Source organism: Paenibacillus sp. 32352 (assembly GCF_002042965.1).
Classification (GTDB): Bacteria; Bacillota; Bacilli; order Paenibacillales; family NBRC-103111; genus Paenibacillus_S; species Paenibacillus_S vulneris.
Genome location: NZ_MZNT01000012.1, coordinates 230,686 through 288,356 on the forward strand (window position 1 = coordinate 230,686; position 57,671 = coordinate 288,356).

37 protein-coding genes and 3 pseudogenes (2 of these 40 only partly in view) are annotated in these 57,671 nt (G+C 47.5%); 37 read left to right on the forward strand and 3 right to left on the reverse strand.

What is annotated here, in order from left to right; all coding sequences use genetic code 11:
* The 10 genes and pseudogenes from B1728_RS25870 to B1728_RS25915 all read left to right on the forward strand — a co-directional run.
* Nucleotides 1-405: the 3' portion of a bifunctional transcriptional activator/DNA repair enzyme AdaA gene (locus B1728_RS25870; protein ID WP_079913306.1), read on the forward strand. 651 nt of this gene lie to the left of the window's left edge; the window shows 405 of its 1,056 coding nt (coding positions 652-1,056); the start codon falls outside the window, past its left edge; its stop codon occupies nt 403-405.
* A gap of 5 nt (nt 406-410) precedes the next feature.
* Nucleotides 411-1,871: an MFS transporter gene (locus B1728_RS25875; RefSeq protein ID WP_079913307.1), complete on the forward strand. Its 1,461-nt coding sequence runs from the start codon at nt 411-413 to the stop codon at nt 1,869-1,871.
* 172 nt (nt 1,872-2,043) lie between these two features.
* Nucleotides 2,044-2,235 (forward strand): hypothetical protein, encoded by a 192-nt coding sequence (locus B1728_RS25880; protein WP_079913308.1) that lies wholly within the window; start codon nt 2,044-2,046, stop codon nt 2,233-2,235.
* Nucleotides 2,232-3,455 (forward strand): winged helix-turn-helix domain-containing protein, encoded by a 1,224-nt coding sequence (locus B1728_RS25885; protein ID WP_079913309.1) that lies wholly within the window; start codon nt 2,232-2,234, stop codon nt 3,453-3,455. The genes B1728_RS25880 and B1728_RS25885 overlap by 4 nt, the downstream gene beginning before the upstream one ends.
* Before the next feature lie 283 nt (nt 3,456-3,738).
* Nucleotides 3,739-4,017: pseudogene (locus B1728_RS36965) on the forward strand (hypothetical protein); the annotation flags it as partial.
* A gap of 223 nt (nt 4,018-4,240) precedes the next feature.
* On the forward strand, nt 4,241-5,173 hold the full coding sequence (locus B1728_RS25895) for an ABC transporter permease subunit (protein ID WP_079913310.1): 933 nt from the start codon (nt 4,241-4,243) through the stop codon (nt 5,171-5,173).
* Nucleotides 5,174-5,197: 24 nt separating this feature from the next.
* Entirely contained in the window at nt 5,198-6,121 is a 924-nt protein-coding gene (locus B1728_RS25900; protein WP_079913311.1) for a carbohydrate ABC transporter permease, read from the forward strand.
* Nucleotides 6,122-6,249: 128 nt separating this feature from the next.
* Nucleotides 6,250-8,595, forward strand: a complete 2,346-nt coding sequence (locus tag B1728_RS25905) for an AraC family transcriptional regulator (protein ID WP_179136205.1) — start codon at nt 6,250-6,252, stop codon at nt 8,593-8,595.
* Between the two features lie 127 nt (nt 8,596-8,722).
* A complete protein-coding gene (locus B1728_RS25910; RefSeq protein ID WP_079913313.1) occupies nt 8,723-10,303 on the forward strand; it encodes an ABC transporter substrate-binding protein in 1,581 nt (526 codons plus the stop codon).
* A 179-nt stretch (nt 10,304-10,482) separates the two neighbouring features.
* Nucleotides 10,483-15,765 carry a discoidin domain-containing protein gene (locus tag B1728_RS25915; RefSeq protein ID WP_179136206.1) on the forward strand — a complete coding sequence of 1,761 codons (5,283 nt, stop codon included), beginning with the start codon at nt 10,483-10,485 and terminating at the stop codon, nt 15,763-15,765.
* 346 nt (nt 15,766-16,111) lie between these two features.
* Here the strand turns inward: B1728_RS25915 and B1728_RS37265 are convergent.
* Nucleotides 16,112-16,512 (reverse strand): annotated as a pseudogene (locus tag B1728_RS37265) (aldo/keto reductase).
* 649 nt (nt 16,513-17,161) lie between these two features.
* Here B1728_RS37265 and B1728_RS25925 point away from each other — a divergent pair.
* The 15 genes from B1728_RS25925 (at nt 17,162) to B1728_RS25995 (ending at nt 42,523) form a co-directional block, all read left to right on the forward strand.
* Nucleotides 17,162-18,898, forward strand: coding sequence for a sensor histidine kinase (locus B1728_RS25925; protein ID WP_079913315.1), 1,737 nt, complete (start codon nt 17,162-17,164; stop codon nt 18,896-18,898).
* A gap of 4 nt (nt 18,899-18,902) precedes the next feature.
* Nucleotides 18,903-20,408, forward strand: coding sequence for a response regulator transcription factor (locus B1728_RS36430; RefSeq protein ID WP_179136207.1), 1,506 nt, complete (start codon nt 18,903-18,905; stop codon nt 20,406-20,408).
* A 214-nt stretch (nt 20,409-20,622) separates the two neighbouring features.
* Nucleotides 20,623-22,149 (forward strand): extracellular solute-binding protein, encoded by a 1,527-nt coding sequence (locus B1728_RS25935; protein WP_079913316.1) that lies wholly within the window; start codon nt 20,623-20,625, stop codon nt 22,147-22,149.
* Nucleotides 22,150-22,542: 393 nt separating this feature from the next.
* Entirely contained in the window at nt 22,543-23,451 is a 909-nt protein-coding gene (locus tag B1728_RS25940; protein ID WP_256865516.1) for an ABC transporter permease, read from the forward strand.
* A complete protein-coding gene (locus B1728_RS25945) occupies nt 23,445-24,305 on the forward strand; it encodes a carbohydrate ABC transporter permease (RefSeq protein ID WP_079913318.1) in 861 nt (286 codons plus the stop codon). Before B1728_RS25940 ends, B1728_RS25945 begins: the two co-directional genes overlap by 7 nt.
* Before the next feature lie 17 nt (nt 24,306-24,322).
* Nucleotides 24,323-26,131, forward strand: coding sequence for an FAD-dependent oxidoreductase (locus tag B1728_RS25950; RefSeq protein WP_079913369.1), 1,809 nt, complete (start codon nt 24,323-24,325; stop codon nt 26,129-26,131).
* A gap of 14 nt (nt 26,132-26,145) precedes the next feature.
* Nucleotides 26,146-28,221 (forward strand): beta-galactosidase, encoded by a 2,076-nt coding sequence (locus tag B1728_RS25955; protein WP_079913319.1) that lies wholly within the window; start codon nt 26,146-26,148, stop codon nt 28,219-28,221.
* Between the two features lie 174 nt (nt 28,222-28,395).
* Nucleotides 28,396-28,617 (forward strand): hypothetical protein, encoded by a 222-nt coding sequence (locus B1728_RS35900; RefSeq protein WP_144028015.1) that lies wholly within the window; start codon nt 28,396-28,398, stop codon nt 28,615-28,617.
* Between the two features lie 361 nt (nt 28,618-28,978).
* Nucleotides 28,979-34,222 (forward strand): S-layer homology domain-containing protein, encoded by a 5,244-nt coding sequence (locus tag B1728_RS25965; RefSeq protein ID WP_079913321.1) that lies wholly within the window; start codon nt 28,979-28,981, stop codon nt 34,220-34,222.
* Between the two features lie 486 nt (nt 34,223-34,708).
* Entirely contained in the window at nt 34,709-35,677 is a 969-nt protein-coding gene (locus B1728_RS25970) for an ABC transporter permease (protein ID WP_079913322.1), read from the forward strand.
* Nucleotides 35,678-35,690: 13 nt separating this feature from the next.
* Nucleotides 35,691-36,572: a carbohydrate ABC transporter permease gene (locus B1728_RS25975; RefSeq protein WP_079913323.1), complete on the forward strand. Its 882-nt coding sequence runs from the start codon at nt 35,691-35,693 to the stop codon at nt 36,570-36,572.
* Between the two features lie 29 nt (nt 36,573-36,601).
* Nucleotides 36,602-38,113, forward strand: coding sequence for an extracellular solute-binding protein (locus B1728_RS25980; protein WP_079913324.1), 1,512 nt, complete (start codon nt 36,602-36,604; stop codon nt 38,111-38,113).
* Between the two features lie 24 nt (nt 38,114-38,137).
* Nucleotides 38,138-38,944 carry a sugar phosphate isomerase/epimerase family protein gene (locus tag B1728_RS25985; protein WP_079913325.1) on the forward strand — a complete coding sequence of 269 codons (807 nt, stop codon included), beginning with the start codon at nt 38,138-38,140 and terminating at the stop codon, nt 38,942-38,944.
* 18 nt (nt 38,945-38,962) lie between these two features.
* Nucleotides 38,963-40,063: a Gfo/Idh/MocA family protein gene (locus tag B1728_RS25990; protein WP_079913326.1), complete on the forward strand. Its 1,101-nt coding sequence runs from the start codon at nt 38,963-38,965 to the stop codon at nt 40,061-40,063.
* Nucleotides 40,064-40,282: 219 nt separating this feature from the next.
* The gene (locus tag B1728_RS25995; RefSeq protein ID WP_179136208.1) at nt 40,283-42,523 is read left to right on the forward strand and encodes an AraC family transcriptional regulator; all 2,241 of its coding nucleotides are present in this window, start codon (nt 40,283-40,285) and stop codon (nt 42,521-42,523) included.
* Nucleotides 42,524-42,723: 200 nt separating this feature from the next.
* On the opposite strand, the gene B1728_RS26000 is transcribed toward B1728_RS25995, so the two are convergent.
* Complete coding sequence (locus B1728_RS26000; RefSeq protein ID WP_079913328.1) at nt 42,724-43,608, reverse strand: helix-turn-helix domain-containing protein; 885 nt, start codon at nt 43,606-43,608, stop codon at nt 42,724-42,726.
* An 88-nt stretch (nt 43,609-43,696) separates the two neighbouring features.
* Between B1728_RS26000 and B1728_RS26005 the strand changes: the two genes are divergently transcribed.
* The gene (locus B1728_RS26005) at nt 43,697-44,734 is read left to right on the forward strand and encodes a glycoside hydrolase family 130 protein (protein WP_079913329.1); all 1,038 of its coding nucleotides are present in this window, start codon (nt 43,697-43,699) and stop codon (nt 44,732-44,734) included.
* Between the two features lie 297 nt (nt 44,735-45,031).
* Nucleotides 45,032-46,348, forward strand: coding sequence for an ABC transporter substrate-binding protein (locus tag B1728_RS26010; protein WP_079913330.1), 1,317 nt, complete (start codon nt 45,032-45,034; stop codon nt 46,346-46,348).
* Between the two features lie 85 nt (nt 46,349-46,433).
* Here the strand turns inward: B1728_RS26010 and B1728_RS36970 are convergent.
* Nucleotides 46,434-46,970, reverse strand: a pseudogene (locus B1728_RS36970) (transposase); the annotation flags it as partial.
* A gap of 535 nt (nt 46,971-47,505) precedes the next feature.
* Here B1728_RS36970 and B1728_RS26015 point away from each other — a divergent pair.
* From B1728_RS26015 to B1728_RS26060, 10 genes are all read left to right on the forward strand, one after another.
* On the forward strand, nt 47,506-48,285 hold the full coding sequence (locus B1728_RS26015) for an ABC transporter permease subunit (RefSeq protein WP_079913331.1): 780 nt from the start codon (nt 47,506-47,508) through the stop codon (nt 48,283-48,285).
* A gap of 28 nt (nt 48,286-48,313) precedes the next feature.
* The gene (locus tag B1728_RS26020) at nt 48,314-49,009 is read left to right on the forward strand and encodes an ABC transporter ATP-binding protein (protein ID WP_079913332.1); all 696 of its coding nucleotides are present in this window, start codon (nt 48,314-48,316) and stop codon (nt 49,007-49,009) included.
* 3 nt (nt 49,010-49,012) lie between these two features.
* On the forward strand, nt 49,013-50,041 hold the full coding sequence (locus B1728_RS26025; RefSeq protein ID WP_079913333.1) for an aliphatic sulfonate ABC transporter substrate-binding protein: 1,029 nt from the start codon (nt 49,013-49,015) through the stop codon (nt 50,039-50,041).
* Between the two features lie 13 nt (nt 50,042-50,054).
* Entirely contained in the window at nt 50,055-50,573 is a 519-nt protein-coding gene (locus B1728_RS26030) for a thioredoxin domain-containing protein (protein ID WP_079913334.1), read from the forward strand.
* A gap of 1,081 nt (nt 50,574-51,654) precedes the next feature.
* Nucleotides 51,655-53,283: a thiourocanate hydratase gene (locus tag B1728_RS26035; protein ID WP_079913335.1), complete on the forward strand. Its 1,629-nt coding sequence runs from the start codon at nt 51,655-51,657 to the stop codon at nt 53,281-53,283.
* A gap of 26 nt (nt 53,284-53,309) precedes the next feature.
* The gene (locus B1728_RS26040; RefSeq protein WP_079913336.1) at nt 53,310-54,401 is read left to right on the forward strand and encodes a thiohydantoin desulfurase; all 1,092 of its coding nucleotides are present in this window, start codon (nt 53,310-53,312) and stop codon (nt 54,399-54,401) included.
* Between the two features lie 42 nt (nt 54,402-54,443).
* On the forward strand, nt 54,444-55,340 hold the full coding sequence (locus B1728_RS26045) for a substrate-binding periplasmic protein (protein WP_079913337.1): 897 nt from the start codon (nt 54,444-54,446) through the stop codon (nt 55,338-55,340).
* Nucleotides 55,341-55,441: 101 nt separating this feature from the next.
* Nucleotides 55,442-56,098 carry an amino acid ABC transporter permease gene (locus B1728_RS26050; protein ID WP_079913338.1) on the forward strand — a complete coding sequence of 219 codons (657 nt, stop codon included), beginning with the start codon at nt 55,442-55,444 and terminating at the stop codon, nt 56,096-56,098.
* A 52-nt stretch (nt 56,099-56,150) separates the two neighbouring features.
* Nucleotides 56,151-56,918: an amino acid ABC transporter ATP-binding protein gene (locus B1728_RS26055; RefSeq protein WP_079913339.1), complete on the forward strand. Its 768-nt coding sequence runs from the start codon at nt 56,151-56,153 to the stop codon at nt 56,916-56,918.
* 15 nt (nt 56,919-56,933) lie between these two features.
* Nucleotides 56,934-57,671, forward strand: the 5' portion of a protein-coding gene (locus B1728_RS26060) for an IclR family transcriptional regulator (protein WP_079913340.1). It continues 24 nt past the right edge of the window; 738 of the gene's 762 nt are visible here — the first part of the coding sequence; the start codon lies at nt 56,934-56,936; the stop codon falls past the right edge of the window.

Below are 57,671 nucleotides of genomic sequence, written 5' to 3' on the forward strand. Positions count from 1 at the left end.
GAGATCGAGCGTCTAAGAAGGAAGACAAAATCCGCGGTCATTCCGGGCAGCACACCGCCGATCGATTCGATTGAAAGGGAGCTTAGGGATTATTTCGAAGGCAAGTTAACCGAATTTAAAACGCCTGTGAAACTAATTGGAACGCCTTTTCAGAAAAAGGTATGGGAACAATTACAGAAAATTCCGCCCGGTCAGACGACTTCGTATGGCAACCTTGCCTCGACGATTGAAAAGCCAAGCGCTATTCGTGCCGTAGCCCAAGCAAATGGAGCCAATCAGCTGGCTATTGTGATTCCATGTCATCGAGTGATCAACTCGAACGGCGAGTTGGGCGGTTACGGAGGAGGGATATCTCGAAAACAATGGCTGCTTGACCATGAGAAGAATGAGAGAGTGGTGGATTAAATAAGATGATGAAAATCAAGCAGTCGGGCAAATGGTCCATTTTATTCGTGGTTACACTTGTATCATTTATTACTAATCTAGACGCTACGATTGTGGTTAACGGTCTCCCTTCGCTCATGGAGGACTTGCATCTTTCGATTGGAACGGGGATGTGGACGATTACTTCGTTCTATATCACAAGTACAGTATTCCTCCTTCCTTCTGGCCGATGGTCCGATATGTTCGGTACCAAGCGCATTTTTCTATGGGGGTTCTCTCTGTTCACGATTGCTACTGCTTTTTGCGGTATGTCAGACTCCGGCACAGTTCTGATCACGGCTCGCCTTCTGCAAGGTACTGGTGCTGCCATGGCGATGGCGGCATCTACTCCGATCTTGATACGGACATTTCCACCTAACGAACTTGGGGTCGCACTCGGCATTAACAATATCGCATGGGTGACAGGCTCTCTCGTTGGTCCTGTTGCTGGAGGTTTACTAATCGGTGAATTTGGATGGCGTTCCATGTTCTACGTGGTCGTTCCGATCGGTATCGTTGGTTTGGTTGCCGGTATTCTACTTCTAAAGGATGATAAATCAAGCGAAAAATCGAAAACTGACTGGCCCGGCGTGTTGACGTACGGAACAGGTTTAACCGCGCTGCTTATCGCCTTGTCCGAGGCCCAGACTTGGGGATGGGTATCGGGAAGAACATTCGGACTGTTCGCAGCAGTGCTGTTCTTATGGATTGCGTTCGTTTTCATTGAGAAGAAGGCTAAGCATCCATTGTTTCATTTGGGTCTTCTTGCTTATCGGGATTACACCATAGGGCTCGGAATTACAATGAGCTACTGTATCGGTTATTTCGCCGTAACCATACTGCTTACGCTGTATTTGCAAGGTGCACTACACCTCAGTCCATTGGAGTCGGGGTTGTTGCTGATTCCGCTATCAGTGCCCCAACTGTTCACAGCTCCCTTCGGAGGTAGGCTTGCCGATCGTATAGGCCCCGCAAGAATGATTGTGCTGGGATCATTTCTAATCGGTCTCGCGCTACTGATGCTTGGACAGCTCGGCCCCAAGCTGTCGAATATAGCAGTCATCGCTCCGCTTTTGATCATTTCTGCTGCAACCGGACTTTCCTGGCCATCACTTGCAAAAGCAGTGCTATCAGCCGCTCCGCAAGAGCAAGCGGGTTCTGCTTCAGGTATGTTCTGGACCGTATACAACATGTGCCGGGCTATTAGCCAAGCGCTTGCGTTGGCGGTTGTTCAGCTGGTGGCCAAGTCCGATGTTGCTTCACAATTATTATCTAGTGCAGGGGGCCAGGAATTGGGTCAATCGAAAGATGCTTTGATCCAAGCTTCTAACATCGGTTTCCGATTCTTCGCAGTCTTTCTCGCACTCGCAGTCTTACTTGGACTATTTTTACTACGACCGCAGCACAAGACCGGAAGGGAATCAGCAAACATTTTCACTAATGAATAAACATACCTCCTGAAAATGAAAATGCCCCCTCGAAAAAGGGCGGCGATCGGCAGCTTCATTGCGTTTACGGGCAGCATTTAATAGCTCTTGTTTTTATGCTCGAGGTAATGGTAACATAGGAACATGCGTTTGTTTTTTTTGCATTTTCCAGCGGATCGGGGGAGGAATTAGCGTGGTTGAAATCATTGAAAAAGAGCAATTTTCGGTTAGTGGAAAATTAGGAAGGGGGGTTGCTAATGAAGCACCCCAATGGATACCATCATTAGAAGCAAATAGTAACTTTATTGAGATAAGCAATCCCGCCATCCATCATCATGTGCAAACGGCTCTCGTTTGTTTAGTTAAGGAGCCGATGTGTACATGATCCAATTGACGAACCGCCAGGCACGGCAATTTCTGCTATTGAAGCACGGGTTGTTGGGCGAATATCATTTTACCGGAAAGCAGGGAGTATTGGATTTTGTACGGCAGGTCGGCTGTATTCAATACGATCCCATCGATGTTTGCGGAAAAAACGCCGAACTGGTGCTGCAGTCGCGAATCAAAGGATTTACCAAGAACATGCTCGCCGAGTTGCTTTATCATGATAGAATCCTTGTCGATTATCCCGACAAGAATTTGGCCATTATCCCCGTCGAGGACTGGCCGTATTTTGAGCGGTATAGGCAGGCAGCCAGACAACATGCCAAGCGTTATCCCGAAATGGAAGCGTTGATAGAGCAAGTACGAGCTCACATCCAAAATCACGGTGCGCTAAGTTCGGATGATCTAAAATTGGATGGAAATTTCGCTTGGCGATCGGCCATCCACTGGAGCAGCGGAAACAATTCATCACGGTCGGTGCTGGAGCAGATGTATTCGACAGGCGAGTTGATTATACATCACAAAAAAGGAACGCGTAAATATTACGATATCGCGGGGAAGTACATACAGCCAAATCTGCTGAATGCGCCGGAGCCGCTGGAGGGCGAGCTGGAGCATCACAAGTGGCGGGTACTGCGTCGAATCGGTGCAGTTGGCCTTTTATGGAACCGCGCATCCGATGCTTGGCTGAACATATGGGGATTGAAAGCGGAGCAGCGCAACGAGGTTTTCCGCCAGCTGTTGCACGAAGCTCGCATCGTTGCTGTTGCCGTGGAACAAGTGAAGGATATACTTTATTGCCGCGTGGAGGACTTGCCGCTTATTGAAGCCGTTCTGCAAAATCCTGCGCCGAAATGGCGCTGCGAGCTGATTGCTCCACTAGATAATTTCATATGGGACAGAAAACTGATCAACGAATTGTTTGGATTCGATTACACCTGGGAGATTTACACACCTACAATCAAACGAAAATTCGGCTATTATGTGCTGCCTCTATTATATGGAATGAGCTTCATTGGACGAGCCGAGATAATCGTGGAGCGAAAAACTGGAACGCTCGTTGTTAAAAACATCTGGTACGAGAACGGTGTGAAGCAAACAACGCAATTGCGAACAGCTTTAAAAAGTTGTTTCCAAAAATTTGCGTTATTCAACGGGTGTGAGACGATTTCGGTAGAGTCTATGACAGGAGTGGAAGGACGGATTGATAACTGCAACTGAGGATACGGGGGATCGATATGAAGAGGATGACTTTTTACCGACGAGCCAGAGAAATCGAAGTGCTGGAGAGTCTGGAAGCACAAGATGCAGAAACTGAAGTTTAATATATTCGGCATCAATGCCTTTTTTAGGTTAACAGCCAGCAATAAAGCGCTTTATTTAGAGGATAGAACCCGTTGAAAAGGAGCTTCGTCTATACTATAACGAAGCTGCTCCTTGATAGATGAGTGTGACAATGCAGCAGCTGGTCCCACGATCAGCTGCCTTTTTCATTGAAGTGACGGTAGCTCAGATGACTCAGAAAGGTGCAAATACGACCTAAGTAAAGAAACGGCTCAAAGCTGTCTATAACGGGTTAGCCGTGTTAGAAAATGTTTGGGATCAAAGACCACATCATTACATCCAAGAAGATTTAGCAGAGGCTCCTAATGTTCTCACTTGCTTATTCCCGTCAATTGAGAACAGCTGTGCTAAGTTAAAGGCAGTAATTCCTCAAAGAACGCTTCTAGAAAGAAGAATTAGAGCGTTGGAGTTAACCGTTCAAGTGATTGACAATCTTTGATCCTCGATTAATTAGGCAGGGGCATAGCTTTCGAGCATTACAGGCAACGTTCTACATCGGAACGTTGCCTGTTCGTATTTTTATCCCTTTTCCGTTAATTTGTCCTTGCGTTATCCCGCCAAGAAGGAAGACTCCGATTATTTGGCGTTTCTTCCGCCGGATGAATTCGTTACGGTGTTGGTGTAACCGGGAACAAGGCTTACTATAACATGCAAAAGGTGTGATGCAACTCGTGAACGCAGCGTACAGGAAGTTAGTGAAAACAGGCAGAACCAACGGGCCGCTGATGCTTATGGCGCTCCCCGGGGTCATCTATCTGCTTCTGTTCAAGTATTTGCCTATGGGCGGAATTGTGATTGCCTTTAAGGACTACAATTTCTCCGAAGGCATCTTGGGAAGCGACTGGGTAGGCCTGAAAAACTTCGAATTTTTATTTTCCAGTCAGGATGCTTGGAGAATTACGTTGAATACGCTCTATCTGAATTTCTTGTTTATTGTAACCGGGACGATCATTTCGCTTATTCTGGCCCTATCGCTGAATGAGCTGCGGAGCAAATGGTTTCACAGCACCGTCCAGTCGGCATTCTTCCTGCCGTATTTATTATCCTGGGTGCTCGTCGGTTATTTCGTGTATGCCCTGCTGACGACCAACGGGCTAGTTAATAAGACGCTGGAAGCGTTTGGAATGGATACGGTGAACTGGTATGCCGCCCCCGAATACTGGCCTTTCATATTAGTGATGCTCTCGGTATGGAAAGGCGCCGGGTACACCAGCATTATTTACCTGGCCAGCATTCTGGGCATTAATCCGGAATATTACGAAGCGGCGAAGATGGACGGGGCAAGCCGCATGCAGCAGGTCCGCTATATAACGATTCCGCTGATCCGGCCGGTCATCATCATGATGACGCTGATCGCACTTGGCAACATTTTCCACTCGGACTTCGGAATGTTCTATAATGTCACCCGCAATGCCGGATCGCTGTATGCAACGACGGATGTCATCGACACCTATGTGTTCAGGATGTTCCGGACGCTGGGCGATGTAGGCATATCTTCGGCGGCTGGTTTTTATCAAGCAATAGTTGGCTTTATGCTGGTCTTGTTCACCAATATGATCGTAAAGAGAATCGACCGCGAGAATGCGATGTTTTAATTTATGAATGGAGGTTTTTTTTCAATGGAAACGGAAGCAGGCTCCGCTATCCGCACGGACCGGTCGGTGAGCGAAAAAACAGCAGCGGAACGGTCGTTCCAAATCGTTTTGTACGGAGGCTTGGCGCTGTTCGCACTGTTATGTGTTATTCCCTTGATACTGGTCATCTCCTCTTCTTTAACGGAAGAGAAAAATTTGGCCCAATACGGTTACCGTTTATGGCCCAAGGAATTTAGCTTGTCAGCTTATGCCTATGTTTTCAAAAACGGCGAGCAGCTACTGACCTCCTACGGAGTCACGGCTCTGGTTACGGCCGTGGGTACGCTGCTTGGACTTCTGGTCTGTTCACTGCTCGCTTACCCGATGTCCCGAAAAGATTTTCGCTTCAGGAACGGATTGTCCTTTTATGTGTTTTTTACGATGCTGTTTAACGGGGGACTCGTTCCGACCTACATCGTGGTCACTCAGTTCCTTCATCTAAAAGATACGATCTGGGCGCTGATCCTTGCCCACACCGTCAGCGCGTTTTATGTATTGCTGCTCAAAACGTTTTTTGCCACCATTCCCGATTCTTTGGTGGAGTCCGCCAAGCTGGAAGGGGCGGGGGAGTTCCGCATCTTTTTCGGGATTGCCGCACCGCTGGCCAAGCCGGCGCTGGCGACGGTAGGACTGTTCTTCACATTGATTTACTGGAACGACTGGTTTCAGGCTCTGCTCTATATCGATGACAGAGACTTGCTGCCGCTGCAATATTTGTTGGTGATGCTGATGACCTCCATAGAGTTTATGGATTTGAATCCGAATGCGACCTCGGGCATGGAAATGGTGCCTACGGAAACGGTTCGGATGGCGATGGCCGTGTTGGCTGTCGGCCCGATGTCACTTGTATATTTATATTTTCAAAAGTTTTTCGTGCGGGGACTCACCGTCGGGGCCGTCAAATCTTAAGCTGTGTGCCAGTGAAGAAGGCATGAAACCTGGAATGTGCATCCGCATTTACGGGTTTCTTGTTTTTTGTTATGGTTTTAATAAAAGACATGGCTGACGGCTTCGTCATCAAGGGGGAGTACAGAAGTATGCGTACGCTTATTCACAGATCTTTATTCATGAGAATGCTCATGTATTTTGTCATCGTTGTATCTTTGGTTACGATCCTGCTCTCCTACATCTTGTATGCGAATTTCGAGAAATCGGCCATGGCCAGCCTGAACAAAGCCTATCAGCGGAATTTATCCCAGGTTAGCTTCAGTGTCAGTTATATGAACGAAAGCGTCAGAAATCTCTTGTGGTCGGTGTTTAACAGCACAGATACAACGGTGCTTATGTATCAGGACGATACGATGATGGAAGAGCTGGTTCCGGAGTTCCGCAAGCTGAACCATACGGTGGAGACGTACCCCTTCGTACAGTCCATCTACATTTATAATCAGAAGCTGGACAGGTATATTGCAACAGGGGCCAGCCCGATCAGCTCCGGAGAGCAATTCTACGACCGGGAAGTGGTCGGTTGGATTCAAGAAAAGCGGCTGCCGCAGCCTTCTGTCCCGGTTGCCCGAATGATACCGTCTCCGGGCGATCCGATGGAGATGTCCAAGGTGTTTACTTATATCCTCTACGAGATGAAGTCGGACGCGGGGGGAGTGTCGGGTGCGGTTATCGTCAACATTAAAGCGGAATATTTGCAAAATCTGATCGATTCCTTCAGCCGTGGCCCGGATCAGGACGAGGGGGGCGAGACGCTGGTAGTGAACCGGAACGGTCTGGTGGTTAGTCATTCGGAGGGGAGGTCCTTCCTATCCGATGTGTCCGGGGAAAGTTTCTTCGCCCGTATTCTCAAGCAAGGCGGCGACACGGGATCGTTCGAGCACCGGGAACGGGATGATGCATCGCTGGTCACCTATGTAACCTCGGATCAATCCGGATGGATTTTCGTACAGATTCAATCCTATGGAAGCGCCCTCACCAAAGTACGGCATATTCGATTCGTTACCGTTGTAGTTAGCACTGCCGTTTTACTTACTTCCATTGCGGCTTCCATTCTTCTCTCCCACCGGTTATACCGTCCGATCGGTCAGCTTGTCTCCAGCGCCAGACGGGTTTCCGAGGCCGAAACAACAACTCAGGGGAACAGCGGAAAGCTTGCCGACTTGCATATTGTCCAAGAAGTACTTACGAAGGCTTATGTTGCCAATCAGGGAACGTTTCAGACAGAGAAGCGGGTTATGCTCAAGAGACTCATCACCGATCCGCAAATGCCGGACGAAATGGGCAGTTATATTATTAAAAAATATGGATATTCTCTTGGCGCCAAAAAGAGCTACGTTCTGCTGCTGGCAAAAATCGACCGTTATGCCGAGTTTCAGGCCAATTACAGCGAGAAGGACCGAACTCTGCTCTGCTACGCTATCGTTAACGCGGCCAGCGAATTGTTCGGCGTCCACTACGCGACGGAGACCGCCGAATTGGACGATCAAAGCATATGTATCCTGCTCGGTCTGCACCCGGAGGACGAACGGGATGAACAAGAGAGCATCGTTGCTGTCGTCAAGGAACTGCAAAACTGGTGCAGCCAATCGCTCCGGCTTTCCTTGACGGTTTCCGTCAGCTCCGGGTACGCGCGCTTGTCACATATTCGGCAAGCTTACCATGAGACGCAGCAGCTTTCTTACTACAGATTGGTATATGGTCAGGGCAGTATCCTTCATGCCGACAAGGTGGGCAGCGCGCGGAAACCGGAGGCGTACCGACTACTCGCACGAGAGGAACAGGCGCTTCGGGAAGCGCTTATTGACGGCAAAACGGATGAAGCTATGTGGATCTACGACGAATTCATGGAAGAGACGGCTTCTCGTACGCATGATGTGATCATGTCTAATGTGCTTTATATCACCTATGTCGTTCATAACATTCTCTATGTTATTGAAGAAAACAGCCTGGATGAATATAATCTGGACCTTGGCAATTGGATACGGCAAATCCATCAAGCGGAAACGTTGGAGGAAATTCGGGACATGTTCCACGGCATCTTCATTCGGACATCGGAAACGGTCGGCAGCCGCAAACAAAATCGCGGTTCTGTACTGCTGGATAGCGTTATTGCGTTGATGGAGGCGAAGTACACAGATCCTAATCTGAGCATGGAGGGAATTGCCGATGAAATCGGCATGTCCAAGGATTATATTAGCAAAATGTTTCGCAAAGCCTACGGGAAGTCGATCCCCGATTATTTGCTTGACCTGCGCATCGGCAAAGTGATTGAGCTTATGGAGGACCCGTCACTTGGTTTCAGCGATATTTTGAATCGGGTCGGCATTGAAAATAAAAAGTACTTCTACACCCTGTTCAAGAAAAAAATGGGAGTTTCTCTTCGGGATTACCGGATCAAACAGCTTCCGCTCGATAAAAACGGGAATTTATCGTAATCATGGATCCCGGGTTATCAGCCGTTATGGGAAAATCACGTGTTTTTATCCTTTTCGGTTTTATGGAAAAGGGTTATGTTGACGGTAAGCCGTTCACCGGCAATCCGAAAAAGGGGGAACCATCCTAGTGTTACAGTTCACACAAACAGACATCGGTAAGGTGAAGCCGATTCGCGTTGTTACCTGTCTTGCACTATCGGTCGTGCTCTTGACTGTAAGCGCATGCGCCAATAACTCCAACACCGCCAATCAGGAGAATACGAAATCCGATTCCAGCGTCAGCCCCGCAGCCGCAGCAGGAGTTGACCATCTGAAAGACGTAAAGCTTACTTATTATTATCCGAACCCGGTAGCAAGCATCAAGGATGTTCAGCTGGTTCAAGATGCGATCAACAAGATTACGCAGCCCGCCATTCACGCGGCCATCGAGCTGAAGCCTATCGACTGGGGAGCTTATGAGCAGAAAATGAACGTGATTTCGGCAGCGGGAGAAGAATACGATCTCGCCTATACTTCGCCTTCCAGCAATAACTATTATCAAAATGTGGCCAAAGGTGCATTTATTCCGCTGGATGATCTGCTTGCAAGCTACGCACCCAAGACGAAGGCGGCCGTGCCTGAGATATTGTGGAATGCAGCCAAGGTTAAAGGGAAGCTGTATGGTGTCGTAAACTATCAGATTGTCGCTATGCCTTACGGGTATTCCATCCCGAAGCAATATTTGGAGAAGTATCAAGTGGATGCAAATGGGATCAAAAGCTATGATGATCTAACTCCTTATTATCAGAAATGGAAAGAGGAGCATCCCGCCCTGTTATACAATAAAGACGGCGGAGACGGCTTCAGCAATGTACCGCCCCTGTGGGGGATGGATTCGGTCGGAGGCTCGATGACGCCCGGATGGATACGTCTGGACGATCCGTCACTGACCGTGATCAACCAGTTCGAGAGTCCGGAGTTTAAGAAAGAAGTGGAGCGCAAGCGGGCCTTGTATACGTTGGGCATTATCCCCAAGGACGCCGCAGTCATGGGCGGTAATGATGTGAACAACGCCTACAAGGCGGGGAAATATCAGCTCTTTACGACAGGTGTCGGCGTTAAGCCGGGCGTAGCAAGCGAAGAGAAGGCGAAGTATAACGGTATCCAGATGGAATACCGTGCATTGTCCGAGCCTCTGATTACCACGAGCAGCGCGCTCGGTACGATGACGGCGATCAGCAAAACGTCGAAAAACCCGGAACGGGCCATGATGTTCCTCGAACTACTGAACACGAACAAGGAATTGTACCGTTTGATCAGCTACGGGATCGAAGGCAAGCATTACAACGTAGTCGATAAAGATAATGGGGTTATCGAGCTTATCAAGGACAGCGGCTATACGCCCAATACGGCCTGGATGTTCGGCAACCAGTTCAACGGATTTTACTTGTCCAAGGAAGATGTAGGCAACTTCGAGAAGATCAAGCAAATGAATACCTCCGCCAAGGCTTCCCCGACGCTCGGGTTTAACTTTGATGCCGAACCGGTGAAGACGGAGATTGCGCAGACGACCTCAGTTTACAAAGAATATAAGGATATTCTGATGTCCGGTACGGCCGATCCGGCCAAAACACTGCCTGAATTTTTGGAAAAAATGAGAAAAGCGGGTGCGGACAAAATTATCGCCGAGAAGCAAAAGCAAATCGACGAGTGGAAGAAGACGAAGTAAAACGGAGCCAGCGTGTTTGGGCTGTGGATTTGTATGCGCTTGCGGGAACGCGCTGTTTTGGGCCGTACGGGGGATTACGCACCGTAGGCAGACTGTTCCGAATACGACAGACGATATCGCACTGAAGGTAATGATGCGAGTCCATGGTCAATCGACATCACAAGGAGGTTGTTGTATTGATGAAGAGTCGATGCGTTTCGAAGGGAAACCGTTGCCTGAACGGGGCATTAGCCTTGCTCTTAACGGCTTCACTCTTCCCTTGGTCAGTGTACCCCGCATGGGCGGCAGACCCAGCTGCTCAGCAAGCATTCTATGTTTCACCGCTCGGCAGCGACACGAATCCAGGGACGGAAGCGGCGCCATTCGCCACACTAACTAAGGCGAGAGAAGCCGTTCAAGCCATAACGGCTTCTGCAACCGACGACATTCACGTCTACCTCCGCGGGGGAACGTATTCTCTCTACGAGCCGTTCACACTAACGGAAGCGGATTCAGGGAAGAACGGACACAAGGTGATTTACGAGGCTTATCCGGGTGAGAAGCCCGTTCTGGACGGCGGTGTCCGGGTAAAAGGCGAGTGGGAGCACTATCGTCAAGGGATTTACCGCACCCAGCTTCCTACCGTGAACGATGCTCGCGAGCTGTATGTCAATGGCCTGAAGCAGCAACGTTCGCGCTCGGCCAACATACAATCCGCCGCCATGGAGGGCACCCAGCGCAGCTTTATGCTGGACACTGCAGATCTCCCGGCGCAAGGCATCGCACACCCGGAGGATCTCTTATATATTCAGAATGTTAACTGGCGAACTTACATGCTGCCTGTCGAGAAGATGGAGATCGACCTCCCGTGGACGAAGGCTACGCTTCGCGAGCCTTATATAACGAACTACTTGACAAAGTTTAACTTTGAGATGAGCTACAATGCATGGGCACGACTGGAGAATGCGCTCGAATTCGTCGATGAGCCCGGCGAGTTTTATTTTGATAAGCGATCCAAGTATCTGTATTACCTCCCTCCGGAAGACGTGAATCTTCAGCAGGCCGAGGTGGTGGTGCCGAAGGCGGAGAAGCTGCTGAACCTGTCCGGCGCTTCGTCAGCGAATAAAATTCAAAACGTAGAGATTCGCGGTCTTACATTCCGCTACGCTGCCTGGCATGCCGTGAACACGGAGGGCTTCGCCCATACGCAGGCTACGCTCAGGGTGACGGAGAAAGGGGCTTATGCGGAAATGCTGCCGGCTGCCCTGAACATCAATTATGCTGACCATGTCGTGCTGGAGCGGAACATCATCAAGCACATCGGTGCCAGCGCCCTTAACGCCGAGAATGGACTGCGCCACTTGACGGTGCGCGGCAATGTGTTCCAGGATATCGCGGGCGGCGCGGTGAGTGTAGGGAACACAGCCAACAATGAGATCAACGAGCCGGGAGAGGAGCTGCCTATCGGCATTACGATCTCCAATAACGTATTAAGGGAAATTGGGGTCGATTACACGGGCTCCCCGGGCATCACCACCTTGTATGGAGACACGATCAACATTGTGCACAACGATATTGACGGCGTCAATTATTCGGGCATCTCCATCGGTTGGGGTTGGAACAAGAGTGCGACTACATTGAAGAACACTACCGTTGGATACAATAAGATCATGAACTTCTCCCGCAAGTCGCTGGACGGGGCGGCCATCTACTCACTGAGCCGTCACGAGAATTCTTCGTTTAATAACAACTATGTAAAGAACGTGTTCTCTCCCTTCAATACGGCCGCATTGTATCATGATGAGGGCAGCCGAGGATTTGTCGATACCGATAATGTACTCGACATCGAGCGCGGCGATTATCTGGCCTACAATCTGAACAATGTGGACGACGTACTGATTCGCAACCTGTATACTACTACGGGCAATGTGGTGACATACAAGCCAGGGCCTAATGTCAAGGTAGAGCAGGTTCACATTCATCCGACAGCAGACTGGCCTGCGGAGGCGCAGGAGATCATTGCACAAGCGGGGATCGAGCCAGCGTACCAGGATCTGTTGGCTCAAGCGCAATCCTTCCCGCATGAGCCTCGTCCGAACGTAAGAAGCTCCGGTATCAACTATGTGCAATCCCTAAGCTTTGAGCCGAGGTCAACGGCTATTCGAGAAAATGACCTGAAGGCCCCATTCATGGAGGAGAATGGGCGTGTGGTCTTTGAAGCGAAGGACTATACCGGATATCAGGGCCTGGAGGCAGCGGATTTCTCCTTTATCGGCGTGTTGGGCTGGTTCGGGGGATTTGCCTCCAAGTATACCTTAATGACCAGAGCTAAGGAGATTACACGGGCCCAGACGTATCCCCAAGGGAAGCCGTCGGTATCGTATCGTATCCAGTTTCAATCCCCGGGCACGTACCATTTGCTGATCAGGGGCAAGTCTGCCAGCGAGGACGGGAAGATTGTCGCTTTCTTCGGTTCCTCCTTGCTTGGGGCCGTAAGCTTGCCATCGGACTTTGCCTTCGTACAGAAAACGGATGCAGGTGACCCGCTGACGGTGCAGGTTGATACACCTGGGGAATATACTCTTACATTGCAGGGTGTACGGGGAGATATTGAGACCTATCTGGATCAAATCGCCCTTGTGAAAGAGTTTACGGATGAGCTCAAGGACGGCAGCACGGCTCAGGGCCCCCAGAACAGCAAGCGTGCAGGGATGTCGGAGGTGCTGGTGCCGATTCGCAAGGCTTTCCCTTCGTTCACTGACACAAGCGAGGTGGAGAATGCAGCTGCGGGCAAGGCAGCCTCTTCCTCCAGCAACGCGGGAGAAGCATATCCCCCCGGCAAAGCCAACGACCTTTCGGTGCTTAGCTTCTGGCGGTCTGCTGCCGGAGAAGCGAACAGCTGGTGGCAGATGGACTTCGGGCAGGGGATTCGGGTGGCTCAACTGGAGCTGGCGTTCCCCATCGACAACGATACGCCAAGCGAACGAAGAAACTTCGAGGTGAGAGGCTCCAATGATCCGACCTTTGCCGCATATCAGGTGCTTGGTGTCCGATGGGCAGATGCAGTGCCTTATAAGGAAAAGCTTCTGCTGAAGCCAGGCACAGCCCAAAGCTTCAGGTATATACGCATTGTGAAGACTGCAGCGGGAGAAGGGCTGGGTATTGCTGAGATGAAGGCCGTTGCATGGAACCCGGAGCTGCGCAATTTCGCGTTGAATAGGCCCGCGACCGCCTCATCCAACCCGGAGGCGGCGCCTAGGGCAGTAGATGGCAATGCTTCCCAGAGCGACAGTACGCATTGGTACAGCACGTGGGGTCAGAATCCGGCATGGTTCCAAGTGGATCTGGAGACATCCATCCAGGTGACGGAGATTCGAATGAAAGCACGCTATAGCACCACCGCATACGAGTCGGCGAACGTAGCGGTCTACGGTTCCAATACGGCGGACTTCAGTACGAAGACGAAGCTGGCGGAGCATCTCTCGTACAACCAGCTGTATGAGCTGGTACTGCCCGTTAGCGTGCAGGAACAATTCCGCTATATTCGTGTAGAGAAGCAAGTGGCGAATAGCAGTCTTGGATTCTCTGAATTTGAGGTTTGGGGCATCGTTCCTCAGCTAACGGATGCCTTGTATAGTACGATTTCCGATCGCAAGCCCGTCAAGGCTTCCAGTTATCTGAACAACAATCCGCAATATGCGCCGCAGAATGGCAATGACGGCAATGCCAGTTCAGTATGGGTATCCGAATGGCGCAACGGGGAATACTGGCAAGTCGATCTAGGTAGCTCCCGGCGGATTCATAAGCTGCAGATTGTCCCAAGAGACGGTGCTTCTCCGGGAACGACCCTTGATTTTGAAACACGCAATTATAAAATTATCGGCTCGAATACGGAAGACTTCACCGGTTCTACTGTACTTGCAACGATTGGGTCTACACCTTTTACGGGTCTTCTCTGGAGTTATACTGTTACAGACCCGGGCATGTACCGTTATGTCCGCATTCAGAAAACGGCGGCAGAATCGGGCGGCTTCAAGGAGTTCCGGGTGCTGTCCGCAGAGCGGGAGCAGACGATGAATGTGACCGAGCGGACGCAGCTGATTGCAAGGATCGCAGGTGAAGACATACCGGCAGCCAGTGTAGCATGGAGTTCTACGAATCAAGGAACGGCGGCTGTAGCGGCCAATGGTCAAGTGTCGGCCTTGCGCAGCGGCAAAGTTGCGGTTACCGGATCATATAACGGAAAGACCGTCACGAAGGATCTGACGATTACGGATACCTTGCCTATAGCGCCGCCTGCCGCGCCAGATATTTTTCAACCGTACTTAACGGGTACGGCTCCTTTGATCACTCAGGTGCTTAGTGAAACAACAACCGAGTCGGGAGCCGTTAAGGCAACGAAGGTGCTCTATCGATCAGATGTTGATGCGGCAAGATCGAATCAGGTGTATGCTGTTATTGCTGCTCCTGCCGCCACAGGCAGCTATCCCGGTGTGCTTATCCTGCACGGAGGCACGGAATGCACTCAGGATGCGCTCGCTATCGATTACGCCAAGCGCGGGTATATCGCGGTAACTCCGGAGCTGCCAGGCATCGCCGATCCCAAGGCATGCGCAGCGCCGTCCACCGGCATGTGGAAGAATGATCCCTATGGTTCGAAGCAGCTCACAGCACTTCCAAGCGCCGTATCCAGCTCTATCTTCGAAGGAGAGGTCGCCGCGCTGCAGGGCTTCTATTTGCTGCAGGCGCAGCCAGGGGTGGAGCAGGATCGGCTGGGCATCCGCGGCTTGTCTTGGGGAGGGTATTCGACAACTTTACTCAGCTCGCTTCTGGGCGATCAAGTAAAGGCAGCGTATTCCATCTATGGGAGTGGATTCTACGACCACGGCTCCTACTTCGCAGGTCTCCTAGATAACAAGGGCTCCGTTGAGAAGACCCATTGGCTCCGCGATCTGGACGCAGGACGACGAGCCGCTCATATTAAAGCAAACTTTTATCTGGCAGCGGCGTCGAATGATTCCTACTTCTGGCCGACCGCCGTGATGAAGACGCTGGATCAGATCCCGGGCGCGAAGAATCAAGTATTCGCTCCGAACACGAATCATTCCTTAAGCTCGCTTCCGAATGCTGCGGCACAAGAGAGGCTCTTCTTCGATTATTATCTGAAGGGCGCCGGGGCTCCGCTGCCGAAAGTCAACATCATCTCAACAGAGCGCTCGGCTAATCAGAATTATAAGATCACATTTCAAGTGAGTGGGACAGCAGCGATAACTCAAGCGAAGCTATACTATAGCAACGGGGATAACCCTTGGGTGAACCGCAGTTGGGTCGCCATCGATGCGATTCCTCTATCCAACGGACGTTATGAGGGGCTTCTGCCGGCCGCCGCGATACAGAAACAGGCCGATTGGTACGTCTTTGTTAGCGATGATCGTCAAGCATCGGCCAGCAGCTACATCTACAATTCGGCGGATTCATTGTGAGGCACTATCTTCGAAACTTTAAAAAAGATCCGAACAGTGTCTGGAGAAAATTAAGTATTTGACTGAATGTATTGAACCCGTGCATTTTTCGATTTGCAAAACCGTTAGGCTCCGAGAAATTAATATTAGATTGACCCAAGTATCAAAACAGCAGCAGTCATGGACGAGAAAATAAAGTCCTAGACTGCTGCTGTTTTAATTGAAAGGCTATCCTGGCCTTATGACAAAAAGAAGCAGTTGCGCGTGGCAATTGAATATTTTGTTCTTCACAGTAGCCCCGATGTTCTGGTTTAGCGTAACACGTTAATGATTAATTCCACCAAGCATTTGGACTAACGGCATCAATTCAGGCTAATTCATCGGAAGTCAGTTGAACATTTACTGCCTCAACGTTTTCTTCAAGATATTTGCGGCGTTTTGTTCCTGGAATCGGTAACGCGCCTTTCGCAATTGTCCAAGCTATAGCCAGTTGAACAACCGGACATTTTTTTCTTTAGCGATTTCTCCTAGCTTATCTACGATATCAACATTTTTCTGGAAGTTATCCCCTTGGAAACGTGGCAGTTTCGTGCGCATATCATCAGCTTTCAAATCCTCGAATTTACAAGGCTCGCCGGTTATGAAACCTCTGCTTAGCGGGCTGCACGCCACAAACGTGATTCCGAGCTCGTTAACTGTAGGAATTGATTTCCGCTTAAACATCACGGCTCCAAAGGGACCGTACCGAGATCTGCCGTAATACGTCATGCACAGTCGAAGTTCAGTTGAAGGGTGGGAAAACTTTAAGTTTAGTCATGGGATTGTCTGAAATGATAAACGATCATGAACAAGAAAAACTATGGTATTTTACTACAATTGAAAAAACATAGAGTCTTCTATAAATCAAAAACACAAGGGTTCTGCCTTGTCTTTCATGAGGTTTCTGCCCAAAATGATCGCTGCCGTAGTTGTTACGTTTACGACGTTAATCTCAGGTTGAGTGTCATCAGGATTGGTATGCCAAGCAGGGGAATGCAGGCCTAACTTATATTTTTAATTTCTGAACATGACACAAACGATATAATTTTGAATGACAAGAAAAATAGTCCGATATTAATCTGCAGAAATCGTGGACTTTTTGTTTTATCGGAACATATTCTTACCAATAATAATTTTCAAAAATTTGTTCTGTTTGCCGTTCTCAAGAATATGTACCGATTACCGCAGCGTATTCGAATAAATAACAGTTATGACGATTAGTGATAACCTAACGACACCAGCAACTGGTTAAGCAACAGATGTGGTTAAATATGTATAATTTATGATGAAAAATGTTCCTTACTTATTCGCAGGTTTTGATGTTACTATAAAGACAATATTATGCTAATTAATCAGTGGGTTGAGGAGGGCGGTAGCGATGAAGCGATGGTTATCGGTTTGGTTTCCACAGAAAATCAAATACCGGTTTTTCGTTTCGTTTCTATTCTTTATTTTATTGCCTGCCGCGTCCTTTGTCATGTATTACTTCTGGGAGCTGGAAAGCACGTTGAAAGAAAAGATAAGCTCCCAAAGCGCAGCGCAGTTGGGCTATGTGAAAGAAAGCATGGAAAATATCAGGGTCGCGCTATTTAGAGAGTCTTTGGTATTAAGCAATGATAAAGAACTTCAGGCGGCCCTCCGGGATGATTCAAGAAACACTGAAGCACGACAGTTATTAGTGATGGAGCGATTGCGGGAAAAGCGGTTGCAGGACGGATTTTCTCCATTGCCCACCCATGTATATTATTCGCTGATCGACCACCGCCATCAGGAGGTCATTACAACATTTGAAAATAAAATCAATTATTCAGATCTTGCCAGCGAAGATTGGTGGAAAAATTCAGAAGGCTACGAAAAGCAGAACAACCAAATAATCGGAAAAAGTCTCCGGGACATGTACACACTTACGGTTGATATGGTTGGCCCGGACGGTAGCTTGGACGGTCATATATTGCTCAGCTTCGATTATGTGGAATGGCTGAACGCTATGTACCGTATTTTTACGATGAGACAGGATTATTTCATAATGAATCAATCGGGGGGCATTGTTACCAAGACAAGTCCGGCAGCATTTATTTCCGATCCGGCTGCAGAGGTTGTTCGGAGGCAAGCGGCAACAGGAGGTTTTTGGACGAATGGTCAGGAGCTGATGAATGCGGTCTATTTGCCTTCTTATCAGTGGTACGTAATTAATAGTTTTCCACTTCATACGTTTTTCGGGGACATCGATCAAGCTAAGCACAGGCTGGTAATCATTCTCGCCTCCTTTGTGTTTTTATTCATAGTCATCACCTTTATTATCTCCCATCGAATTACACGCCCGTTGCAGCTTCTTCAGCATCATATGTCCATCATTGTGAGAGATGAGTTTAGGTCGTCTTTGCCCGAAAAGTTGGGAACCGGTGAGGTTCGTGAATTAGGGACAACCTTCAATCGAATGATTAGCGATATACGCCGCTTGATACAAAAGTTAAAAGTGGAGGAAAGGGAAAAGGAAGCATCAAGGTTCCAAATGCTACTCGCTCAAATGAATCCTCATTTTCTTTTAAATACGTTGAATGCGATCAAGTGGACCGCTTTGGAACGCAAGGATTCAGAGATTGCGGAGATTTGTGTTTGCCTGGGCGAACTATTGGAATCCAGCTTGAATGTCCAAACCGAATTGATCCATCTGGACGAGGAGTTAACATTGGTGAAGGCATATGTGCGCATTCAGAATTTCAGATTCGACAGTTATATTAATGTCCGTTACGAATATGACGAAGCGCTTCGTTATGCGCTTGTTCCCAAGTTGAGTTTGCAACCGTTGGTTGAGAATTCGTTCTATCACGCTTTTGCGCAGATGCAGCAAGACGGCTGCATAACGATCCGGGTCGTGAATGAGCATCAATCGCTGATCATGGAAGTGGAGGACAACGGGATTGGGATGGAAGCATCCGCTAATCGTCAACCGTTACGCAAGAGCAAAGGGATCGGAATCAACAATCTGCGGGAACGATTGCAATTGCTTTTTAAATCCGACGGTCAGCTCGAGGCGGTTTCGAGAGAGCAAGGAACTCTCGTCCGTTTGAAATTCCCACTGCTTCTTTCGGAACCGTACGGGAAGGGAGAATGATATCATGTGGAAAGTGCTGTTGGTAGAAGATGAGACGCGAGTAAGGCGATTAATTAAAGAAATTATTGATTGGGAGAAGTTGGGGTTCGTTATTGCAGGAGAAGCCGCCAATGGGATCGAAGCGCTAGAGGTGATGCGGGAAGAGTCTCCACATTTCATTCTGTGCGATATTATGATGCCTCTCATGGATGGGATCGAGTTCCTTCGAAAGGCACGTCTGCAAGGCTTTGAGGGTCCATTCGTTATGTTGACCTGTATGAATGAATTCGAATTGGCCAGACAAGCGCTTGAGTATGGTGCGACCAGCTATATTTTGAAGCTTTCGCTGAATGTCGATACGATACGCGAGATGTTGGAGAAGGTCAGCCGAGAATTAAGCAAAGCCGCCATACCTGCTCGACAAGTATCGTATCGTGATTTCGAATTGTTATACCAATATACGTGGAGGCAGATCCAGGGTATAGATGAAGCGGATCCGGAACGGAGAGTCTTGCTGCAGCGCATCTCCGCAAGTGGCTTTACGCATGCAGATCTTTGTATAGTACTGCACGGGACCGACGGGATCAGTGAGGAGGATCTGACTCGATTCGGGTTAATTCAATCCATCGAAACATTGGTTATTCACAAATTCAGAATCCATGGCTGTACCACGTTTTTTTCCTGGGTTCCACGTTCCGAGCTAATTGTTGCGCAAGCTCCGGAAGAGGACGGGGCAATGACATATTCAGTCGTATGGGCCTCTTCCGTGCCTATTTCCGAATTGGAGTCTACATGGAGAAGTATGATCAGACTCATTGAGAGATCCTGGTATAAAAGCAGAAAAAGTAGGATAGCCTATTCAAAAACAGATTCAATCATCCAACAGCCAGGTATATCCTCTCAAACCCTATGGAACATGGAACGCGAAATATTGCAAGCGTTTGAGCGCCGAGATAAGATAAATTGTATTCGCCAGTTGAATGTCATGTTTGACGAAATGAAAAAGAACCATGCAAGCATGGCCATTGTTGTGGAAACGGCGGAACGATTGGACAATAGGTTTGCTGCTATTTCGGGTTATGGGAAAGTTCAAACCGATGATTGGTTGTCCGCAGCAAACCATGAAGAGCTTCGACATGTCTTGGAAGACAGAATCGATGATTGGATAACAAAATGGATAAAGACGACAACATTGCCATCGGCCCATCCCGAGATCAACAGGATTGTGGATTATATCCAAAGCCATTATGATACGGAAATCACGTTGAAATCGATGGCAGAGCATGTCACCTTGGATGAGCACTATTTAAGTGGCTTATTCAGTAAAAAAATGGGCTGCACATTGATCCATTACTTACATAAAGTGAGGATTGACCAGGCCCGGTTTTATTTGCTCCAATCTACATTAACTGTCGGGGAAATTGCAGAAAGAGTCGGATTTGCGAATGCCGCATATTTTGTGAAAATTTTTAAGCGCTGGACAGAACAGACGCCCAGTGAGTTCAGAAAGAGTCACATGTCCAATGAATAGATTTTCTCGCCCCTTTCCTGCTTGTGGAGAGGGGCCGATTTGTTTCTGAAGGCTTAATTTTGTATAAGAGGCCACTAAATCTGTTTCTTATCTGCTTCCAGGTACGATGGTATGATAAAGGTGTCTTACAGAATGGGAGAGGCGTCTACTGCAGGGATTCATCTTCCTTCTGCGATTCCAATCTATAGTACGACAGGAAAGAAGGGGGATATCGATGTTTAAATATAAAAAGATCGTGTTGTCCGCAACCTCCGTTGCACTTTGTTGCAGTCTGCTTGCAGCCTGTGGAGACGAAGCGAAGGATAACGGTTCATCTGCGGCTCCAGAATCATCGAAGATGGTCAAACTGGAAATTATAACAAGCGGAGCCGGCCTGCCCGCTCCGGAGAAGGACTTTGTTCGGGAGAATCTGAATAAGGCACTGAATGCCGATATCAACTTGACGGCTTATGCCTCTGACTATGGCAATCAGCTGAATGTCCGGATGGCTTCTGGTAATTACCCGGATTTGTTTTCCGTTGACAAAGCTTCGTTGAAGCAGCTATCGGAACAAGGACTTCTACTCGATCTGACTCCCTATTTCGAAAAAGAACTTAAGCCGGTCAAAACCTTCATAGGAGATTCCAGCCTGAAGAAAGGTATGGTTAACGGCAAAGTGTATGCGATAGCCCAAGCGCCGCAAGCTCCGAAAGCATCTTACTGGATCCGTAAGGATTGGCTGGACAAGCTTCAATTGAAGCCGCCCGAAACTCTCGATGATCTGCTAGCCGTGTCCAAAGCATTCACGGAGAAGGATCCAGACGGCAACGGAAAAAATGATACTTATGGTATCACAGGACTGATGGGACTCACAGGGGTCAACTTGTTGTCCGCTTTTTCCCCTGTATTCGGAGGATATGGTGTCCCCAATCCAGGTGAATTTTTCGTCAAGGATGGTAAGGTCGTCCAATCGTTATATGATCCGGGTATGAAGGATGCACTTGCCTTTATTGCAAAATTCACTGCCAGCGGTTCGGTTGATCCAGATTATGTATTGAATACCGGCACGCAGCCCAGGGATAAGGCCATCAAGGGTCAGGCGGGAATCATTTGGACGGAATGGACGAATTTGACCAACGAACAGTACGTCGAGCAAATCAAGAAAGTGAATCCGAACGCCGAATGGGTGCAGTTGCAAGCGCCGAAGGGTCCTGCAGGACAGTTCTCCGGGTCATTGGATATCGGTAAAGCAGCCGGATTGATGGCGATTCCGAAGGCACTGGAGAAGGACAAAACGAAGCTGCAAAGAGTGTTCGACCTATTGAATTATATCTCCGGGGGAGAAGGCTCGAAGCTTGTCCAGTTTGGCGTGGAAGGCAAACACTATAATTTGGCAAACGGCAAGGTTGTCCCGACTCCGCTTATGGCTTCGGAAGCCGGCTTTACCTACATGTACCAATTCACCGGCCGGCCGGACCTTGATTATTTGTCGATCAAATTCTCATCCCAATTTCCATTTATCGATTTCGCGAACAAACAACCCCGTATTCAGTCGCTTAACGGCTTCCTGAACTATCCGGACGGTTATAATGATGCAGATGCCAGCCGATACATTTCGGAAGAGATCACGAAGTTCGCCTATGGAAAGCGGCCATTGAGCCAATATGATGACTTCTTGAAAAACCTTGAAACGACGATGAACTACAAGACTTTTTTGAACTCGGCGACCAAGCAATTAAATGAGTTGGGTTACGGTAAATAGAGCAATCAGTCTGTGCAGCAACATGGAATGACTCTTGGAGGCGAAGAACCGTTTCATCTCTTCTTGGTTCTTCGCTTTTTAGTACTTTCAATAAGATAAATAAGAATGAGTAGCAAAGAATATCGAAATTATGACCATACGTGGATAACCAAACATACACAAAAACCCATACGTTCCGGAAAAATCGGTTGGATGGTGCCATACCCAAAATGTCCCGATAGCTTAGCTGCAATCTAGCGAACGATCCTATTGGAGAAGCCGCTGGAAGAATAGGAGATGGCCGATACCACTTGTTAGGTCACAGGGGAATCCAGTTGATATTGAAGGAGGGAACCGACGATGGATCAAGGAAGTTTGCCGGTAAAGAAAGAAATAGCAGTAAAAGGACTTCAGATGAAACGGCTTGGAAACGTGATATGGAGCAATCGGGCCTTTTACTTCATGCTGCTGCCGGGAGTGATTTATTACATTATTTTTAAGTATATCCCTATGTATGGAATTATTATCGCATTCAAAGATTTTAATTTCTCTGACGGTATTTTGTTTAGCGGGTGGGCAGACCCTTGGTACAAATATTTCAAGATGTTCTATGAATCGCCTTATTTCACACAGGTCATGTCCAACACGTTTATTATCAGTTTGTATAAGCTGATTTTCGGAATCGTGCCTCCGATCCTTTTTGCAGTCCTACTTAATGAATGCCGCGTTCGATGGTTCAATTCGTTCATACAAACATTAACCTATATGCCTCACTTTTTTTCATGGGTGATTATTTACGGGATTCTTCTTGCACTTCTGTCCGAAAATTCGGGCTTGGTAAACCAGTGGATTAAGGATTCGGGCAGTAGTCCGATCAATTTTCTCACCTCTACTGAGTTGTTCCGTGGGGTACTTGTTGGTTCGGAGATTTGGAAGGACTTAGGGTGGGGCGCCATTATTTATTTGGCGGCTATGACCGGCATCGATCCGACGCTGTACGAAGCCGCCAAGGTGGACGGGGCAGGAAGGTTTCGAATGATATGGCATATTACGTTGCCCGGGATTCGCTCGGTCATGGTCATGCTTCTGATTCTGAAGCTTGGTCACATTCTGGATGCGGGATTCGATCAAATTTACATTTTATACAATGTTCAGGTATATCCAGTTGCGGATATATTGGACACATGGGTATTCCGAACGGGATTGCAGCAATTGAATTTTAGTCTGGCGGCTGCTGTCGGATTGTTCAAATCTTTCGTAGGTATGATACTGATCGTGCTTTCTAACCGGCTTGCGAAGCACTGGGGGGAAAATATATGGTAAATCGCTGGGACGAAAAGTTATTTGACGGTGCGGTGATGGTTATATTGGGCTTGGCAGGCTTGGCTGCCGTCATTCCGGTCATGTACGTAGTTTCCGTATCGATTACACCCTTCTCCGAGGTGCTGAAAAACGGAGGATTCGTTTTCATTCCAAGGAAAATTGATCTAACTGCGTACAAAGAACTATTTACGACAACAGGAATTCCACGCTCGTTATGGGTCACGGCCGTATTGACGGTTATAGGAACCGCCGTCAATTTGGTTTTGACGCTTCTTATGGCATATCCGTTGAGCCGGAAGAAGATGCCTGGCCGAAGTTTCTTTCTTCTGATGGTTGTCTTTACGATGCTATTCAACGGAGGATTGATTCCTACTTATATCGTCGTGAAGAATTTAGGATTACTCAACTCCATATGGTCCATGATATTGCCCAATGCAATTTGGACGTTTAACATTCTCATCATGAAAAGCTTTTTTGAAAACCTGCCCGAGGAATTATTCGAATCCGCACGGATGGATGGTGCCAAGGAACTGAACATTTTAATGAAGATTGTCGTACCGTTGTCGGTTCCATCCTTAATGACCATCGGATTGTTTTATACCGTCGGCCATTGGAATGAGTTTTATCAAGCCATTATGTATATGACAGATAGAAATTGGTTCCCATTGCAAGTGGTTGTAAGGGAAATCCTGGTGCAGACACAGAAGCCATTGGAGAATGTCGAAAACTTGATGCCCACCGAAACGGTGCAGATGGCAGCTGTAATCACAGCATCCTTGCCGATCATTGTCCTGTACCCATTCCTGCAGAAACATTTTACTAAAGGCATGCTGTTAGGAGCGATCAAAGGTTGAAAAACGGAGGGGTTCAAATGCAAATGCATACAGAGGTACTAGTTGCAGGCGGCGGTATTTCTGGCGTGTTGGCTGCACTGGCGGCTGCCCGCAACGGTGCGAAGGTTGTGATATGTCAGGATCGGCCCGTATTGGGCGGTAATGCATCATCCGAGATTCGCATGCATATCGTTGGTGCGGCGAATTCCAAGCGGAGGCAGGCTTTGGAGACGGAAGCGAGGGAAGGCGGCATACTGGAAGAAATCCTGCTTGAATGTGCTGTCCGCAACCCACAGCGAAGCGCATCGATGTTTGATCTCATCTTATATGAAAAGTGCAGAGCGGAACCAAACCTAACATTGATGCTCAACACGTCGGTGACCGGCGTGCGGATGGAGGACAGCCGGATTCTGTCTGTACTGGCTGCTAGGGAAAGCACGGAGCATCGCTTCGAAATCTTTGCCAAGATCTTCATGGACTGTACAGGAGATGGGCGTCTCGGCAAAGAAGCGGGAGCATTGTTCATGACAGGCCGGGAATCCTCCAGGCAATATGGGGAGTCCCATGCAGGAGAATATGCCGATTCGTACCGCCTCGGTTCCTCGCTGCTGTTTACGACCCGGAATATGGGCAAATCGATGAAGTTTATCCCGCCTGTATGGGCGAAAAAGTTTACGGAAGAGGATTTAAAGTTCCGCAGCCACTCCTCATGGGAATACGGTTATTGGTGGGTAGAGTTCGGTGGTTTGCTGGATACGATTGCCGATAACGAAACGATCCGTGATGAACTGCTTGCCATCATGATGGGCATCTGGGATCATATCAAAAACAGTGGCAACCATCCGGAGTCAGAGAATTGGGCTTTGGACTGGTTCGGCTTCGTCCCCGGCAAGCGGGAGTCCCGCCGGTTTATCGGCAAGCATCTCCTTACACAATCGGATTTGGAAGAAGCCGTCCACTTTGAGGATGTGATAGCATATGGCGGGTGGCCGATGGATACGCATCCTCCGCAGGGAATTGAAGCAAAAGACCGGGAGCCAAGTAGCCAGCCGGTGACCAACTATGTGTATGGCATTCCGCTCAGGGCCTTGATCAGCGTCAATGTGGACAATCTGATGTTTGCCGGACGGAACATATCCGCTACGCATATCGCCTTTTCAAGTACCCGGGTTATGGCCACCTGCGGCGTAATGGGACAGGGTGCAGGTACGTTCGCCGCGATGGCAATTCGCAATGAGATTCCGTTGGATCTGGCATGGCAAGACCGGGAGCTGATCAGGAACACACAGCAGCAGTTGATCCGACAGGATGCTTATTTGCCTGGCATTCAAGCGGAGGTCAATCTGGCGAGCCAGGCTATCGTCCGGGCATCGTCTGAGCAGCCAGAGGGGTTGGCATCGAATGTCATCGACGGACATACCCGTTCCATACATGGAGCAAGAGGGGTCAGGCCGAATCTGTCCGTTCCCGGCACCCACCGTTGGATGGCGCTGCCGGAAGACCAGGAGCCTTGGATCGAGCTGGAGTGGAAATCACCGGTATCTATCCGCGAAATCACCGTTGTGCTTGATACGGGCATGCACCGGAGGCTAACGCTGACACACGAAGACTATCTGCATCAGCAGAACGTGTGGGGGCCTCAACCGGAAACCTTGAAAGAGTTTCGGGTATCGGCTTATTTAGCGGATTCCCGTGAAGATGGCTGTCAAGTGATGTACATTCGGGATAATTATCAACGGCAGATTACTTGCCAGGTCCAGTTGAAGCAGGTGCACAAGCTTCGTCTCGAGGTTCTGAGCACAAACGGTTTAGACCATGCGAGGATATTTGAAATTCGATGTCATTGAAGGTAGGGATATGAATGAGTCAACGCAAGCCGCTTTTTCCACAACTAAACTGGATGCTGCATGGGGCGGATTACAATCCCGAGCAATGGATTCATATGCCGGAAGTCTGGGATGAGGATGTGCGCCTGATGCATCTTGCCAAGTGCAATGTCATGACCATGGGCATGTTCTCATGGTCCAGCCTGGAGCCGAAAGAAGGGCAATTCGAGTTCGGATGGCTCGATAGAATCATCGATAAACTGAGCCGCAACGGCATCTCTTTCATCCTGGGCACGCCCAGCGGGGCGCGGCCGGCATGGCTGGCCCGGAAATACCCGGAGGTGCTGCGGGTCAGACCGGAACGGGTGCGCAATTTGTACGGAACCCGGCATAACCATTGTTATACGTCACCTGTATATCGCGAGAAGGTCAGGACCATCAATACGCTTTTGGCGGAACGTTACCGCAATCATCCCGGCTTGCTGCTGTGGCACATCTCCAACGAATACAATGGGGAGTGTCACTGCGATTTGTGCCAGGCAGCATTTCGTGGATGGCTACGGAAGAAATATGGCGATGATTTAGACCGTTTAAATTATGCGTGGTACACGACCTTTTGGAGCCATAACTATACCGACTGGGAGGAAATAGAGTCACCCTCCCCTATCGGGGAACATATGTTACACGGCTTGCAACTGGACTGGAAACGGTTTGTCACCGATCAGAGTATTGATTTTATGCTTCAGGAAATAGAGCCGTTGAAGCGGCTTACCCCTAATATTCCCGTCACAACTAATTTCCTGGGCGGGTGCGTCATCAATTACGAACGAATGGCGGAGCATGTGGACATAGTCTCGTGGGACAGCTACCCGTATTGGCATGGAAAGAGTCCCGACTGGCAGACGGCCTGCCATACGGCTTTCACCCACGACCGATACCGTTCGTTCAAGCCCGGGAAACCTTTTTTGCTGATGGAAAGCACTCCCAGCATGGCGAACTGGCAAGAGGTTGCCAAGCTGAAGCGGCCTGGCATGCATGCGTTGTCCTCTATTCAAGCGGTAGCCCACGGTTCCGATTCAGTGCAATATTTTCAGTGGCGCAAGAGCAGGGGGAGTTCAGAAAAGTTTCACGGCGCCGTTGTGGACCATAGCGGGCACGAGCATACCAGAGTGTTTCGCGATGTTGCAGAAATAGGCGATTTCCTTGAACGGCTGGAGCCAGTCACTGGCACGATTGTCCCGGCAGAAACCGCGCTCATTTACGATACCGAAAATAAATGGGCGGTAGAAGGAGCCGCAGGACCGCGAAAACCTAATCTTAGCTACGATCAGGAGGTGCTGCGCCATTACGAGCCATTCTGGAAGCAAGGGATACCGGTGGACATTGTATCCATGGATCGTCCGTTGGATCGATATAAGCTCGTAGTTGCTCCGATGCTGTATATGTTGAAGCAGGGTATGGCTGAGCGGCTCGAGGCCTTCGTCCGTTCAGGAGGCACGCTTGTCCTGACATATTGGAGCGGAATTGTCGACGAAAACGATCTCTGCTTCTTGGATGGGTTCCCGGGACCGCTCCGCAAGCTGGCCGGAGTATGGTCAGAAGAGATTGATGCGCTGTATCCTGAAGATTGCAATTCACTTGCTATGAAGGAGGGTGGGTTGGACTTTATGGGAACGTATTCGGTATCTCTGCTGTGCGATCTGATTCATGCCGAGACAGCGGAGGTTCTTGCGGAGTACCAGGAGGATTTCTATCAAGGGTATCCTGCACTGACCTTAAACCGATTTAGAGACGGAGAGGTCTACTATATGGCGGCGCGAACCGAACCTGCTTTTCTGGACAGCTTTTATCGTGCGATGGCCGCCCGTTGCAGGTTGAGTCGAGCACTTCAAGCGGACTGGTCGGAAGGCGTCAATGCTCAGGTGCGTACGGACGGCGTCCGGGATTACATCTTCCTTCATAATTTCACCGATCAAGAGCAGAACATTCTATTCAAGGAGTCTATCATCGATCTGGACGGTACTCCGGTCAAACAATATTTACGCCTTCCGGCATACGGATACCGTGTGTTCGTTAGAAAAGAAAGTGAATATAGCAGTGGTGTTAAATAAATTAGAGAGGTTATGTCGATCAAATTCTTTGTCAACCGACAGCCAGCTTTCGCTGACGATCCTATGAATCTACTGTATTTTCATATATTGTTACACATCAAATGTGGACACCCGTTCATTGAAACGGAAATGTCCACTTTTTTTGTGAAGCTAAAGGGGAGAGGAGGGGAGGAAATGGCTTCATTTTTTCACGTGTACTGTCCGGAGGGAGTGAACAGCAAATACCACCTGATCGTGTTAGATGATTCTAAGGAGGCGTATGCTGGGGAACGATGGCACTTCATTCTAAGAGACCTGAAAGGTTTCGGGCAGTTCCAAGGAGATAAAAAGAGTTTCAGGGATGAAGACTGCGTTCTCGAATTTGTCAAAGCAGAAAAGTTGGAAAAAAGTAATTAACTATCTTAATCATTAGGGATATGAAATAGAAGAAAGGAAGACAACTGCTCCATTTTTGCCCCGAAATTTCGGGCTGTTAATTCAAGGGTTTGAAGCTACTCGAACTGCTACGGTACGGACATGAAGTCTTCTACTCGATCACCCCGCAGTCGGACAGTCCGTTTGAAAGCGGATTTAGGTAAAAAACAAAAATCGTACAGAAAGACCTAAAGATTCTTAAGGCCTGGAATGAAGGGATCACAGTACAGTGTAAGCAACCATGGAGCGAAGCTTTAGCCAGAATGGAAGCGCTTTATTGTAGAACGATCATTTCCTGTGTCAAAAAGCTCAAATATAAATCCCTAAGGAGGAAATTGTTGGAATGAGGAGAATTGGTTTGTTTGCTGTGTCCCTAGCGGTACTGCTCGTAATGATGCTGACCAATATCGCCTATGCGGATGTATCATCCCATTATCTTAACCCGCTGATGAAAGGAGCCGACCCTACCATTGAACGGCAAGACGATGGATACTATTATTCGGCGGCAGGCGATGGCAATGTTGTATTGAAACGGCATGAAACCATTCTTGGCGTTTCCACCGCGAAGAGTAAAGAGGTATGGAAGTTACCTGAAAACCTGGAATTTATATGGGGTCCCGATGCGCACAGGATCGATGGCAAATGGTACATCTATTTCGCTTCCGGTCCGAAAAATAGTGATAAAGCGGGGCGCTTTGCTTATGGCCATCCCAGCTCCTATGTTCTGGAGAACAGCTCACCCGATCCATTTGAAGGGACCTGGGAACTGAAGGGAACCTATGATAATGGAGACGGACTTACACCCCAACAAGGATTGCTGAATACGCAAAGCTATGGACTGCCTACTGGCTTTGTCACCATCAATGGGCAGAGATACCTTACCTACACCAAATATTTCTATTTTATAGATCCAAAAACGGGAAAAGAGAGATTTGATGAATGTCCCACGATTGTCAAAATGAAAAACCCGTGGACATTGGAAGGCGAAGAGATTACGTTAGCCAGGCCGATCTACGACTGGGAGAAGTATGTTGATAATGTTAACGAAGGCGCAGCCGTGGTGGAGCGAAACGGTAAAGTTTATTTTGCCTATTCCGCCAGCAGCTACACGCATGATAACTATGCTGTCGGCCTGTCCTGGGCCGATCTGGCTCAAAATGTGGAGAATGAAGCGGCATGGAATAAATATCCCGAGCCGATCATGAAACGTTCGGATGAAAACAGTTCTTACTCGACAGGCTCGCCGTTATTCCTGAAATCCGAAGATGGTACAGAGGACTGGATTACATACCATGGCATACCGACCCATAGTCAAGGGGGTAAGAACAGAGAGGTTCGCGCCCAGCGGATCAATTGGGATGACAATGACTTCATCAATCTGGGCATCCCGTCCAACCCCGGCACCGTGCTTAGCCGCCCCTCCGGGGAGGAGAAGAGCGAAATCTATGAAGCGGAAGACGCGCAAGTATCAGGGGCTGCCAGAGCAACCATGAACAGCATCTATGCCTCATCCGGCCGATATGCCCGGTACAGCAATGGCGCTGCCAGCGACTATGTGGAGTTTACAGTCAACACCCGTACAGGGGGGATGTACTCGCTGGACTTCCGCTACAACAACAATACGGCAGAGCCGATCACCATGACGCTCAGTGTGAACCAGAAGGCACCGGCCGAGCTTGTATTCCCGTCTAATGCTGGACCGAAGAACAAACTGAACTTCGACTTAAAAACCGTTCACAACATCCGGCTGAATGAAGGCAGCAACATCGTGCGTCTATCCGGCAAAAGCGCTTTGGGGCTGGACGCGATCATTGCCAAGAAAAGCGTCTTGTACGAAGCGGAGGGTGCGGAGCTGTCAGGAGGCACGGGCATCGCTCAAAATCATGCGGGATATAGCGGTTCAGGCTTTGTCAGCGGGTTCACGGAGCCGAACGCAGCAATCAGCTTTACCGTAAACGCTCCTCAAGCGGGCAGCTATTCAGTCAAGCTGGCTTATAGCGCGGGAGGTGAGGACGACCGAACCTTGACCATGTATGTGAACGGCGCAAAGATCAAACAAACGAGTTTCTTTGGTCTGAAGGAATGGGATAAGTGGGCTGACCGATATGACAACGTATTCCTGAAAGAAGGAAGCAATGTCATCACCTATAAATATGAAAGCGGCGATACGGCGAATGTCAACCTCGATTATATCACCGTTACCGAAGCGGCGACCTGGACGTATGAGGCGGAATCCGCCAAAATAACAGGCGGGGCGGATGCCCGAATCATCCAGGCTCAGGACGGCAATACGGGAATCGGTTATGTGAGCGGTATGTCCCAGGTGAACTCGTCCGTGGAATTTTCTGTGGATGCCGAGTATGCGGCCAGCTATGATCTCAAGCTGCGATACGCCACCGAGCAGAGCGGCAAAACATTGTCGCTGGAGGTGAACGGCGCGCCTGCGCAGGACATCGTCCTTCCCCACTCCGGAGGCGCCGGGATGTGGAAGGAACACACTGTAACCGTTCCCCTGAACAAGGGGAAAAACAGCATCGCCTATAGGAGCGCAGCCGGAGATTCAGGCGTCATCCGGATCGATCATATTCATCTGAATAAGCGCACTCCCTGGAAATATCAGGCGGAAGCGGCAACCCTCTCAGGCACGCCGGGGATCGGCAGAGATCGTCTGTGGTTTGAAGGCAACGGTTATGTCGGCTTATTCCAGAAACAAGGGGATGCTGTCCGATTTGAAGTGAATGTCCCCTACACGGGGGCCTATACGTCAACCCTGCGCTATTCGGGCGTACAGTCGTCGAATCGAACCATGACCCTGTATGTGAACGGCAACCGGGTCAAGCAAGTTTCCATGCCGCCGACAGCGAATTGGGATACTTGGATGGATGCGACCGAGACGGTCAATCTGCAGGCCGGGAAAAACAGCATTGAATTCCGCCGTGAGGAAGGGGATACCGGCCAGCTGAATATAGACAGCCTGATCCTGGATAAATTCAGCGGTGGATTTATGAGCACGAAGGCGAAGGAGCTTGCCCCCGAGAAGATGGTGAAAATCCAGCCGAAGCACAGCGGCAAGGCGCTTAGCGTGGCAGGGGAGAAGTACAATCAGGGAGCAGCCCTCATCCAATTTTCCAATGGCGAAACCAACAGTCAATTGATGCGATTCGTGGATTTGGGAACGGGCTATTACCGGATTCTGATTATGCGCGGTGAACGCTTTCTCGATATCAAGCCTGATTCGGATATCCAGGAGCTGATTCTAAATCAGACCATGGGGGAGGCCCCCATTCCTTCCGATACCGAGCAGTGGCGTCTGGAGAAGGAGGGCGATTATTACAAAATAATTAACAAAAGCAACGGAAAGGTAATTACGGTCAATGAAGCGTCCAAAGGAAACAACGCTGTTATAAGGTTGGCCGATGACGAGGGGAAAGACCATCAGCGGTTTAAGATTGAGCTGCGCAACCTGTATGATAATACCTTCCACGAGGTGTCGGACATTACTGCTGTTCCGGAGGCGATGCAGGCAGGCCAGGAGCTGACTCTCTTTGGAACAGTCTCGCCGGATTGGGCCACGCGCAAAAGCATTGTCTGGAGCATCAAGGATGCCGGGCAAACGAGAGCTGCCCTGGCCGGGAACGTGCTGTCCGCAACCCGAGCGGGAACCGTCATTGTCACCGCTACGATTGAAGAAGGAAGCGAGATCGGTGTGAACTACTCCAAGGACTTCACCATTACCGTCTTCAAGAAAGACGCGGATGTTAGTCCCGAAAAGGCCACCTATGATCTCAATGTTCCCGGAGATGTAAGCACCAGCATCATATGGAATGAAGCCCAGTCTGTGACCGGGGTGGTATACGCAGCAACTGTAGCAGGTGCCGTACACAATGGCACATTGGGAAAGGATGATTATACGATCGGCGGGGATATGTTGACCATAAAGCGCGAGACTATGGCCTCACTGGGGTTGAAGCGCGGTGATAAGGCGGACTTCTCTATTCTGTTTAATCAGGGGAATCCCGCTGTACTTAGTGTCAATGTGGTGGACAGCTTTGCTTTGACCAGCCATCGTATTACAGTGACAGCCGAGGGACACGGCATTGCCAGCGCCAATGTACCGTCGGCGGTCAAGGATACGGCGATTACTTTAACCGCCACGCCAGATCCAGGCCAGCTCTTCAAGGGCTGGAAGGTGATCAGTCCTAGCAGCTTGAATGTGACGGACAATACCTTCATCATGCCGGACGAGGCGGTAGCGATCATGGCGATATTCGGAGCGCCGTCCTACAGAGTGACCTATAACGGCAACGGCGCGGCAAGCGGTCACGTGCCGGTAGATGACAGCGACTATGATCAGGGCGTCACGGTATCTGTCTATGGCAATACCGGCAATCTGAAGAAGCCGGGCTATCTCTTTGCCGGCTGGAATGTGCGGGCGGATGGCAGCGGAACCGGCTACAAGGAAGGCGAGGTAATCACAATGGGCGGGGCCAATGTGACCCTGTATGCGCAATGGACGGCTCAACATCCGGGCGGTTCTACTGGAGGAGGTTCGTATGATGGGGACTCATCCGATGACAGTTCGCCATCAACAGCAACGGGCAAAGGAATGATTCCGGCGAACAGCAGCCAATTTGCGGTTCCGGCAGACAAGAAGGGCGAATACGGCATAGGGGACGAGATCAAGATCGAGATCCCTGCCGGCGCTTACCGAAAAGAATTCCAGCTTAGCATCAGCAAGATAACGGACACGCAAAAGCTGCTTGCAGGCAAAGCTGCGCCGGCCGGTCCGGTGTTCGAGATCTGGAAGGATTTCCCCGGGGATTTCGACAAGGAAATCACGCTGACCCTTGCTTTCGATCCAGCCCAAATAAAGAAGGGTCAACAACCGGCCGTGTTCTACTATGACGAAGCGCAAAAAAACTGGAGGGAATTAGGCGGACAAATCAATGGAGCCGCTTCTATTACGGTGAAGGTGAACAACGCTGCCAAGTTTGCGGTATTCGGCGTCGATCAGACGGCCAGCCTGCCCGCTCCTAAACCGACGGTCAACTTGAGCGACCTGGCGGCGCATTGGGCGGAGGCCGATGTCAAACAAGCGATTGACCTGGGAATCGTCAGCGGTTATCCGGACGGTACGTTCAAGCCGGATCGAACCGTAACGCGCGCCGAGTTTGCCGCCATGCTTGTCAATGCGCTTAAGCCGCAAGAGAACCGCCTCTACAGTACGCCATTAACGTTCAACGATAAGGAGAAGATCGGCGCATGGGCGCTGAATGCCGTGGCGCAAGCGGTGCAAGAAGGGATCATTTCCGGTTACGAGGATGGTTCATTCCGACCGGATGCCGAGATTACCCGTAGTGAGATGGTCAAGATGATCGCAGGCGCCCTGGGCCAGTCAGACGAAAAGGCTGATACCACAGGGTTTGCGGATGACACGGCTATTCCTGACTGGGCGAGGGGTGCCGTGGCGACCTTGAGCAAGCGGGGCATTATTGAAGGCAAAGTAGGGAACCAATTCGCCCCCGGCGATCAAGCTACAAGAGCAGAGGCGATTAGAGTATTGCTGAACATGCTGCGTAACAGATAAGAGAAGCGTGAATGCCTTCTTCGGTGCCGCAGGCCCATAGGCTTGCGGCGGATTTTGCGTTCCTATCAGAGCAATCATTTTGGTAGAACAACCATTTTGTAAAACGGTTACAAAAAGTTTATAGTGATTTTATTTTAAGGGAAGCGAAAACTCGAAACTTCTGAACAGCCCTAGCTTGATCTCAATTGGGGCTGTTTGCTGTGTAATAACACTAATTGCCATTACACCGCTATCCTTCCAAAAAATGATGAATGTACAGGTATAGCTTGTTGAGAAAGCGGCGGGCTCCCTAAACAAACTAATAAACGAATGTGCCGAAAGTTAACATAAGGACTTGATAATTAAGTGGAGAACCATAAATAGAACTGCTGGATGAGAATAAGAACTATACAGCATATGGAAGTTAACGTACGATGTGCGTAGTTCTTCATTGTGGCGCTGCAGCAAATGCTTTTGATTCTATCTATTAAAGAGAGGTGAAGAGGTTTGCAACAAACTACTTTAGGAGATAAGCAATTAACACAAATCCATTCTGTTAAAAAAGGGAAGATAAATACTATCCTGACCCGTCTTAGCCGAGACAAATATTTATATCTTCTCGCCGCACCTGGAATCTTGTATTTTTTGATTTTTAAGTATATTCCCATTGGCGGAGTAGTCATTGCATTTCAGGAGTACTCGCCGTTTAAAGGAATTCTGCATAGTAAGTGGGTGGGCTTCGAAAACTTCGAAAGGTTTTTCAGTAGCAGCGAATTCTTGAAATTATTAAGAAATACAATGGTCATTAGTGTTTTAAACCTAGTTTTTTTCTTCCCTGCGCCCATCATTCTTTCTTTGCTTCTCAATGAAGCAAGAAACAGCAAGTTCAAAAGAACGATCCAAAGCATCGTATATTTGCCACATTTCTTTTCCTGGGTGATCGTTGCGGGGATCACGTTCCTGTTGTTTTCCCAATCCGGAGGCATTGTAAATGGCGTCATTCACATGATGGGTTACTCTAAGATAGACTTCTTAACGAATGAAAATTACTTTTGGGTGATGCTGACCCTGCAGTCCATATGGAAGGAAGCAGGATGGGGCACCGTCATTTTTTTGGCAGCCATAGCCGGGGTCGATCCTGCGCTTTATGAAGCAGCTAAGATGGATGGGGCTAACCGACTCCAGCAGGTGAAGCATATCACGATGCCTGCCATACAAAATGTAGTTATTACATTATTAATTCTAAGAATGGGCCATGTTCTGGATGTAGGCTTTGAGCAGGTTTATCTCATGATGAACAGTGCAGTGACTGATGTTGCCGATGTATTCGAAACCTACGTGTACAGGATGGGCATACAAAATGGGCAGTTTAGCTTCACTACGGCGGTTGGACTGTTTAAGTCTGTTGTAGGACTTATATTGGTAATTGCTGCTAACAAATTGGCTAGGACATACGGCAAGGAAGGCCTATATTGAGGGGGTGGAGACATTGAACAATAAATGGAGCAGTAGATTAGCAGATGCAGCCGTTGTGTCCATACTGATCATATCTGGAGTAGTCACGATCCTGCCATTCCTTTACATTCTGGTTATATCCTTTACCGACCCCTCTGAATACATCCGGACTGCCGGTCTCATCCTGATCCCGGAGAAATGGTCGCTAATTAATTATCAATATCTGTTGTCTACCAATACGTTTATTAGAGCGATGGGAAATAGCGCCTTCTTGGCTACAGTCGGCACTGTATTGAGTCTTGCTGTAACCTCGAGCTTTGCTTATGCCTTATCGAGGAAAAGATTGATGGGAAGAAAAGTCATGTTAATGCTGATTGTGATCGCAATGCTTTTTAACCCGGGTATCATCCCGCCGTATCTGCTTGTGAAGAACTTAGGGCTGATCAACAGCATGTGGGCATTAATCCTGCCGGTACTGACAACAGCGTATTATACATTTCTTATGAAAAGCTTCTATGATAGCATTCCACCCGGCTTGGAAGAAGCGGCCCATATCGATGGATGCAACGATTTAGGAATTTGGATGAGAGTGATCCTGCCGATCTCTTTGCCCTCTCTGGCGGCCTTCGGTCTATTTTATGCGGTTGCTTATTGGAACGTATTTTTTTCCGCGATTCTTTATTTGAACGATTTCAAGAAGTGGCCTTTACAAGTATTGCTGCAGCATATGCTTATCGATTCATCAACCAGCGTAGGTGGGGAATTAGCGCAACAAATTTCCTCCGAGCAAACCTTGCCTCAGGAAACTCTTAAAATGGCCGCAGTTATTGTGGCAACAGTACCTATTATTATGGTGTATCCTTTCCTGCAGAAGCATTTCGCCAAAGGCGTCATGGTAGGTTCTGTGAAGGAATGAATATAAAATTTACAAATGGAGGTAATAGTATGAGCAAGAAAAATGCAGGAATTAAACTGTGTTCCCTGCAAGTCTCTTTAGCTTTATTGTTAGCTGCATGCGGAGGAGGTGGGGGAGAAGAAGCAAATTCAGTGGAACAAGAGGGGGGAAAACAGGGAAAACCAACTCAAATCAGCATATTGTCGTCCTTTTATTCGCAAGAACCACCCTCAGAAGACAACCCTATAATAAAAGAAATCGAAAAACGGACGAATACCAAGCTGAACATTGCCTGGACATCATCCAACAACTATACGGATAAATTAAATGTGACGTTGGCCTCCGGTGAGCTGCCGGATTTAATCTTGACAACCGACCCGCTCAATTCATCGGTTATTAAGGGGATGGCTGCTCAAGGAACCTTTTGGGACCTGACCAATTTGTATAAAAATTATCCGAATTTAGCAAAGTTTCCTGAAGAAACCTGGAAAAATTTAGCCTACGCAGATGGACATAACTATGGTATACCCCGGGTAAGACCGGTCTATGGCCAGAACGGGGTAAGCATCCGCAGAGATTGGCTTGATAAACTGGGCTTAAAAATGCCGACCAACATGGATGAACTCTACGAAGCGATGAAGGCATTTACCAATAACGACCCCGACGGAAACGGGAAAAATGATACGTATGGAGTCATTTTAAATATAAGAACTTTCGAGAACGTTTTTAATAAAACTATAGGCGACTGGAAAGCGCAGGATGGAAAGCTGGTTCCTACTGTTTACTTATCAACAGAAAAAGACGCGCTTATGTACGCCAATAAATTGTACAAAGAAAAGCTGATTCCCGAAGATTTCCTGATGCTTAAACCGAGTCAAATCCTGGATATGTTAAAGGCAGGGAAGGCTGGTGTCGCCACACAAGCCATAGATCAGGTTTGGAATATAACAGCCGAGCTTAGAAAGCAAAAGCCTGACGCTTATATGGAGCCGATTGTTTCATTAAACGGAGTGAGCGAGACAGAAATCGGCTCTTTTGGAATGTTTCTGATTCCCAAGACCGTTCCTGAAGCGAAGTTGAAGAAAATTATGGAATTCATGGATTACGGGGCTTCCGCTGAAGGATCGGATCTTGCGAATTTCGGTTTTAAAGACGTTCATTTCGTTGAAAAAGACGGCTTTAAAATCCCTACGGAACAGGCTGTAAAGGACAATGTATCCCAACAAGCGTTTGGTCAAATTTTTCTTAGCTACAACAAATATCTAAAAGCGTATGTTCCGGGAATTCCAAAGGAGTACTATGACCGTCATGTAAAAATAATGGATGAGCGGGCAAAAAATGCGGTTAATGATCCGTCGGTCGGTGTGGATTCCGAGGCCTGGATTAAGTTCTGGCCGGAATACAACAAAAAAATTACCGATATGAAGCTGCACGTGATTATGGGCAAGGAACCGATAGAAAAATGGGATGCGTTCGTCAACCAGTTAAAAACGGAACCGAATTTCACTAAAATTGTTCAGGAAATGTCAGAGTCATACGTTAAAAGAAATTCAACCAAATAATAATGCTGGAGAGGCGGTATTGAAATGAAAATAGCGTATACAACTTTGTCTTGCCCGAATTGGAGCTGGGAACAAATTTTGAACGAAACCACACGTTTAAAGTACGACGGGATTGAGATCAGAGGCATGGAAGGGGAAATGTTCCTGCCCAAGGCAAGGCCCTTTCTCCCTGAGAATCTGGAAAAAACCCTGGAGGAACTTCATTCAAAGCAGATACAAATAATCGGTTTGAATACATCCTGCCAATTCCATGACCTTGACAAATTCGATGATTTTATTGCCGAAGGGAAAGCACATATAGATCTAGCACAAAAGCTAGGCGTACCCTATATAAGAGTTTTTGGGAATAAGGTGCCGGATCCTTTCCAAAAGGAGCAAATTATTGAGAGGATTTCAAGGGGCATAAAGGAGCTTTGTGACTATGGTTCGGAAAGAAATGTCCGCATCCTTTTGGAAACTCACGGGGACTTCTCCGATCTGGATCATATGCTGCCTGTACTGGAGAAGGTGGCCAGTGCCAATTTGGGCGTACTGTGGGATATGGAGCATACTTACAAAAGATACGGCAATACCATTGAACCGTTTATCGAGAAGATCTTTCCCTATATCGAGCATGTCCATGTTAAAGATACGAAAAAGGTCAATGGCAAATTCCAGCTGTGTTTCATTGGCGATGGTGAAGTTCCCATTAAGAATAATATTGAACTGTTAAAGAAATATGGTTACACAGGCTACTTATCGTTGGAGTGGGAAAAGAAGTGGCATCCTGAGCTTGAAGAACCGGAAGTTGTGCTGCCGGCATTTATTCAATACATCCGCGCATTCGTTTAATCCGAGGAGGAGTTAGAGATGACTATTCATAAAAATGTAAAAATAGCCGTAGTTGGAGTAGGGGCAATGGGATCGGGCCATATCAAAAATCTACGGCAGCTCCAGACTGCCGGAAAGGTCGAAATTGTCGGTGTTTGTGATGTAATTAAGGACAGAGCTGATAAATTTGCAGAGGAGCTGCAAATTCCGGCTTATGATAGCCACACAGAACTTCTCAACAAACCGGGTCTTGAAGCTATTACGGTGGCGACACCCCATTATGATCATCCTTCAGTTGCTATCGATGCATTTAACAGAGGTATTCACGTGCTTTGCGAGAAGCCTATCGCTGTCCATTTAAACGATGCGGAGAAAATGATAGCTGCTTATGAAAGGGCTAAAGAGGCATACCCTGAGCTTGTCTTCGCCATAATGTTTCAGGAAAGAACGTATCCGTTTCATAAGAAGTTAAAGGAAATTGTCCAAAGCGGGAAGCTCGGCAAGCTGATTCGTGTTACTTGGATCAACACGCAGTGGTTTCGCCCGCAGTTTTATTACGATAGCGGCGACTGGCGGGCGACTTGGGCCGGAGAAGGCGGGGGAATTCTGACCAACCAATGTCCGCATAATATGGATCTTTATCAATGGTTATTCGGAATGCCTGCGAAGATCAGCGGTTTTGTTAACATTGGTAAATATCACAATATTGAAGTTGAAGACGAAGTGACGGCCTACTTTGAACATGAGAATGGAATGATTGGACATTTTATTGCAACCACGGCCGAGACGCCTGGAACAAACCGTTTTGAAATTGTAGGAGAACACGGCAAGCTGGTTTATGAGAATGAAAAGATTGTCATGTATCAAAATCAGATTTCGGTATTTGATTTCATTCTGGAATCGAAAAGTAAATTCGGTAATGTTGAAAGCTGGTATACGGAAATTCCTGTTGATATTACTCAGCCTAAAGGCCATCTTGTTGTTATCGAAAAGTTTATTAACGCTATTCAAAATGGAGACGGCGAGTTAGTAGCTCACGGTACAGAAGGGATCAATGGGTTGACTTTAGCCAACGCCATTATGCAATCTTCATTCACTGAAAGCAAGATTGTATTGCCCCTGGACGTCAAAGTATGTTAAACCGCCAATCACGCGGCTGTAGAGGAAGTTATGATATATTCGTTTTCAAAGAGTTAAATAGGATTGAGGACTGACAATTTATAGCGCTCAAAACCCTGCGGATCACAAGTCCTAAAGATCTGCAGGGTTTTTGTTAATCCCGGTCCAATACAAACTTGACGATAAGCTAATGGAGGAATACCTTTAGATAAGATACATCGGCGACAAGGAGGGATGACAATGCTTCGTGGTCTGCTGCCGCAGCAATTGCATTTACGAATGTTTATATATATGGCCTTAGCGTTCACTGTGACCATTTATATATTTTCTTATATTTTAACTAGGCAATTGACTAATAATGCAATAACTGAAATTGACCGCCTGACTCTGCAGCGAATTGCGCAAGTTAAGGACAACACCGACTTCACGCTGCGAAAACTTAAATTATATTCCGTCCGTATTTTTCGGGACCAGAATGTAAACGGTTGGATGACCTCTTCGGAGGTCGACTATTGGGTTTTTAAACAAATGGAATTGAGCTTGACGGATTACTTGGGTATTGAGCCATTTATTCAGTCCATACATGTGATTAATCCCTCCATTAACCGTATGTACGCTTCGGATAAAGGCCTGACTAAGTTAACTGACGAGGAGAACAAAGAATTTCTTGAACAAGCCCGATCGGAAAAGAGTCGAAACTTAAACCTGCGAAATTACGAGATTCAAGGCAAAAGTTATTTATTACTGGTTGTGCAGGATGTGATTGATAGAGGGGAGAACAACAGTAAATTGGCGGTGCTGCTGGATAAGGAAAAGCTGCAGCAGTACATCCTGCAGATGAATAAGCAAATCGCGAATGATGTGTTCATACTGAACGGGGAAGGGGAATTGATGCTGGGGAATGTTTCGGATAAAATGCTCAAGAAGGTAAGAACGTTAAGTTCAAACGGTAACTTAGGGAAATCTCATTTTTCGGTTGATGGCGAGGAGTGGTCATTACGTTATCAGACGCTAAGTATTTCGGGTTGGAGGATCTTTCATCTAACCTCGCTTGAAACGTTAAATCAAAGTATTTCCGTCACCAGATGGACGATTTTACTTTGCTTCAGTCTTCTTGTTCTGATTATCTGGATGTTACTTTATTGGTATTCCAGAACCAATATACGCCCCATAGGTACTATGCTGCAAGCTATTCAAGCGCGTATAGGTCAGCCCTATGTCCCTTCCAACACCGTGGAAACTACAGTAAGCATCACTTCCGGTATCGAATCGCTTATTAACAAAGTGGAGCAAATGGATCGTTCTATCAAAGATAGTAAATCATTAATCAAGGAGGAGCGGTTGCGCCAATGGATACTTAACGGCTCCCTTTCGGAACGTTATAAAAAAGAATGGTTTCAAGAGATACCGGTGCTTGCCGCTGGATCGATCCGAATAGCGGTTTTAAGGATCCGGTATTATGCTGCATTCTGTGATAAATATGATTTTCCTTCAAGAAAGCTAATGAAGTACGCGATGGGCAATATAGCTATTGAGGTCATGAGACAATATGGCTTAGCCGGAGAGGCAGTCGATATTGGAATCGATCACACCGTACTAATATTCCCTGACACGAAGAAGAAAGAAACAATCGATACTATGCTTCAAGAAATCAAATCAAATATTGATCAATGGTTGCATTTCGGAGTTGTTGCAGCGGTCAGCGATCCTAGGGCTTCGAATGAAGCACTGCTCCAGAGCTACGAATTGGTTATGGAGGCATCCATGCTTAATTTTATCGATGGCAAAGACCGTGTATATTCGGAGAGTGATTTAAAGCAGTTTGAGGATAGGCCAAATTATCTTGATGAAGATGTGATAAAAGAACTCGTTGCTTCAGTGCGTATCGGTAACTTGCTAGCTGTTAAAGGATACTTGGAGCAGCTGGCTGGGGATATGAAGGGAATGACATATTCGGAATGCAAAATGCAGCTTATCCATTTAATATATGAGTTGATGAAAAATTTTAAAAAGCTAAACACGGTAAAAGGAATGGAAGGAATTGAGCATACACTAAATCAATTCCATCATTTAAATGAAGCGTTCCATTGGATTGAAACGTTCCTGCATCAAATTGTTGACGATTTAAAACAGCGGTCAACTAATAATCGAAAAGAAGAAATTGTTACAGAAGCCGTTCAATATATTCGGAATAATCTACATAACCCCATACTGAGTGTGGATTCCATTGCCGATCATACATCGGTCTCAGTCAGCTATCTTCGGGCCGTGTTTAGGGAATGGATGGATTGCCCCATATCGGATTTTATTTCAAATCAGCGTTTGGAGCGGGTAGAGGAGCTTCTTTTAAGCACCGACTTAACTGTAACAGAAGTTGCAGAACAGGCTGGTTTCCAAACAAAAAGCCACTTCTTCACAACGTTCAAGAAGGTATTTGGAACAACCCCTATCCAATTTAGACAGCAGCAAAAAATAAAGTAAGTGATGCGCTTTATTCATGACGACGCTCGGCCACCCAGAGGAGTCCGACATGCCGGAATTCCAAACGAATCAACATACCGTTCAAGCATCTTTTGTGATTACATATTTACGAACATCATGATTTAGACGGTTACGTGGAATTTCATGTTAATTCGATGGTATCAACATCGTGTGCCGGGGGCAGCAGAGGATGAGAAAGGTTAGTAACGAGAGCTTGTTGTAACATGCTTTCTACGGTAGTCACCCGGTGTCATGCCTTTCAACTCGCGGAAAATCCGCGAAAATGACTTGTACGAACCGAACCCGGTTTCAATCGCTATATCAACTCCCGCCATTCCGGTCGATGAAAGCAAGCTGCAAGCATGTCTAATGCGCACCTCGTGCAAAAAGCGGACAAAACCTAGACCGGTACGCCGCTTAATCTCTTCGCTTAAGTAAGAGCTGCTTATGCCGAACTTATCCGCCGTTGCCGACAGTGTAATTGGCTCTCTGTAACGGGCATGAATGTAATGAATAATTTGCCATACCGGTTTTTTATCGATTGTTCTGTTTGTTTGTATTGTGCTAGGAACACCTTGCCGGCGGAAACGGTCATATCGCGCAAGCGTTTCCAACAGCTTCAGCTTGAGCAGCATGTTTCTCCATAAACCGTTGCCCGCAAATTCGGCAAGCATATCCTCAAAAGCCGACGATACAGCCGTGTACAGCTCCGGGCTTAAGAAAGCTTGAGGGGGCATCTCCTCCCCGACCAGCAGCTCCGACAAACCTGGTCCGACCTCTGCTGATTGGTATAGCAAATCCATATCAAACATGCAGTTATACAACCGGAGTGGATTCGCCGATTCCACATAAATTTCATGAACCTGATAAGGCAGCAAAAAAGTAGCCGTCCCCGCAAGTAGAGGATGTTTAACACCGTTAATAACCTCGTAGCCCTCTCCGTCTATTACAAGAGAAAATTCCAAAAAGTCATGGCGGTGAGCAGGAAAATGCCTTACCACTTTGTTAACGGACACATGAAATGGAAAACCCGGATGAATGTCCGGATAGTCGGTTAAATGTTTGTTGGTTGGGTATACGGTCATTTTGACGGATCGCTCCTGAACGAAAATATGAGATAGTCTAGCGGAAAACTGTCATACCTCCTCTTCGATTTTATTCTATGATAAGAGCATGTTGCAACCCAAATCGAAGAGGGGAGGAATAGTGTTGTCTATTCCAATTATTGGACCGCTAAAGTCAAGCCCGGTTATTACCCGTCATCCTGCAAATCCGGTATTATCCGCCCGTGATGTGCCTTATTCTCCGGCACTTGTATTTAATGCAGGCGTTACCAAATTCCAAGGTCGTTATGTTATGGTATTCCGCAACGATTACGGTGATCTGCAGAAGCATACGCTGCTGCCAAGTTCCACGACCAATCTTGGTCTAGCCCACAGCAGCGACGGTATTCATTGGGAGGTACAGCCCGACCCTTGTTTTAGCCTGAATGATGACGAAATCATCCGCACCTATGATCCGCGCTTGACTGTTATAGATGGGCGCTGCTACATGTGTTTTGCCGTCGATACGAAGCACGGTATTCGCGGAGGCATTGCCGTAACCGATGACTTCGAAAAATTTGAAGTACTCCATATGACTGCGCCTGATAACCGCAACATGGTGCTGTTTCCGGAAAAAATCGGCGGCAAGTACGTCCGTTTAGAGCGGCCGTTCCCTGTGTACAGCCGGGGAGGCAAAGACCGTTTCGATATGTGGATATCGGACTCGCCAGATTTGAAATATTGGGGCAATACGGATTTGCTGCTTGCGGTTGAGCATGTGGCTTACGCTAACGACAAAATCGGCCCTGCCGCCCCGCCAGTCAAAACCGCTAAAGGTTGGCTAACTACGTTCCATTCCGTCGATCTTGATCCAAGCCGAGGAAAAAACGGTTGGGAGAAATCCTGGAAGAAGCGATATAGCGCCGGCATTTTGCTTTTGGATTTGGAGAACCCCAAGAAGATCATCGGCATGTACAAAGATCCGCTTATCGCACCCGAAGCCGTCTATGAAACCGAAGGCTTCCGGAATGATGTCATTTTCCCGGGCGGTATGATTCTTGAGGATGACGGCGAAGTCAAAATTTATTACGGCGCTGCCGATACTGTCGAGTGTCTGGCAACTGCCCAAGTCGACGACCTTGTCCGTTTGTGTTTGGAAGGCAAGTAAAGGTCCCACCAAACGCATCTATACCGCTAGTGTAGCAACCAAACGGAGGCGTATTACGATCGACTATCCGTTCGAAAGACATGGACATATTGTGTAGAGAGGAAGATGGGGGTAACAGCGAATCCCGCAATATGGCACATTGACAACCTGGAGATCGCCCTAAGGATCGAGATCTCCAGGTTGGTTGGCCGTATAGTCTGCCTGGAGCTGATTGTAACATAAAATGAAAGCGGAACCAAAACGACAAGGCGTTCGAAGAAGAATGAAAGTGAAACTGGAGAAAATGGAGGTTTCTGCATGGTAAAAGTGTATGGGAAAGCTGTAATTGGCGCGGCTTCGTTACTCTTATTCTCAAATGTAATGCTTGGATGCAGCAATGATAAGGAAGCGATACTGAACACCGAAGGCAATACCGGAAAGCCGAAAGAGCCGATCACGTTAACCATTTTTAACGGGCAGCCCGGGGCTTTGAATTTTGAGAGTTTGGGAATTACTGAAGCGATCAAGAAGAAGTTTCCCCATATCACGCTGAACATCATTCTCAGAGATCCCAAAAGTACGGACTATAAGGATCTAATTGCCGGGGGAACGCTGCCTGATATTATTTATGAATCCGCCAGCTTTACGGTAGACCGCATCATTCAGAACGGATTTCAATACGATTTGCAGGAGCTCGTGAAAAAAAATAACTTCAATCTCCAGCAATTTGAACCGAACGTACTCGCGCAAACCCAAAATGCCAACGGCGAAGGAAAGCTGTACGGCCTTCCGTTTACGATGAACCGGTATGCCTTATTTTATAATAAAGATATATTCGATAAGTTTGGCGTTGCTTATCCGAAAGACGGCATGACATGGGATGAAGTCTACGACCTGGCGAAAAAAGTAACGCGTGTGGAACAAGGAACGACCTATATGGGCTTCGCCGCTATACCGAATAATATGATGCTGAACAATCAGCTCTCCTTAAGTCCTTTGGATCCGAGGGAAGATAAGGCGGTGCTGAATACGGACGGCTGGAAGCTGATGTTCGACAACCTGAAACGGTTCTACGAAATTCCGGATAATGCTCTCGTTCCTACATCCGAGACAGCTAAAGGGAGTATTGCGATGGCTCTCGAAAGCCATCCGCTCATGATCGGCTGGGTGAAAGCAAACCCAAATTTAAATTGGGACGTCGTTTCGCTGCCTGTTTTAAAGGAAAAACCGGGCACCGGCTTAAAGCCTGCCACTCTTGCTTTGTTCATTTCCCAAACGTCCAAGTATAAAGATGAAGCGTTCCAAATCGTTTCTTATCTTGTATCCGAGCAAGTTCAGACGATGCTTTCCAAACAGGGAGTAGGTACGCCGCTCGTTAACGCTAACGTTAAAAATGCATTCGGCCAAGAGGTGCAGGAGTTGCAAGGGAAAAATACAGGTGCATTTTATTATTACAAGGATGCACCTCCGTCTCCGTTAAGAGCTGCAGATCTAACGAATGTTAATGTGGATTTCGGCAAGCCGTTCGGAGATATGGTCAAAAATAAAGCCGACACGAACACTGTACTCCGGCAATTTGAAGAGGCAATCAATCAGGCGATTGCAACGGCTAAGTCGGATAAGGCTAAAAAATAAGACGGATAAATAATGCCATGAAGCACCGGTACGGTCAACCCAGAGGACGGCTTCACAGTTAGTACACACCCTAAATTTCTCATGTTGAGATATGCACACTTGGATCTACGCCAACAAAGGCCACAAGCTTCGTTGCTGCGATTTTCTCTCCGATACCGGGGATCGATTGGATAATCTTATATTCTTCAACTTCATTTGCAAGGGCATCTATTTTACTTTACGAGTGCCAATAGATGCTCTTTGTAATGAAGCATCATATTGATATACATGCTCATGTTAAATAAATGACTTTGGTACGTTGCATTCCGAAATGGATTTCGTGTTGCTGCTGACATTAGAACTTGAGACTTTTCCTTAGCCCATTTTCGGAATGAGATGCACATAAAATTGCAATCCTCTCCGTTATTTGAGCTTCACCAGCACTGAGAACAGTTTCAGACGTTGGGAATTCCAACAAGGTTTTTAAAGAGACTACTGAATACAAAATCCCGAATACGCCCTTAAACTCCGGAAACACTCGGTCTAATATTGCTTGGAATTGAAGTTTGATCTGAACAAACTGACCCGTTACCGATTCATGCTGTCTTGTAAGATTTCGAAGGTTTAGTAATTGAATACCTCTTTATTATGAGGTTCCAACGAGTGATGAACCGCATCGTGTTGCAGGGATGCCCGCCAAACAGGTGAGTGCATTCAAAAGCTAAAGAGGAAGCGGGGAATGTCAGCCCCCGATAAAATACGTCATACATAAAACGGTTGGAGGGAATACCATGAAAGCTGCCATTGGAGTCGAAATGATCGAATTACAGAGATTGAGGAAGTGAAAAAAAATTTATCCATGGTGGGAAGTCACTGCCGTTCGTCAAATTCAAAATTTCATTTTTCTAAGCAAGGCTTCTTTATCAAATGATTAAATAATCATATGTATTTATTTACTCCCTCTATTAGTGTGTTTGATTCCCTGCAGCGTTCGTGTTGTAGGGCTTTTTTTGTTTAACCTGATTAATTGAATTATTCGGAAAATCAAGTATAATGCTGAAACGATTATCCCTTGCGTATCACAATATTAAAGTTGACAATTTTTATCGGATTACCCTATAATAAATCTCATCTTGTTATTGCACCTATTATTTTTCCAATTGTCTGGAGATTAGAACATGAAAAAGATTAATAAATGGTATAAAAGCCAACTCATCCCATGGCTGCTCCCTATCGTAACGATTGTGCTATGGCAAATACTAGGGCAATCCGGCATTATCAGTTCATCCATCCTGCCGACGCCATTGAAAGTGGTAGACGCGGCCATTCAATTAACGAAGTCCGGTAAACTGCAAGATCATGTTTGGATTAGTACCCAACGCGCTTTAATTGGATTTTTCATTGGAGGCATCATCGGTTTTATACTTGGCCTCTTAAACGGGACGATTAAAATTTTTGAACGAACAACCGATACCACGATGCAAATGATCCGCACGATTCCCCATTTGGCGCTGATTCCGCTCGTCATTCTCTGGTTCGGAATTGGGGAATCGGCCAAGATTTTTCTAGTAGCGCTAGGCGTCATGTTCCCTGTATATATCAATACCTTTAGCGGCATTCAAAATGTGGACCGCAAGCTCATCGAGATGGGAACCGTTTATGGGCTATCAAAATGGAAGTTGTTTGTGAACATTATTTTGCCAGGCGCCTTGTCTTCCATTCTGGTAGGGATTCGTTATGCGCTAGGTGTCATGTGGATGTCTTTAATTGTGGCGGAGACCATTGGCGCGGATTCAGGAATCGGCTATATGGCAACGAGCGCCCGTGAATTCATGCAAATGGACATCGTCGTGCTCACCATTGTTCTTTACGCGATACTAGGAAAGCTATCTGATGTCATTGCCAAACTGTTTGAATACCGATTTTTAAAATGGAATCCTGTTTACCGTAAGAAGTAGCCAGCCGAATCATCTGGGGGGTGACGCCATGATCAATATTGAACTGAAAAATGTCGGCAAAAGCTACGGCGATAATGAAGTCTTGCATCATATCGATTTATCGATCGAGCAAGGAAGTTTTACGGCCATTGTCGGACGAAGCGGCTGTGGGAAGAGCACATTGCTTCGAATCATTGCAAGGCTGGAGCAGATTACAAAAGGAGAATTGCTTTTTTCCGGCATAGATTCGGGCGATCCGAAAATCCGGATCATGTTCCAAGACGACCGCCTTCTACCCTGGAAAAGCATCATAAAGAACATTGAGCTTGGTGCGGTCAACTCGACCGTCGCAAGCGAGTCCTTGGAAAAGGTAGGGCTGATTGAGAAACGGCATGATTGGCCTGATCAGCTGTCAGGAGGGCAAAAGCAGCGCATTGCCCTAGCCCGGGCACTCGCAAGCAATCCCGATATCCTGCTATTTGACGAGCCGCTTGGCGCTCTTGATGCGCTAACCCGGATTGAAATGCAGAACTTAATTGAAGATCTCTGGCAGCAGCAGAAATTTACCTCCCTTCTCGTTACCCACGATGTGACGGAGGCTGTACGTTTAGCGGATCGCGTTATCGTGATCGACCGGGGTGCCATTCAGTTGGATGAACGCATTGACTTGCCAAGACCTCGGGAACGGGGTGACAAGTTTACGGATTATGAGAAGAAAATATTAAATCAAATCTTAGGGGTGTAGAACATGAAAAAAACATTTTTGATTTCACTAGTTGCTATATTTGTTTTGGTTTTAGCGGCTTGCGGAAACGGTTCTTCCGGCAGACCTGCTAACAGTCCTTCAGATAGCGGTTCTACCGGCAGTACGCCTGCACGCGATCAAAAAGGCGTGATTACGATTGGTTATCAAAAAGGCAATACGCTAAACATATTGAAAGAACACGGGAATTTAGATAAAGCATTGAGTGAGAAAGGTTACAAAGTAGAATGGAAGGTCTTCCCTACCGGAACGGTACTGCTTGAGGCGTTAAACACGAATAATATTGACTTCGGACATGCATCGGACGGCAACGCTGTATTTATGCAAGCCGGCGGACATCCGCTCAACTATGTCGCATCCGAATCTCCGTATCCGAAAGGTGTCGCGATCGTCGTCAAAGAAGATTCCAAGATTCAAAGCGTTATTGATTTGAAAGGCAAAACGATCGGCGTCACCAAAGGCGGCAACCAGCATTACTTGCTCTTAGTCGCTTTGGAAAAAGCAGGCGTTTCCTTGAACGACGTAACCATCAAGTTCTATAAAGATGCTGCGGAAGGCTTGGCCGCATTTACGAAAGGTGAGTTCGACGCCTATGGCACATGGGATCCGTACCTAGCCATTGTAGAAAACACATTAAAAACGCGCACCATTGTCGATGGAACCGGCAATTCGGAAAATCGAACATTCTATTTTGCGACCAAAGATCTGTTGAACAAAAAACCGGAAGTCGTGAAGATGATTCTTGAAGAACTGCAAAATGCCGATAAGTGGGCCAATGAAAATAAACAAGAGATTTCGAAAATCCTATCCACCGAGTTAGGGTTGGACGTAGCGCCTATTCAAAAAGCCAATGATCGACGTACATTCGGCGTTCAACAGATTGATGATGCGGTTGTGACAAGCCAACAAAAATTGGCCGACAAATTTTTTGAGGCAGGACTGCTGAGCGCAAAAATTAACATCAAAGACGCCGTTCAAATCGACAAGTCCCTCATTCCAAACAACGTCAAATAAAGGAGATCTGAACATGACCCAAGTGATCGAAAATGCATTTTTGAGCTATGGTAAGGAAAATGCGCCTGTAAAAGTAGAAGTGTTTCTGAACCTGGCGTGCCCGTATTGCGCAACATTCTTTCAAGCAGCCGACGAAACATTGACCTCTTATACCGAGAACGGACAAGTTCAATATGTGGTGAAGCATTATGACAAACCGCGCGAAATGCTTTTATATGGAACGTTGGCGAACGCATTCTTAGATTATAAAGATCCGCAGCGAGTCTATGAGCTTATGAAGGATTTATTCGCCAAACAAAGCCAGTGGAGCGAGTCCGACAGCCATTCGATTAAAAAGCTGCTAACCGAAGAGTACAGATTACAAGAACAACCAGATAATATTGACTTAAGCTTAAAAATCACAGCAGAAGCCATTAAACGTCATGTGAAGATGGTACCGACGGTATTCATTAACGGCAAGGAGTTCCAATACCCCGTTGAAATTGATGCAAGCGGGTTAAAACAGGAAGTCGAACAGGCTTTGGCAAAGTGAAGCAGAAATCCCCGAAACCATTTAAGTTGCGGGGATTTGCCTATATGTGGGACAGAATGAGCTGTCGTACGAAAAATGAAACCGGAAAAGCGAGTTGCCCGATTTGACGTAGGACAACCGTTGCAAGATCGCTCTCCTCACTGCTTATTCAGGGGAATAGCGATCTTTTTTCTGTAACCTTCTCGGTTTGTTTAATGGTCCCTAATTATACTTATAGCGCCTGCTTAGTCGTTTGTATTACAGCCAGGTTCTGATGGAGTATGCCCCAAAATTTAAAACTAACAGAATTAATAAAATGATATTTAGCATTTGCATTTTATCGAGAGGGTGGTGGGGCATCCAACGAATATTTGCCCCTACGTTTAAAGCATAAATAATGACTAACGGAAGAAACAAGCAGGAATAGGGGGCTGCTATACGTCTGGCATGTTTTAGTTGATGCGTTCTATCACTATAAATTTGCGGTCGTTCTTCGCCTTCTGAATATTCACGACTCCTTAGGGTCCATTTTTGTGTTTTGCTAACGTGATAAAGATTAACTCCGCGTTCCTCCATTAAACGAAAGTTAGGATGGATGTATGCTCCTGATGTCGGGTGACAAGATCATTATCTCATTAATTGCCGCGTAAATCGCGGCTTTTTGATTTTATGGGATAAAGTTCTTGTCAAACTTCAATGACAAGAACTTTATCCCATTCCCGACGGATCACGATGACACAATTTCACCTGCATTTTAGCATAGCTCAGGCACAGCAGACTCATGTCGGCCTACGATCGCGGCTACAACCAACGCCACGACCCGAACGGAGCTCCGGGGTAGGTCTAAGCTTCCTAACACTTCCTCCAGCGAATGTCCCAAATCGTCACGACAAACAACATACACTTGCTCTCATTTTTGAAAAAAGTTTTTCTACGAGAGGGAATAAGCAGCTTGATAGACTTCTAAACTAAATTAACGATTAACAAATCATATAATACCCACTTGACAACGCGGAATTATGGGACTATATTAATTTCAACATCTTTTATATTTGATAATTAATTATCGATTAATGATAATTTTGTTAGAGGGGGTTGGCTTTTGATTCTCGCACAACGTGGTTATGAGCTTCGCTGTAAAGGCTGGAGGCAAGAAGCGCTCTTAAGAATGCTGGAGAATGTTCTAGAGAACGGGGAGAACCAAGACCAGTTGGTTGTCTATGCTTCCTTTGCCAAAGCAGCTCGGAATTGGGCATCCTATCATGCTATTGTCGATACGCTACGGGGATTGGAGGACGATGAAACTCTGGTCATTCAATCAGGCAAGCCGATTGGGGTATTCAAGACGCATCCTTTTGCTCCGCTTGTCATCATGGCTAATGGAAACTTGGTAGGCAAATGGGCCACCAGTGCCAAATTCTATGAATTAGAGCAGAAAGGACTCCTAATTTGGGGAGGATTAACCGCTGCAGCTTGGCAGTACATAGGTTCACAAGGCGTACTTCAAGGAACCTACGAAATTTTTTCATCGATTGCCCGATTGCATTTTAATGGAAGCTTGTCAGGCAGGTTTATTTTGACCGCAGGCTTAGGCGGTATGGGAGGAGCTCAACCGTTAGCAGGGGTCATGGCCAAAGCAGCCATTTTATGCGTGGAAATCAACGAGGAGAAAATTAATCGGCGCTTAGAAACCGGCTATTTGCAGAGAAAGACGCATGATTTGAACGAAGCGCTGCGCTGGATTGTAGAAGCGAAGGAAAAGCGGGAAAGCATCTCCGTTGGTTTGCGGGGCAATGCCTCTGATATTTATCAGCAGCTGCTGGCGCAAGGAATCATCCCGGATATCGTCACGGATCAAACAGCGGCTCATGATTTGAAATACGGCTACGTTCCTGTCGGTTATACATTCGAAGATTGGTTAAAGGCGAGGGATAAGGATGCGGATGCGCTGGCAATTGAAGCTGGAAGCTCCATTGCCTCTCAAGTTGCAACGATGCTGGAATTTCAAAAGAGAGGCTCTATCGTATTCGACAACGGCAATAATATCCGCACACAGGCAAAGGAGTTCGGCGTAGAGAATGCATTTGAAATTCCGATCTTCACCGAAGCCTATCTGAGACCCTTGTTCGCACAAGGAATAGGTCCTTTTCGCTGGGTGGCGCTATCCGGAAATCCGGAAGATATCCAAATAATCGATGATTACATTCTGAGTACGTACAGCGACAGCGAGATCATATCGAACTGGATTGCACTGGCGAAGGAGCATGTTAAGTTCCAAGGCCTACCTGCACGGATCGCCTGGTTCGGCCATGAGCAAAGATCACAGCTGGCGATAGCTGTGAATCGATTAGTCCGCGAGGGAATCATCGGACCGATTTCTTTTTCACGCGATCACTTGGACGCAGGAGCCATGACACATCCGAACATCATGACTGAGCGAATGAAGGATGGAAGTGACGCCATTACGGATTGGCCGCTTTTGAATGCGATGCTTAACTGTTCCTCGATGGCCGACCTGGTGGCGATTCATTCCGGGGGTGGGGGCTACACGGGGTATATGACGAGCGCCGGAGTAACCGTCGTAGCTGATGGAACAGAAGCAGCTGATACAAGACTCAAATATGCTTTGGATAACGATACGGGTATGGGGGTGCTGCGTTATGCCGATGCCGGCTATGAAGAGTCGTTCAAGGTGATCCGCGACAGCGGTCTCCGACGAATTGATTTGTAAGCTTATGAACTTATTGGGAGGTTTATATGGGAAAAACGCTAACTTTGGATGATGTAAAGGCCGCGGTCAAGGGTGGTTCGATTTATGCGGCAGGCGGTGGAGGCTGGCCAGACCACGGACTGGAAATAGGCACAGCTGCCATAACGGTTGGAAAGCCTGAGCTGGTATCGATTGATGAGCTGCCAGATGATGCGATTATCGTTACGACCTCCGCTATAGGTGCACCTGCAGGGAGAGACTGGGAAATGCGGGGCATCGATTATATAAAAGCAGTCCAATTACTTGCGGAGCAGGTTGAGGGTAAGGTCGTTGGCGTAATGACACCCCAAAACGGTATGTCCAGTACGATTAATGGCTGGCTTCCAGCAGCCGCACTTGGATTGAAGGTCGTTGATGCGACAGGGGATATCCGTGCCCATCCTACAGGTAAAATGGGCTCTCTTGGACTGGCGTCGCGGACGGACTTCGAAACCATTCAGGTCGTCGTTGGCGGGAGACGGGATACTGGTTCCTATCTGGAGCTCGTCGTTAAAGGCACTCCGGCCAAGACTTCGTCGGTGCTTCGTACCGCAGCCGATTTATCCGGCGGATTCATAGCTTGCGCCCGTCATCCGCTTCCAGCAAGCTATGTTAAGCAAAATGCGGTTATCGGCGGAATATCGAAGGCATTGGATTTGGGTTATGCCATCCTTGAAGCGGAACCACAAGGCGGACAAGCTGTTATCGATACGATTTGCTCCACTACTCACGGAGTCATTCTCGGTGCAGGAGAGGTTATCAGTTATAGCGTGGCTTATTCAGGAGCTTTCGATATCGGGACTATCGTCATTCAGCAAAACGATGAGCGTTTCACTCTGCATGTCATGAACGAATATATGGCAGTAGAAAACAGTGAAGGTCAACGATTAACCACCTTCCCGGATGTAATCACTACGTTGGATGCGCGGACGGGAGCGGTAGTACGCGTTGGTGACGTCAAATTGGGTGCGGAGCTTGCGATTCTATCCATTAATAAAAAGCATTTTTCATTAAGCGCAGGGGTGCTGGATCCTACCGTCTATCCGGAGGTTGAAGAAGCATTAGGAATTAGCATTGCTGATTATGCGCTTGGCAACTAACAGCTAATATTATCCATTACCTAAAGAGAAGAGGATCTATCTATGAAAACATTAACTGGATTGGCTTCCATTGTTCTGGCGTTAACGGTTGTTTTATCGGGCTGCGGTCAAAAGGCTGCTACCTCGTCGCCATCCACTCCTTCCAAGGAAACGGCTGCAGCGCCGACTTCACAAGCGGCAGCACCTGCAGCTCCTGCTGACTCTGGCAGTCAAGCTACGGATGAAAACACATTGGAAAAAATTAAAAAAGCAGGCAAAATCGTCATCGGCACCGGCGGAAATTACCGCCCATTTAACTATATGAACGAAAAGAATGAACTGGTTGGGTTCGATATCGAGTGGGGCAAAATTATCGCTGAAGGCTTGGGAGTGAAGCCTGAATTCGTTACGGGTCAATTCGCAGGATTAACCCCTGGCTTGCTTGCAGGCAAATTCGATATTTTGCTTGCTGGCGTCAATGTAACGGAGGAACGCAAAAAATCGGTTGATTTCGCAGAGCCTTATGGTCGTGACGGGGTTGTAGCGGTTGTGAATAAAGAAGGCGGCAACAACGCCAAGAGCATCAAGGATCTGCAAGGTAAAGTCGTAGGTGTTATTGCCGGAGCCACAGCTCAAGCAGTGGTGAAGGAGATAGGCGGCTATAAAGAAATTAAGGAATACCCCGGTGAAACGGAATTATTCAAGGACTTGACTAATAAACGTGTGGATCTTGTATCTATCGGAAGAGATGCGGCAGGCGATTTCATTAAAACGTCCCCGGACGGTAAAAAAGTAGAAATAGCAGGCGATCCCTACACGGTGGTAGATGTAGCGATTCCATTACGCAAAAACAATGCTTCATTGAAAGCAGCTATCGACAAAATCATATTGGACAAAAAGAAGGATGGCACGTATCAAAAGCTGGCTCAAGAGCACTTCGGATTGAAGTTTGACAAATAAGACAACCATCTTTCGGCCTCTACATCGGTGGTATAGCTGCCGGATGCAGGGGCCGGAATTGTTTTTGAATCATTGGGCGAAATGGAAAGGAGGCAGCGTTGTTGAATCTGGAAAAGGTCATGCAGGTCTTGCCCTTTTTATTGGAAGGGGCAGTTGTTACATTTGAAATCTCTATATTAGCGATTATTATAGGTACACTGCTTGGATTTTTGCTGGCGGCTCTGCGATTATCCAATAATAAGCTCGTACAGCTGTTCGCGATCGTATACATTTGGGTATTTAGAGGCGTTCCCATTCTAATGGTTCTCGTGTTCATCTACTATACGCCCCCGTTCGGCATTACTTTATCGGCATTTGCAGCGGGTTTGCTTGGTTTATCGTTGAATGCGGCCGCCTATAAGGCAGAGATCATCCGGACAGGGATGCTGGCCATTCCCAAGGGTCAGATTGAAGCGGCGGAAGCCATCGGCATGACGCCTTGGCAAATTTTGATCCGGATTCGGATTCCGCAAATTATTCGTTTTATTATACCGACTTACATCAGTAATTCTGTAGCACTGCTCAAAGAATCGGCCCAGGTTTCGGTTATAACCGTTCCCGATTTGATGCTCAATGCGCAGAGCCAATTCAGCAGCACTTATATGCCACTTGAAACACTTGGCGTAGCGGCAGTTCTTTACTTAATTATGACCAGTGTTCTCATGTCACTGCAAATATACTCGGAACGTAAGCTGAAGCTGAATCATGGATATAAATAATAGATGGAGCAGGCCGTATTTCATTAAGTAAGCGGATTAGGAGGATCAGGTTATGCCGATTCTAGAACTAGAACACATTACCAAGCAGTATGGGGGAAAAGCGGTTGTTAACGACATTAACTTTTCCATTGAAAAAGGGGAGGTCGTTTCCATTATCGGCCCGAGCGGTGCAGGCAAAAGCTCCTTGCTGCGCATGATCAACTTGCTGGAGGTACCTACGTCCGGAGGTATCATGATAGAGAATGAGCCTGTGCATTATTCAATCAACCGTGCAGGAAATTTGACCTTTATGTCAAAATTTAAATTGAGCAAGGTGCGCAGCCGGGTAGGGATGGTATTCCAGCATTTCAATCTGTGGAACCATAAGACGGTTCTTCAGAACATTATTGAGGGTCCTATGACCGTGAATAAAACTTCAAAGCGTGAAGCCGTGCAAAATGCCGAAGAGCTGTTGTCCCGGGTAGGGCTTCTGGAGAAAAAGAATGATTATCCCGGAATGCTGTCAGGCGGGCAGCAGCAGCGGGTCGCTATCACTCGTGCGGTTGCGATGAAGCCGAGTGTTCTGCTGTTTGATGAGCCTACCTCATCTCTCGATCCGGAGCTGGTTGGGGAGGTTCTGCAGATGATGACTCAGCTGGCCCAGGAGGGGATGACGATGATTGTAGTTACCCATGAAATGCGCTTTGCCAGGAACATATCGGATCGGGTGCTTTACATGGAAGAGGGCCGGATTATGGCTGAGGGCTCTCCGGAGTTTATTTTTGGTTCCAATGATAACCCGAGACTGAACCGCTTTTTCAATACTATAAATTCGGAGTAAAAGGAAGTTTTCATTATGAATGGTTCACAAACGCTGGTTCGTGCACTGGATATCATCTTTGCTTTGGGAGATGCGGAGTCGATGCTGACGGTCACTCAAATTGCGGAGAAAGTTTCAATTCCGGAAAGTACAGCGTATCGTTTGATACAGACCCTGGAGAAAAACGGGATACTGGAGCGTAAAGAGAAAGGGCAAATCAGTCTGGGCTTGCGTATTCTGGATTTGGCCCGCAGCCTTCATTACCAGATGGACCGCGAATTATATATGATCGCACGACCTTTCATGGAGCGGTTAACGGAGCAGGTACAAGAAACCACTGTACTAGCAGTTCGAGTCGGGAGCAGCACTTGTGTCATCTTGGCGATAGAGAGCCGTAGATTTCTGCGGTTTGTAGTGGAGAATGGGAGAACATTTCCTATAGAGCTGGGAGCAACAGGTAAGAGTATCTTGGCATTTGAGAAGAAAAAGGTCGTTGAGAAGATACTGAATGCGATTGTAGATAAAGAAACCCGAAAAGAGGTCAATGCTTCTATAGAAGCGATCAAAGAGCATGGCTATGCGGTGACTTTAGGAGAGGTGGATCAGAATATTTTTGGTGTTGCAGCTCCAATTTTTGACGATCAAGGCCAAGTGGTCGCAAGTCTGACGGTGGCTGGCCCCAAAGAAAGATTCGGAGATCAGGAACGGGCCGCTATTATCCAAGCGACGCTTCAGACAGCAGGCGATATTTCCGAAAAACTGAACGGTGCGTAT

What these genes read in the sequence shown, in the direction of transcription:
- B1728_RS25875 (WP_079913307.1), top strand. Translation starts at nt 411, where the DNA reads ATGATGAAAATCAAGCAGTCGGGCAAATGGTCCATTTTATTCGTGGTT.
- B1728_RS25885 (WP_079913309.1), top strand. Translation starts at nt 2,232, where the DNA reads ATGATCCAATTGACGAACCGCCAGGCACGGCAATTTCTGCTATTGAAG.
- B1728_RS25895 (WP_079913310.1), top strand. Translation starts at nt 4,241, where the DNA reads ATGCAACTCGTGAACGCAGCGTACAGGAAGTTAGTGAAAACAGGCAGA.
- B1728_RS25900 (WP_079913311.1), top strand. Translation starts at nt 5,198, where the DNA reads ATGGAAACGGAAGCAGGCTCCGCTATCCGCACGGACCGGTCGGTGAGC.
- B1728_RS25905 (WP_179136205.1), top strand. Translation starts at nt 6,250, where the DNA reads ATGCGTACGCTTATTCACAGATCTTTATTCATGAGAATGCTCATGTAT.
- B1728_RS25915 (WP_179136206.1), top strand. Translation starts at nt 10,483, where the DNA reads ATGAAGAGTCGATGCGTTTCGAAGGGAAACCGTTGCCTGAACGGGGCA.
- B1728_RS25925 (WP_079913315.1), top strand. Translation starts at nt 17,162, where the DNA reads ATGAAGCGATGGTTATCGGTTTGGTTTCCACAGAAAATCAAATACCGG.
- B1728_RS36430 (WP_179136207.1), top strand. Translation starts at nt 18,903, where the DNA reads ATGTGGAAAGTGCTGTTGGTAGAAGATGAGACGCGAGTAAGGCGATTA.
- B1728_RS25935 (WP_079913316.1), top strand. Translation starts at nt 20,623, where the DNA reads ATGTTTAAATATAAAAAGATCGTGTTGTCCGCAACCTCCGTTGCACTT.
- B1728_RS25940 (WP_256865516.1), top strand. Translation starts at nt 22,543, where the DNA reads ATGAAACGGCTTGGAAACGTGATATGGAGCAATCGGGCCTTTTACTTC.
- B1728_RS25945 (WP_079913318.1), top strand. Translation starts at nt 23,445, where the DNA reads ATGGTAAATCGCTGGGACGAAAAGTTATTTGACGGTGCGGTGATGGTT.
- B1728_RS25950 (WP_079913369.1), top strand. Translation starts at nt 24,323, where the DNA reads ATGCAAATGCATACAGAGGTACTAGTTGCAGGCGGCGGTATTTCTGGC.
- B1728_RS25955 (WP_079913319.1), top strand. Translation starts at nt 26,146, where the DNA reads ATGAGTCAACGCAAGCCGCTTTTTCCACAACTAAACTGGATGCTGCAT.
- B1728_RS35900 (WP_144028015.1), top strand. Translation starts at nt 28,396, where the DNA reads ATGGCTTCATTTTTTCACGTGTACTGTCCGGAGGGAGTGAACAGCAAA.
- B1728_RS25965 (WP_079913321.1), top strand. Translation starts at nt 28,979, where the DNA reads ATGAGGAGAATTGGTTTGTTTGCTGTGTCCCTAGCGGTACTGCTCGTA.
- B1728_RS25980 (WP_079913324.1), top strand. Translation starts at nt 36,602, where the DNA reads ATGAGCAAGAAAAATGCAGGAATTAAACTGTGTTCCCTGCAAGTCTCT.
- B1728_RS25985 (WP_079913325.1), top strand. Translation starts at nt 38,138, where the DNA reads ATGAAAATAGCGTATACAACTTTGTCTTGCCCGAATTGGAGCTGGGAA.
- B1728_RS25990 (WP_079913326.1), top strand. Translation starts at nt 38,963, where the DNA reads ATGACTATTCATAAAAATGTAAAAATAGCCGTAGTTGGAGTAGGGGCA.
- B1728_RS25995 (WP_179136208.1), top strand. Translation starts at nt 40,283, where the DNA reads ATGCTTCGTGGTCTGCTGCCGCAGCAATTGCATTTACGAATGTTTATA.
- B1728_RS26000 (WP_079913328.1), bottom strand. Translation starts at nt 43,608, where the DNA reads ATGACCGTATACCCAACCAACAAACATTTAACCGACTATCCGGACATT.
- B1728_RS26005 (WP_079913329.1), top strand. Translation starts at nt 43,697, where the DNA reads ATGTTGCAACCCAAATCGAAGAGGGGAGGAATAGTGTTGTCTATTCCA.
- B1728_RS26010 (WP_079913330.1), top strand. Translation starts at nt 45,032, where the DNA reads ATGGTAAAAGTGTATGGGAAAGCTGTAATTGGCGCGGCTTCGTTACTC.
- B1728_RS26015 (WP_079913331.1), top strand. Translation starts at nt 47,506, where the DNA reads ATGAAAAAGATTAATAAATGGTATAAAAGCCAACTCATCCCATGGCTG.
- B1728_RS26020 (WP_079913332.1), top strand. Translation starts at nt 48,314, where the DNA reads ATGATCAATATTGAACTGAAAAATGTCGGCAAAAGCTACGGCGATAAT.
- B1728_RS26025 (WP_079913333.1), top strand. Translation starts at nt 49,013, where the DNA reads ATGAAAAAAACATTTTTGATTTCACTAGTTGCTATATTTGTTTTGGTT.
- B1728_RS26030 (WP_079913334.1), top strand. Translation starts at nt 50,055, where the DNA reads ATGACCCAAGTGATCGAAAATGCATTTTTGAGCTATGGTAAGGAAAAT.
- B1728_RS26040 (WP_079913336.1), top strand. Translation starts at nt 53,310, where the DNA reads ATGGGAAAAACGCTAACTTTGGATGATGTAAAGGCCGCGGTCAAGGGT.
- B1728_RS26045 (WP_079913337.1), top strand. Translation starts at nt 54,444, where the DNA reads ATGAAAACATTAACTGGATTGGCTTCCATTGTTCTGGCGTTAACGGTT.
- B1728_RS26055 (WP_079913339.1), top strand. Translation starts at nt 56,151, where the DNA reads ATGCCGATTCTAGAACTAGAACACATTACCAAGCAGTATGGGGGAAAA.